The 57,162-nt window shown below is 63.9% G+C and carries 52 protein-coding genes (1 of these 52 only partly in view); 36 read left to right on the forward strand and 16 right to left on the reverse strand.

All coding sequences use genetic code 11. From position 1 onward, the window contains the following. Positions 1–59: 59 nt before the first annotated feature. Positions 60–509 carry a hypothetical protein gene (locus tag RTQ46_RS19485; RefSeq protein ID WP_312439212.1) on the forward strand — a complete coding sequence of 150 codons (450 nt, stop codon included), beginning with the start codon at positions 60–62 and terminating at the stop codon, positions 507–509. Here the strand turns inward: RTQ46_RS19485 and RTQ46_RS19490 are convergent. Together RTQ46_RS19490 and RTQ46_RS19495 are read right to left on the reverse strand one after the other, a co-directional pair. Next, positions 494–3,019 (reverse strand): TonB-dependent receptor, encoded by a 2,526-nt coding sequence (locus RTQ46_RS19490; RefSeq protein WP_312439214.1) that lies wholly within the window; start codon positions 3,017–3,019, stop codon positions 494–496. The two genes, RTQ46_RS19485 and RTQ46_RS19490, sit on opposite strands and share 16 nt — an antisense overlap. Before the next feature lie 388 nt (positions 3,020–3,407). Further along, positions 3,408–4,949, reverse strand: coding sequence for an AMP nucleosidase (locus tag RTQ46_RS19495; protein WP_409518355.1), 1,542 nt, complete (start codon positions 4,947–4,949; stop codon positions 3,408–3,410). Between the two features lie 551 nt (positions 4,950–5,500). Between RTQ46_RS19495 and RTQ46_RS19500 the strand changes: the two genes are divergently transcribed. From RTQ46_RS19500 to RTQ46_RS19515, 4 genes are all read left to right on the forward strand, one after another. Beyond that, complete coding sequence (locus tag RTQ46_RS19500; protein ID WP_312439218.1) at positions 5,501–6,742, forward strand: hypothetical protein; 1,242 nt, start codon at positions 5,501–5,503, stop codon at positions 6,740–6,742. Between the two features lie 63 nt (positions 6,743–6,805). Next, on the forward strand, positions 6,806–7,405 hold the full coding sequence (locus tag RTQ46_RS19505; protein WP_312439220.1) for a TetR/AcrR family transcriptional regulator: 600 nt from the start codon (positions 6,806–6,808) through the stop codon (positions 7,403–7,405). Between the two features lie 20 nt (positions 7,406–7,425). After that, on the forward strand, positions 7,426–8,229 hold the full coding sequence (gene map / locus RTQ46_RS19510) for a type I methionyl aminopeptidase (protein WP_312439222.1): 804 nt from the start codon (positions 7,426–7,428) through the stop codon (positions 8,227–8,229). Between the two features lie 62 nt (positions 8,230–8,291). After that, positions 8,292–8,594, forward strand: coding sequence for a hypothetical protein (locus RTQ46_RS19515; protein WP_312439224.1), 303 nt, complete (start codon positions 8,292–8,294; stop codon positions 8,592–8,594). Positions 8,595–8,706: 112 nt separating this feature from the next. Here RTQ46_RS19515 and RTQ46_RS19520 read toward each other — a convergent pair whose 3' ends face one another. After that, positions 8,707–11,145, reverse strand: a complete 2,439-nt coding sequence (locus tag RTQ46_RS19520; protein ID WP_312439226.1) for a hypothetical protein — start codon at positions 11,143–11,145, stop codon at positions 8,707–8,709. A gap of 125 nt (positions 11,146–11,270) precedes the next feature. Here RTQ46_RS19520 and RTQ46_RS19525 point away from each other — a divergent pair, with 125 nt between their 5' ends. After that, entirely contained in the window at positions 11,271–12,158 is an 888-nt protein-coding gene (locus RTQ46_RS19525) for a DMT family transporter (protein WP_312439228.1), read from the forward strand. Positions 12,159–12,196: 38 nt separating this feature from the next. Next, positions 12,197–12,793, forward strand: a complete 597-nt coding sequence (locus RTQ46_RS19530; RefSeq protein WP_312439229.1) for an O-methyltransferase — start codon at positions 12,197–12,199, stop codon at positions 12,791–12,793. A gap of 2 nt (positions 12,794–12,795) precedes the next feature. Here the strand turns inward: RTQ46_RS19530 and RTQ46_RS19535 are convergent, their stop codons facing one another. After that, positions 12,796–13,305, reverse strand: coding sequence for a GAF domain-containing protein (locus RTQ46_RS19535; protein WP_312439231.1), 510 nt, complete (start codon positions 13,303–13,305; stop codon positions 12,796–12,798). Positions 13,306–13,369: 64 nt separating this feature from the next. After that, positions 13,370–14,254 (reverse strand): LysR family transcriptional regulator, encoded by an 885-nt coding sequence (locus RTQ46_RS19540; protein WP_312439233.1) that lies wholly within the window; start codon positions 14,252–14,254, stop codon positions 13,370–13,372. 84 nt (positions 14,255–14,338) lie between these two features. Between RTQ46_RS19540 and RTQ46_RS19545 the strand changes: the two genes are divergently transcribed. The 13 genes from RTQ46_RS19545 (at position 14,339) to RTQ46_RS19605 (ending at position 30,695) form a co-directional block, all read left to right on the forward strand. Further along, a complete protein-coding gene (locus RTQ46_RS19545; protein WP_312439236.1) occupies positions 14,339–15,325 on the forward strand; it encodes an aldo/keto reductase in 987 nt (328 codons plus the stop codon). Positions 15,326–15,412: 87 nt separating this feature from the next. Then, positions 15,413–16,237, forward strand: coding sequence for a CheR family methyltransferase (locus RTQ46_RS19550; RefSeq protein WP_312439238.1), 825 nt, complete (start codon positions 15,413–15,415; stop codon positions 16,235–16,237). Between the two features lie 3 nt (positions 16,238–16,240). Beyond that, on the forward strand, positions 16,241–16,846 hold the full coding sequence (locus tag RTQ46_RS19555; RefSeq protein WP_312439240.1) for a chemotaxis protein CheB: 606 nt from the start codon (positions 16,241–16,243) through the stop codon (positions 16,844–16,846). A 158-nt stretch (positions 16,847–17,004) separates the two neighbouring features. Continuing rightward, positions 17,005–18,141: a hybrid sensor histidine kinase/response regulator gene (locus tag RTQ46_RS19560; protein WP_312439243.1), complete on the forward strand. Its 1,137-nt coding sequence runs from the start codon at positions 17,005–17,007 to the stop codon at positions 18,139–18,141. Next, positions 18,138–21,509 carry a PAS domain-containing protein gene (locus RTQ46_RS19565; protein ID WP_312439244.1) on the forward strand — a complete coding sequence of 1,124 codons (3,372 nt, stop codon included), beginning with the start codon at positions 18,138–18,140 and terminating at the stop codon, positions 21,507–21,509. Before RTQ46_RS19560 ends, RTQ46_RS19565 begins: the two co-directional genes overlap by 4 nt. Before the next feature lie 46 nt (positions 21,510–21,555). Beyond that, a complete protein-coding gene (locus RTQ46_RS19570) occupies positions 21,556–21,954 on the forward strand; it encodes an MAPEG family protein (RefSeq protein WP_312439246.1) in 399 nt (132 codons plus the stop codon). A 119-nt stretch (positions 21,955–22,073) separates the two neighbouring features. Continuing rightward, positions 22,074–23,771, forward strand: a complete 1,698-nt coding sequence (locus RTQ46_RS19575; protein ID WP_312439247.1) for an ATP-dependent DNA helicase RecQ — start codon at positions 22,074–22,076, stop codon at positions 23,769–23,771. Positions 23,772–23,869: 98 nt separating this feature from the next. Then, on the forward strand, positions 23,870–24,937 hold the full coding sequence (locus RTQ46_RS19580) for a ligase-associated DNA damage response exonuclease (RefSeq protein ID WP_312439249.1): 1,068 nt from the start codon (positions 23,870–23,872) through the stop codon (positions 24,935–24,937). After that, the gene (locus RTQ46_RS19585) at positions 24,930–26,576 is read left to right on the forward strand and encodes an ATP-dependent DNA ligase (protein ID WP_312439250.1); all 1,647 of its coding nucleotides are present in this window, start codon (positions 24,930–24,932) and stop codon (positions 26,574–26,576) included. The genes RTQ46_RS19580 and RTQ46_RS19585 overlap by 8 nt, the downstream gene beginning before the upstream one ends. A 19-nt stretch (positions 26,577–26,595) precedes the next feature. Next, positions 26,596–29,061 carry a ligase-associated DNA damage response DEXH box helicase gene (locus RTQ46_RS19590; RefSeq protein ID WP_312439252.1) on the forward strand — a complete coding sequence of 822 codons (2,466 nt, stop codon included), beginning with the start codon at positions 26,596–26,598 and terminating at the stop codon, positions 29,059–29,061. Further along, positions 29,058–29,711 (forward strand): ligase-associated DNA damage response endonuclease PdeM, encoded by a 654-nt coding sequence (gene pdeM / locus RTQ46_RS19595; protein ID WP_312439254.1) that lies wholly within the window; start codon positions 29,058–29,060, stop codon positions 29,709–29,711. The genes RTQ46_RS19590 and pdeM overlap by 4 nt, the downstream gene beginning before the upstream one ends. A 196-nt stretch (positions 29,712–29,907) precedes the next feature. Continuing rightward, complete coding sequence (locus tag RTQ46_RS19600) at positions 29,908–30,291, forward strand: KGG domain-containing protein (RefSeq protein WP_312439256.1); 384 nt, start codon at positions 29,908–29,910, stop codon at positions 30,289–30,291. Between the two features lie 83 nt (positions 30,292–30,374). Next, complete coding sequence (locus RTQ46_RS19605) at positions 30,375–30,695, forward strand: hypothetical protein (protein ID WP_312439258.1); 321 nt, start codon at positions 30,375–30,377, stop codon at positions 30,693–30,695. Between the two features lie 142 nt (positions 30,696–30,837). Here RTQ46_RS19605 and RTQ46_RS19610 read toward each other — a convergent pair whose 3' ends face one another. Both RTQ46_RS19610 and RTQ46_RS19615 read right to left on the reverse strand, forming a co-directional pair. Further along, entirely contained in the window at positions 30,838–31,449 is a 612-nt protein-coding gene (locus RTQ46_RS19610; RefSeq protein ID WP_312439260.1) for a DUF2239 family protein, read from the reverse strand. An 84-nt stretch (positions 31,450–31,533) separates the two neighbouring features. Then, positions 31,534–32,031 carry a pyridoxamine 5'-phosphate oxidase family protein gene (locus RTQ46_RS19615; protein WP_312439261.1) on the reverse strand — a complete coding sequence of 166 codons (498 nt, stop codon included), beginning with the start codon at positions 32,029–32,031 and terminating at the stop codon, positions 31,534–31,536. Between the two features lie 235 nt (positions 32,032–32,266). On the opposite strand from RTQ46_RS19615, the gene RTQ46_RS19620 reads away from it, so the two are divergent. From RTQ46_RS19620 to RTQ46_RS19640, 5 genes are read left to right on the forward strand one after another with little or no spacing between them, the layout of a single operon-like run. Next, complete coding sequence (locus RTQ46_RS19620; protein WP_312439263.1) at positions 32,267–32,911, forward strand: PepSY-associated TM helix domain-containing protein; 645 nt, start codon at positions 32,267–32,269, stop codon at positions 32,909–32,911. 32 nt (positions 32,912–32,943) lie between these two features. Next, on the forward strand, positions 32,944–33,459 hold the full coding sequence (locus RTQ46_RS19625; RefSeq protein ID WP_312439265.1) for a DUF2271 domain-containing protein: 516 nt from the start codon (positions 32,944–32,946) through the stop codon (positions 33,457–33,459). 12 nt (positions 33,460–33,471) lie between these two features. Further along, a complete protein-coding gene (locus tag RTQ46_RS19630; RefSeq protein ID WP_312439267.1) occupies positions 33,472–34,296 on the forward strand; it encodes a DUF4198 domain-containing protein in 825 nt (274 codons plus the stop codon). 10 nt (positions 34,297–34,306) lie between these two features. Beyond that, entirely contained in the window at positions 34,307–35,347 is a 1,041-nt protein-coding gene (locus tag RTQ46_RS19635; protein ID WP_312439269.1) for an FAD:protein FMN transferase, read from the forward strand. A gap of 13 nt (positions 35,348–35,360) precedes the next feature. Next, a complete protein-coding gene (locus RTQ46_RS19640; protein ID WP_312439270.1) occupies positions 35,361–36,725 on the forward strand; it encodes a sulfite reductase subunit alpha in 1,365 nt (454 codons plus the stop codon). 4 nt (positions 36,726–36,729) lie between these two features. On the opposite strand, the gene RTQ46_RS19645 is transcribed toward RTQ46_RS19640, so the two are convergent. After that, a complete protein-coding gene (locus RTQ46_RS19645) occupies positions 36,730–37,107 on the reverse strand; it encodes a c-type cytochrome (RefSeq protein ID WP_312439298.1) in 378 nt (125 codons plus the stop codon). Positions 37,108–37,229: 122 nt separating this feature from the next. Between RTQ46_RS19645 and RTQ46_RS19650 the strand changes: the two genes are divergently transcribed. Further along, positions 37,230–37,781 carry a glutathione peroxidase gene (locus RTQ46_RS19650; protein ID WP_312439271.1) on the forward strand — a complete coding sequence of 184 codons (552 nt, stop codon included), beginning with the start codon at positions 37,230–37,232 and terminating at the stop codon, positions 37,779–37,781. A 9-nt stretch (positions 37,782–37,790) separates the two neighbouring features. Here the strand turns inward: RTQ46_RS19650 and RTQ46_RS19655 are convergent, their stop codons facing one another. From RTQ46_RS19655 to RTQ46_RS19680, 6 genes are all read right to left on the reverse strand, one after another. After that, the gene (locus tag RTQ46_RS19655) at positions 37,791–39,029 is read right to left on the reverse strand and encodes a DUF2325 domain-containing protein (RefSeq protein ID WP_312439272.1); all 1,239 of its coding nucleotides are present in this window, start codon (positions 39,027–39,029) and stop codon (positions 37,791–37,793) included. A 71-nt stretch (positions 39,030–39,100) separates the two neighbouring features. Further along, positions 39,101–39,415, reverse strand: coding sequence for a hypothetical protein (locus tag RTQ46_RS19660; protein ID WP_312439273.1), 315 nt, complete (start codon positions 39,413–39,415; stop codon positions 39,101–39,103). 95 nt (positions 39,416–39,510) lie between these two features. Then, positions 39,511–39,708 carry a hemin uptake protein HemP gene (hemP, locus tag RTQ46_RS19665; protein ID WP_312439274.1) on the reverse strand — a complete coding sequence of 66 codons (198 nt, stop codon included), beginning with the start codon at positions 39,706–39,708 and terminating at the stop codon, positions 39,511–39,513. A gap of 184 nt (positions 39,709–39,892) precedes the next feature. After that, positions 39,893–40,705: a helix-turn-helix domain-containing protein gene (locus RTQ46_RS19670; protein WP_312439299.1), complete on the reverse strand. Its 813-nt coding sequence runs from the start codon at positions 40,703–40,705 to the stop codon at positions 39,893–39,895. 334 nt (positions 40,706–41,039) lie between these two features. Beyond that, positions 41,040–41,684, reverse strand: a complete 645-nt coding sequence (locus RTQ46_RS19675; RefSeq protein ID WP_312439275.1) for a response regulator transcription factor — start codon at positions 41,682–41,684, stop codon at positions 41,040–41,042. Positions 41,685–41,794: 110 nt separating this feature from the next. Then, on the reverse strand, positions 41,795–42,262 hold the full coding sequence (locus RTQ46_RS19680) for a universal stress protein (RefSeq protein WP_312439276.1): 468 nt from the start codon (positions 42,260–42,262) through the stop codon (positions 41,795–41,797). Positions 42,263–42,716: 454 nt separating this feature from the next. On the opposite strand from RTQ46_RS19680, the gene RTQ46_RS19685 reads away from it, so the two are divergent. Together RTQ46_RS19685 and RTQ46_RS19690 are read left to right on the forward strand one after the other, a co-directional pair. After that, complete coding sequence (locus RTQ46_RS19685) at positions 42,717–43,589, forward strand: protein phosphatase CheZ (RefSeq protein WP_312439277.1); 873 nt, start codon at positions 42,717–42,719, stop codon at positions 43,587–43,589. After that, positions 43,589–45,496 (forward strand): chemotaxis protein CheA, encoded by a 1,908-nt coding sequence (locus RTQ46_RS19690; protein ID WP_312439278.1) that lies wholly within the window; start codon positions 43,589–43,591, stop codon positions 45,494–45,496. Before RTQ46_RS19685 ends, RTQ46_RS19690 begins: the two co-directional genes overlap by 1 nt. Before the next feature lie 60 nt (positions 45,497–45,556). On the opposite strand, the gene RTQ46_RS19695 is transcribed toward RTQ46_RS19690, so the two are convergent. Both RTQ46_RS19695 and RTQ46_RS19700 read right to left on the reverse strand, forming a co-directional pair. Further along, the gene (locus RTQ46_RS19695) at positions 45,557–46,522 is read right to left on the reverse strand and encodes an IS1595 family transposase (RefSeq protein ID WP_312439279.1); all 966 of its coding nucleotides are present in this window, start codon (positions 46,520–46,522) and stop codon (positions 45,557–45,559) included. Positions 46,523–46,607: 85 nt separating this feature from the next. Beyond that, entirely contained in the window at positions 46,608–47,744 is a 1,137-nt protein-coding gene (locus tag RTQ46_RS19700; RefSeq protein ID WP_312439280.1) for a S41 family peptidase, read from the reverse strand. Between the two features lie 313 nt (positions 47,745–48,057). On the opposite strand from RTQ46_RS19700, the gene leuC reads away from it, so the two are divergent. The 8 genes from leuC to RTQ46_RS19740 form a co-directional block, all read left to right on the forward strand. Next, the gene (leuC, locus tag RTQ46_RS19705; protein WP_312439281.1) at positions 48,058–49,461 is read left to right on the forward strand and encodes a 3-isopropylmalate dehydratase large subunit; all 1,404 of its coding nucleotides are present in this window, start codon (positions 48,058–48,060) and stop codon (positions 49,459–49,461) included. Positions 49,462–49,619: 158 nt separating this feature from the next. Further along, positions 49,620–49,742, forward strand: coding sequence for an entericidin A/B family lipoprotein (locus tag RTQ46_RS19710; protein WP_312439282.1), 123 nt, complete (start codon positions 49,620–49,622; stop codon positions 49,740–49,742). A gap of 53 nt (positions 49,743–49,795) precedes the next feature. Further along, positions 49,796–50,443, forward strand: coding sequence for a 3-isopropylmalate dehydratase small subunit (gene leuD / locus RTQ46_RS19715; RefSeq protein ID WP_312439283.1), 648 nt, complete (start codon positions 49,796–49,798; stop codon positions 50,441–50,443). A gap of 84 nt (positions 50,444–50,527) precedes the next feature. Continuing rightward, complete coding sequence (gene leuB, locus RTQ46_RS19720; RefSeq protein WP_312439284.1) at positions 50,528–51,598, forward strand: 3-isopropylmalate dehydrogenase; 1,071 nt, start codon at positions 50,528–50,530, stop codon at positions 51,596–51,598. A 45-nt stretch (positions 51,599–51,643) separates the two neighbouring features. Continuing rightward, a complete protein-coding gene (gene asd / locus RTQ46_RS19725; RefSeq protein ID WP_312439285.1) occupies positions 51,644–52,771 on the forward strand; it encodes an aspartate-semialdehyde dehydrogenase in 1,128 nt (375 codons plus the stop codon). Positions 52,772–53,016: 245 nt separating this feature from the next. After that, entirely contained in the window at positions 53,017–55,575 is a 2,559-nt protein-coding gene (locus RTQ46_RS19730; protein WP_312439286.1) for a FimV/HubP family polar landmark protein, read from the forward strand. A gap of 94 nt (positions 55,576–55,669) precedes the next feature. After that, the gene (gene truA / locus RTQ46_RS19735; RefSeq protein ID WP_312439287.1) at positions 55,670–56,500 is read left to right on the forward strand and encodes a tRNA pseudouridine(38-40) synthase TruA; all 831 of its coding nucleotides are present in this window, start codon (positions 55,670–55,672) and stop codon (positions 56,498–56,500) included. Between the two features lie 12 nt (positions 56,501–56,512). Next, a protein-coding gene (locus RTQ46_RS19740) for a phosphoribosylanthranilate isomerase (protein ID WP_312439288.1) crosses the window boundary here: on the forward strand, positions 56,513–57,162 show its 5' portion. 31 nt of this gene lie beyond the right edge of the window; only the first 650 of its 681 coding nucleotides appear in the window; the start codon lies at positions 56,513–56,515; its stop codon lies off the right edge, out of view.

Here is a 57,162-nt window from a genome sequence, read left to right on the forward strand (position 1 = left end):
GAAACATTCTGACGTTGCTGGGGTCTGACTGATCAGAAATCTTCTTTCAGGAGACGCTCATGCCGCCAGTTCAGTGGCAGGCCTTCATCGCGCAATTCTCGCAATTTTCGCAGTTTGTCGCAGCGCCAGCGCCTGGCCGGCATCGCCGTGTTGCAGGACGGCGCGGCGCAGGATGCCGCCATCGCCCTGATCGGGCAGCCGGCGCCACGCCTGCCAGCCATACGGATACGTTCGAGGGGCAAAAAATGGTCGGCGATCACTGGAGCGTGGCAGGCAAGACCGCGCTGCTGGTGGTGCCCTGCGTGATCGTGTCCGACGAATGCAATGTGCTGCTCAATCGCGCCACGCCGCTGCCGCAACGATCACTGCCAGCACCGTGCGGCGCTGGCAGGACGATCCGCGTTTCTTTCCGTGAGGCTGGTGTCGATAATGGCTCAATGAAAACGGCGCCTGGGAGGCGCCGTTTTTGCATTCCGATCGTGCAGTCTGTGGATCAGAAGAACTTGTAGCCTGCGCCCAGGTAGAAGTAACGGCCGCGGGCGTTGTACAGCTGGGCAAAACCCAGGGTGCCGTACTGGTTGCTCGAGCCCATCACGCTGTAAGGCGGCATGCGGTCAAACATGTTTTTCACGCCGGCCGACAGGGTCAGGTTTTTCATTGCCACGTACTGCGCCGTCAGGTCCACTTCGGTGTGCGAAGGAATCGTGCGCGTGCCCGGCTCGATTTCGTCGCGGCGCTTGTCCGAGTCGATCATGTCGCCGGTGGTGCGCACGATCAGCGAACCCGAAGCATTGCCGTTTTCCAGGCTGGCCGTAAACGTGTTGCGGTACTTCGGATTCATGTAGGTCTTGAGCGTGCTTTGCAGCGGATCGGTGGCCGTGTCCTGGGTTTCCTGCTTGGTGTACACGGTGGCCGCATTGCGCAGCGTGAACTTGCCGAACATGGTTTGCGGCGAGGTATAGCGGATGTCGGTATCGACGCCCTGCACCTTGGTCGAGGCAAGATTCTGGTTGTTGAGCAAAATGCGTGCTTCGCCGTCCTTGATCTCGTAGTTGCCCAGTTCGATCGCCTTCAGTTCCGTCAGGGTGCTGATTTCGTTTTTCTTGTCGATGCGGAAGTAATCGACGCTGACGGTCAGCGCATTGACAGGCGAGAACACCACGCCCAGGTTGTAGGTCTTGCCGGTTTCCGGTTTCAGGTTCGGATTCGAGCCGGTGACCTGGTAATACGGGAAGTTGCTGCAGGCGCCTGCCAGTGACGGGAAGGCCGCGCAAATTTCCGGATCGTCGGTCGAATTGGCGCCGGCATCGATGCCGCCGAACATCTGTTTCAGCGATGGCGCCAGGAAGCTGCCGGCGTACGAGGCGCGGAACATCAGCGTATCGAGCGGCTGGTAGCGCAGCGCCACTTTCGGGCTGGTCTTGCTGCCGACCTTGGAGATATCGTCGTAGCGCAGGGCCAGCTGGGCTTCCACGTTCTTGACGAACGGAATCGACAGCTCGCCGAACACGCTTTTCGAGTTGCGGTCCGCCTTGACGGCCGCCTGCTGGATGCTGCCGAAGACCAGGCCGTCGATCTGGTTCTGGTCCGGCTGGTCGCTCAGCGACTCCTTGATATACGACACGCCGACCGCATACGCCATCGAACCGCCGGCCAGTTCCATGATGGGAGCCGAAGCCTTGGCATTGAAGAAAGTCATTTCCGACTTGCCTTCGCGCGTAGGCGACAGGCGGATCTTGTCGACTTCCGCCTGCGGATTGGTGTTGCTGGCCGGGTTGATCAGGCCCGCTTCGATCGCTTCGTTGAACAGCACCGCATGCGCATAGTTCGAATCGCGGTTGCTGGCCTTGCTGACGCCCTTGCCGATCGCCACGTCCCAGTCGATGCCGCGCGTCGTGCCTTCCAGGCCGGTGGAAAACTGTGTCAGCTCGCCTTTGCGCTTGGTAACACGCGGGCCCATCTGCATGAAGCGTCCCAGCACGGTATCGTCGCCGACGACAAAGGCGCCAGGCGCCGGCTGGGCTTCGAAGTTGTCCTTGTTTTGCGAATAGGTCAGCTCGGCGAACGCGCGCACATCGTTGTTGACCTTGAAACTGCCGATCAGCATGCCGCTGACGCGGTCGGCGCCGTTGATCGACGTCAGGATGGTTTTGTTGAAGTCGAAACGGCAGCTGCCGTTCTGCAGGTCTTGCGGCGCGCATGGCACCAGCTGGCCGCCGCCCACGATATTGCCATTGGGCGAATAGCCGCTGCGGCCATCGATGCCGCCAGGGAAGCGGCGGAAGTCGGCCGAGCTGGTCAGGTCGCGGTCCTTGCGATACACCGGATCGCGCTTGAGCACGTCGACCGTGGCCAGCACATTGAAGCCCTGTTCATCGTAGTCGCCAAAGCCATAGACCAGGCTGGCGGTTTTTTCCTTGGCGTCCGAACGCGAGCTCTGGCCATAGCTGGCTTTCGCTTCCAGGCCCTGATAATTTTTCTTGGTGATGAAGTTCATCACGCCGGCCACGGCGTCGGCGCCGTAAATGGCCGAACCGCCGTCCTTGAGGATCTCGATGCGTTCCAGTGCGCCGAGCGGAATGACATTGACGTCGACGGCCGCGCCGGCGCCGGAGCCGTCGGCCAGCGCATTGGTGGGCAGGCGGCGGCCGTTCAGCAGGATCAGCACATTGCGCTCGCTCAGGCCGCGCATCTTGATATTGGTGGTGCCCGAGCCGGACGGCGAATTGGCGCTCAATTCACCCTGGTCGTTGATGTCGATCGAGGCCAGGTTCTTGACCAGCTCCGCCACGCTGGTGGCGCCCGTGCGCTCGATATCTTTTTTGGTGTAGATCTCGACCGGCGCCGCCGTTTCCGCATCCACGCGCTTGATGGCCGACCCGGTCACCACCACGCGTTGCATCTGTTCGCCGCCACCGGCCTCCTGCGCCATGGCCGTCTGGTGCAGGAAACCCGCGCCGAGGACCAGGCTGCCGGTAAACAGGCTGCGCAAGGACTTGCTCAAAATTGTTTCAATCATGTGACTCCTCCAGTACCGGGAATGTGCATTGCCGGAAAATAGAATTGATATAGGTTTTATTGTTATCGCCTTGCAAATTTAATAAATTAAATTCACATTTCATGAGATCATTTTTTAGATAATGTTGTCAAGAATATCCTGCACCGCAATGGTGCGCATGGTGATATTGTCACGGCGTCGCATGAATGAAAGTCATGGAAGGGCCGAAACTTCCCTTTTTCCGCTAGTTGAATTGATTTTATTTTTCTTGTGGCGGATAAGGCATGGAAAATTCAGTTTCCGGGTCTTGGTAATGGCTGAAAATTGTTGTTTTTTCGTAACTGCAGTTTCATGGCACAGGCCAAAAAAATGCCGCCCCGAGGGGCGGCATGGTTGATTCCTCAGCTGATTATTGGAACGCGACTTCCGCAAAACTGCGCAACTTGCGGCTGTGCAGCCGGTCCACGCCCTGGCGGCGCAGCAGTTCCACCGCGCGGATGCCGATGCGCAAGTGCTGGTCGACCCGCTCGCGGTAGAAATGGTTGGCCATGCCGGGCAGCTTGATTTCGCCGTGCAGCGGCTTGTCGCTCACACACAGCAGGGTGCCATATGGCACGCGGAAGCGGAAGCCGTTGGCGGCAATGGTCGCGCTTTCCATGTCCAGCGCGATCGCGCGGCTCTGGCTGAAACGGCGCTCGGGCGTGCGCTGCGGCAGCAGTTCCCAGTTGCGGTTGTCGGTGCTGGCTACCGTGCCGGTGCGCATGATGTGTTTCAGGTCGAGCCCCGTCAACTGGGTGATTTCGGCCACAGCTGTCTGCAGCGCCTGCTGGATTTCGGCCAGCGGCGGGATCGGCACCCACAGCGGCAGGTCTTCGTCGAGCACATGGTCTTCGCGCACATAGGCATGCGCCAGCACGTAGTCGCCCAGGCTTTGCGTGGTGCGCAGGCCGGCGCAGTGGCCCAGCATCAGCCAGGCGTGCGGGCGCAGCACGGCGATATGGTCGGTAATGGTTTTCGCATTGGCAGGACCGACGCCGATATTGACCATGGTAATGCCGCTGCCGTCGGCGCGCAGCAGGTGGTAGGCCGGCATCTGCGGCAGGCGCGGCGGCGCGGCGCCCAGGGCGTCATCCGCTTCCACGGCCTGGCCGACGCGGCGCGTCACCACATTGCCCGGTTCGACAAACGCAATATAGCCGTCGTCATCCGAGGGCGTGCCGGCGTCCGGCGCGCGCTGCATCATGGCGTGGCCGAGGCGGATGAATTCGTCGATATAGAACTGGTAATTGGTAAACAGCACGAAGTTCTGGAAGTGTTGGGGCGAGGTGCCGCTGTAGTGGCGCAGGCGCTGCAGCGAGTAATCGACGCGCGGGCCGGTAAATAATGCCAGCGGCTGCGCTTCGCCATGCGCCGTTTCATGCGTGCCATTGGCGATGCCGTCATCCATCGCCGCCAGGTCGGGCAGGTCGAACAGGTCGCGCATGGCCATGCGGCGCCCGGCATCCATATTGCCTTCGATATGGTCGTGCTCGGCAAACGAGAAATGCACGGGAATCGGCTGCGAACTCACGCCCACTTCCAGCGTGACCTTCTGGCCGTTGTTATGGTTTTTCAACAGCAGCGTGAATTGATCGAGATAGTAGTCGGCAAACAGGTCGGGGCGCGTCAGCGTGGTTTCAAACACGCCGGGACCGGCCACGAAGCCGTAGGCCAGGGGGGAGTCGGCGCGTGCCACGGTCTCGGTCTGGATGCGCACGAAAGGGTAGCAGCCGCGCACGCGTTCCTGCATCTGTTCGCCGGCGACAAAGCGCTGCAGCGCGTCGCGCAGGTGGTCGATGCTGGCGCGGTAGATGGCTTGCACCTGTTCCAGTGCCAGGCGGGGATCGTCGAAACGGGCGGAGGCGATAAAGGGGGGCGTAAGCAAGCGGTACTCCTGTAAAGGTTGGTACATGGCATTGTAAGGCAGGCGCGGGATTGATGTCATGAAGGCTTGAATGGCTGAAAGGGCGGGCCGCAGACGCGGGCCTGAGAGAATGCCGATGGCGGCGTTGCGGCTCCTTGCCGTACCGGCATTTTTCCGGTTGGTGCCGTTGGGGAACGTATGCATTAACACCTGGAGTCGGCGGGCCGAAGTCGCGGGCCTGAGAAAATGCCGATGGCGGCGTTGCGGCTCCTTGCCGTACTGGCGTACTGTCTGCGTCGCCGCGCCTTGCCCTCGACATTTTTCAGGCCCGCTTGGCCCGGAAGGCCCGGGCTGGCGACTTTTGCCGTGACATATTTTGCTGGTTTGCCCATGAAGCAGAAAAGCTCCATGGCCCATCGCTCTATGGCAGCTTATGCCGATTGTGGATGAAACTCTGGCGCTCGATGTATTCCAGTTGCCCCGTGATCCGTATCCCCTTGCGACGGGCTGAAATTTCTGGCATGGGCCATGCCAGCATAAGGGCGGCAGGTTAAACTGTGGAATCATTCACTGATCGGCCCTGACCGGCCCATACTGCCATGTTCGTGCGCTTCGCTTTCCTCGCCACCGCCCTGACGCTCGGCTTCGCCGGGCCGGCCGCCGCCGATACTGCTGTCCTCGACAAACTCCAGGCCAGCCGGCTCGCCATTACGCTGGACCAAGGCACGCTGTCGGGGCCCGGTGCGGCGCCGCTGCTGCAGGCGTCGCGCCAGGCGCAGTACGTGCTGCTCGGCGAGGATCACGGTGTGGCCGAGATCGCCCGGTTCTCTTCCGCCTACTTCAATGCCCTGGCGCCTGCCGGCTTCACGACCCTGGTAACGGAAAATGGTCCGGTCGTGGCGGGCGCGCTCGACGGGATGCTCAAGCGCGCCGATGCGGTAACTGCCATCGCCAGATTCGATGCCGCCTATCCGGACGCCATCGCTTTCTACACCATGCGCCAGGAAGCGGAGATGCTGGCCGGCTTTGCAGTGGCGGCAGGGCCGCGCTTCGAGCAGTGGGGCATCGACCAGGAATTCGTCGGCACGGCCAAATACCTGATCGCCCAGATGCTGGCCCAGCCGGTTAATCCGGCCGCCCGTGCGAAGCTGGAAGCCTTGCGTCAAAGGGAAGCTGTCGCCAGTCAAAAAGCAGCGGCCACCGGCAACCCCCTGGAGTATCTGCTTCTGTCGGCCTCCGACGAGGAATTCGCTTCGCTGCGCCCGCTGCTGGCCGGGTCCCGGGAGCAAACCGCGCTGGGCCTGCTCGATGTCCTGCTCGAGAGCCGTGCCATCTATCAGAAGAGCGCCTCGCGCGTGCCCGGCGATCGCGACATTTCCAACCGCATGCGCCTGGCGCTGTTAAAGCGGACCCTGGCCTCCCAGCTCGGCGTGCAAGAGCAAAAGCTGGTGGTCAAGCTCGGCGCAAATCACGCCTACAAAGGCATCAATCCGCTGAACAATCGTGATGTCGGTAACTTTCTGGCTGAACGCGCCGAAGGCCAGGGCCGTACGTCGCTGCACCTGATCGTGCTGGCGGCCAAGGGCAAGCAGCTGCGATTCGCGGGAGCGGGCAAGCCGCCTCGGCCAGCCGAGATCGAACCGGACAGCTCCGCTTTCAAACTGCTGGCCAGTGCGGCAGCCACCGACGGCCACTGGTCGCTATTTGATCTGCGGCCATTGCGGTCCGGCGCGCGCAAGCTGGCGGCCGGCGACATCGACGTGTTCAACCTGATCAACGGCTACGACTTCGCCCTGATCATTCCCGAAGGCAGTGCTTCCACGCAGCTCACCATACCGTAGAGGGAGGGCGGCGGAACCTCGGCACGCTTGACGGATTCAATTAGAATTGCTATTCTATTTGCCATGGTCAGACTAGCCAAATTCAACGAAAATCATTTTATCGACAGCGCCATCACGGTTGCCGCCCAGTGCGGCGTGGCGGCCGTGTCGATGTCCGCCATCGCCGTCAAGGCGGGTGCGCCGATCGGCTCCGTATATCACCGCTTCGATTCGCGCAACGCCATCCTGGCGCGCGCCTGGCTGCGCGTAAAGAGCGACTTTCGCGAGGAGGTGGCCAGCCTGTGGGGCGGGGGCGACACCTGGGCCGGCGTGCATGGCCTGCTGGACTGGTGCCGCCGCAAGCCCGTGTATGCGCGTTTCCTGCTGCAATGCGAGGACAGCCCCGATTTCAACGGCGGCCTCGATGACGAACTGCAGGCCGCGCTGGAACAGGAGCAGGCTGCGCTCGACGCCTGCTTTACGCGCTGCGCCGCCGCCATGCCCGATGCAGGCGACGGCGATGGCGACCACCTGGTGCTCAAGTTCATGCTGATCGACGCGCCGGTGGCCGTCGTCAAGCCCTACCTGACCCAGGAACGCGCGATCCCCGCCAGCGTCGACGCCATGCTGCGCGCTTCGCACGATGCCGTGCGCGGCTGGGCCGCAACGACCACCACACATTAATCCAATAAAGAAAACACACCATGCGCTACTCCACCCAGCTTGAACACGGCAAGAAAATCCCCCTGCATGACGAAGAAGGTTTCGAAGGCATGCGCGCGGCGGGCCGCATCGCCGCCGACACGCTCGACTACATCACGCCGTTTGTGAAGCCCGGCATTTCGACCGCCAAGCTCGACGCCATGTGCGAGGAATTCATGCGCGCCGCCGGCGCCATTCCGGCCACCATCGACTACCACGGCTACAAGCATGCCAGCTGCATTTCGGTCAATCACGTCGTCACGCACGGCATTCCGTCCGAGACCAAGATCCTGAAAGTGGGCGACATCCTCAATATCGACGTCACGCCGAAATTCAACGAGTGGCACGGCGACACCAGCCGCACCTTCAAGGTCGGCGCCGTGTCGATCCTGGCCAATCGCCTGGTCAATACCGCTTATGAAGCGATGATGGTCGGCATCAATACCGTGAAGCCGGGCGCGACCCTGGGCGACGTTGGCGCCGCCATCGAAGCGGTGGCCAAGGCACAGGGCTTTTCGTCGGTGCGCGACTTCTGCGGCCACGGCGTGGGCAAGGTGTTCCACGACACGCCGCAAGTGCTGCACTACGGCCGCGCCGGCACCGGCATCGTGCTCGAACCGGGCATGATCTTCACCATCGAGCCGATGCTCAACGTGGGCAGCTACCAGGTCAAGGTGTTGCCGGACAAATGGACCACCGTCACGAAAGACCGCTCGCTGTCGGCGCAGTTCGAGCACTCGCTGGCGGTGACGGAAACCGGCTTTGAAATCTTTACCCTGTCGGCCCTGCCGGGCGCGCAGCCCTGAGCACGCTGACCGGCCGGCTGCTGAAACGATATCAGGCTGAGCCGGACGAAGCGGTGCAGCAGGTGGCGCAAGCCGTGCTGATGCAGCACGATATCCGGTCCGACAGCGTGCTGCGCGCTGAACGCATCGCCGCGCTGGCGCCGCCATTGGGGTGCGTGGTGGTACTGGCGGAATGGCTGGCGTATGTGGAATGGGAGGGGCTGGACAGCGCGCTCTGCATGAACCTTGACGGCATCAATGCGCTGCTGCAGGCGGAACTGGGTTTGCCGCCGCTGGCGCGCGACAATGTCGAACTGCAGCAGCGCCGGCTGGCGCAAGCGCTGTACGCCTATATTCAACGCCAGATCGCCGTGTTTCCTGCGTAGGTCGGATTAGCGCGCAAGCGCGTAATCCGACGACATTGTTGACGCGGCCGGTGGTGATGCCGGATTACGCGCAAGCGCTGATCCGGCCTGCCCGGCATACGCTTCCCCGTTATCAGGGCTTGCCTTGCGCCACCGCCCTGACCGCGCGCTCCTCGCCCATGGACGCCGCAATCTTCCACCTCTGCATGGCGCTGGCGCGGTCCGGGCCTTTCAATCCGGCGCCTTCCCAATCCATCAATCCCAGGTTGTAGATGTCGCCGGCGCTGCCTTTGTCGGCGGCCTGGGTGAACCATTTGCGCGCTTCCTTGTGGTTGACCGGCGTGCCTTTGCCCAGCATGTTGTACAGGCCCAGCATGTGCATCGCTTCCGTATTGCCCTTTTGCGCCGCCTGTTTCAGCAGGCCCAGCGCGCGCGGCATGTTGCGCTGTTCCTGCCAGCCTTCGGCCAGCATCACGCCCTTGGCGGCCAGCGCGTAGCTGTCGTTTTTTGCCAGTGCGCGCGTGATCCACGGCTTGGCGTCGGCATGCCATGCCTGGCGTTCCTGTGCGGTGGGGGCGGCCTGGCCGGGGCGCCGCACCTGTCCTTCGCCCATCAGCGTCATCCAGCCGTACAGGCCATAGGCGTCGGCATTGCCTTTCTTGACCAGCACGTCGAGCATGGCCAGCGCTTTGGCCTTGTCGCCGTTCTCGTACAGTGTCAAGGCTTTCGCTGCACTCGCGTCCAGCGGCACGCTGGCCACATGCGGCGACACCGGCGTCGAAGCGATGGCGGGCACCGGCGCCGTGCTGGCGCGCTGGCGCAGCGGCAGCAGGTAGCTGGCGCCCAGCGCGGCGGCGATGGCCGGCGCCAGCACCAGCGTGTAGGCCAGCTGGTTGCGGCGGCCCTTGCCGGCGATCAGCATGGCCCGCTCGGCCTGTTTTGCGCCACCGAGCGCCTCGCTCAGCACAGTCTTGATCTGGTGCTTGAACAGCAGCCAGGCGGCGCCGGTGGCCAGCAGGCCGGCAAAGGCGCCGATGCCGCTGCCAAAGAAAAACCACGCGCCGATGGCGGCGGCCAGCGAGGCCAGCGTGCCTTTCCACCAGAACTGCTTGGCCAGCCGCGTGTACACCTGGCGCAGGGCGCCCAGCACGCAGGTGCGCACGTTCTCGGCGTAGTCGGGCGAGACCACGTCGGCATGCGCGTGGCGGGTGTCGCCGCTCAGCACCGCTTCGATCACGTCGGCGTTCAGTTCGGAGGCGGCCACGTCGCGCAGCGGCGTGAGCAAGCCCTTCACATGGGACGAGAACAGGCCGTCGTCCGCGCTGCCGGCCAGCGCATCGCTGAGCGCCTTGAGGTCGCCGCGCAGCAGTTTTTCGACGATATCGTCGAGCGTGAGCCAGCGCAGGTCGCTGCCGTAGGCCACCAGATGGTGGGTGGCGCCGTTGCAGGCTGCGTCCAGGCGCACGATATTGAACTTGCCGCCATACAGCGCGTCGACTTCCTGCGGATGGTCCTCGTCGTAAATGCTCACTTTCGCCAGCGCCAGGCTGCCCGCGATCGCCGCCAGCGAGTGCACGCCCTCCTTGTCGCGGATGCGGCGCGCCTCGTCACTGGCCTGTTTGGGCAGGCTGATGCTGTAGGCAGGCGTCACATGCACATCGATCCAGGCCACATGGCCCACCTTGCCGGAACCGTCGCATGGATTGCAATGCAGGTCGCCCACGCCGCCGCAAGTGCGGCACGGCATGGTGCCGCGGCGGTGGCAGGTGCCGCAATCGACATAACCTGCGCTATGGCAGGTGGTGCACGGCACTTTGCCGTAGCTGCAATGGTGGCAATTGCGCTGCACGTTGCGGTACTGGGTGCGCGTTTCGGTGTGGTAGGTGGTGCGCGAACTGCCGTTCTCATAGACGGTAGTGGGCACGTCCACCGTCACGTAGTCGGTTACCTGCTCGTTGACGTAACCGTTGCCGCTGCAATACGAGCACGATACCTTGCCGCCGTGGCAGCCCCAGGCGGGGCAGGTGACGGTGCGCTTGCCATGGCAAGTCCAGCAGGTTTCGGTGGTGCTGCCGTAGCAGGTGGTGCAACCGACGCGGCCGTCGCCGGTACAGCTGCTGCAGGTGTCGAGGTGCCATTGCCGGCTGGCGTAGCCCAGGTACAGGCCTTCGGGCACGCTGTTGTAGGCATGGCCGGCGGCCTGCAAGGCAGTCGCAAGCTTGCCCGCCGCGCGGCGCAGGCGGTCCCTGGCGTGTGCCTGTGCCGGCGAGGCCACGTCGCCGCCGGCGCAGAAGTGATCGCTCGCTGCGGGCGCGAAGTAGCCGTTGATATGGTGCAGTTCCAGCCGCGTGTCGAGCGTGTAGTTCGCTTGCAGCGCAAATTCCTGCCAGGTCTCGTCTTCGGCCAGCGGCGTGATGTCCTGCGGCTCGAAGCGGGTTTTGTCCTGCACCAGGGTGCGCAGCTTGCCGAGCACGGTGGGTGCGTCGTCCTTGCCCAGGTTGATGGGGGCGGGCGATGGCGGCGCGCTGGTGCCGCCGGTGTTATCGCTGCTCGTCTCCGAAACTGGGTTCATGCGCGCATCCTTTGCTCAGTGGAAAGATGTTTGGATTTTAGCATTGATGACAGACCGGCCATGCGCTTCCCGGCGTACTCGGCCGGCGCGTGCGAAAATGCGGCCTGTCGAATTCAGGAGTTGCCATGCAGGCCAAGCATTATCTGTTTCCCGTGATCGCCGTGCTGATCTGGGCCATCAATACCATCGTCAGCAAGATGGCCGTCGGCGTGATCGATCCGGCCGCCATTTCGTTTTTCCGCTGGCTGCTGGCCGGCGTGCTGCTGGCGCTGGTATTCGGCCGCGCCGTCTGGCAGCAGCGCGCCGCCGTCCGGCCGTATCTGGGCAAGCTGTTTATCCTGGGCGTGCTGGGCATGGTGATGTACCAGTGCCTGGCCTACATCGCCGCGCAAACGACCACGGCCACCAACATGGGCATCCTGGCGTCGATGATGCCGCTGCTGGCGGTCGGCCTGTCGGTATTGCTGCTCGGTGAAGCGGCCACCGTCGGCGGCGTGTTCGGCGGCCTGGTATCGCTGCTGGGCCTGGCGTATCTGCTCAGCCATGGCGACCCGGCTGCGCTCTTGGCGCATGGCGCCGCCGTCGGCGACGGCCTGATGCTGCTGGCCTGCCTGTCGTATGCGGGCTACGGCGTGCTGCTCAAACGCTGGAAGATTCCCCTGAATAACTGGCACTCGCTGCTGATCCAGGTGTGGTGCGCGGTGCCGGTGCTGTTCGTGTATTACCTGAGCCAGTCGGCGCCGCCCGTGACCAACGCCGGCCTGCCGCTGGTGCTGTTTGCCGGCATCCCCGCGTCCATCGTCGCGCCGTTCCTGTGGATGCACGGGCTGGCCAAGCTGGGACCGAGCCGCGCCACCACGCTGATGAACCTGCTGCCCGTGTTCACCGTCATCATCGCCATGCTGTTTCTCGGCGAAACCTTGCATGCCTATGATGTGATCGGCGGCGGCGTGACCCTGGCAGGCGTGTTGATGGTGCAGCTGCTCAAGCGGCCTTTGCGGCGCGCTGTATAGTTTTTTTGCTATGCTGGTGTTTTTTGTCAGGGACAGCCATGACCAGCAAGGACACGATCGAGATTCTGCTCGGCGAACTGGAAGCATTCGGCATCGCCAACGATGCGGCCAACACGGAGCGGGGCAGCCGCATGCTCAATATCACGCGCGATACGGGCGAACTGCTGGCCGTCCTGATCCAGGCGCGCGGCGCGCGCAAGGTGCTCGAAATCGGCACGTCGAACGGCTATTCGACGCTGTGGCTGGCGCGCGCGGTGCAGGCCTTGCAGGGCACGGTGGTGACGGTGGAGCTGGCCGGGGATAAATTTGCCATGGCGCAGGCGAATATCGGCCGCGCTGGTCTGGCCGCTGTGGTCGAACAGAAACTGGCGGATGCCGGCCAGGTGCTGCGTGACGCGCCGGACGGCGGCCACGACTTCATTTTTCTCGACTCGGCGCGCAGCCAGTACGAGGCGTGGTGGCCGCAGCTGGACCGCGTGCTGGCCGCGGGCGGCGTGCTGGTGGTCGACAACGCCAGCTCGCACTACGGCGAGATGGCGGCGTTTCTTGACAGCATACGCGCAGATGCGCGCTACACCAGCTGCCTGGTGCCGGTCGGCAAGGGCGAGTTTATCGCCGTCAAGGCACCTGGCTGATTTCAGGCAGCGGCGATGGTCGCTTCCAGCGCGCGCACCAGCGACTCGATGCCTTGCGCATCGACGTCGTCGAAGCGGCCCGGCAGCGGGCTGTCCAGATCGAACACGCCGAACACGGCGCCGTTCACAAACACCGGCACCACCAGCTCCGAGCGCGAGTTGACGTCGCAGGCGATATGGCCGGGAAACGCATGCACGTCCTCGACCACGATCGACTTGCCTTCGACCACGGTGGTGCCGCACACGCCGCGGCCCTTCTTGATGCGGATGCAGGCCGGCTTGCCCTGGAACGGTCCCAGCACCAGCTCATCGCCCTTGAGGAAATAGAAGCCGGCCCAGTTCAGGCCTGGCATGGTATTGAATACCAGCGAGCTGAAGTTGGCGGTATTGGCGATCAGGTCGGTTTCGCCGGCCAGCAGGCCCTGCAGCTGCGAACGCAGGTCCGCATACATGGCTTGCTTGGCGGCGGGAGTATCGGTGCCGTAGGCGGCGTCGCTGATGGTAAACGTCATGGTGGTGGCCGGTAAGAAATAAGAAGGCGATATGGTAGCGTGTCTGGCGCGATTGCGCACGGCACTACCGGGTCGCTGCCTCGCGCCATGGCGCCAGTGCCGGATGCGGCTTGTGGCCCGGCCACACCAGGCCGATCTCCAGCGCCAGTTCCTCGCCCTCGGCCAGGGAGCGGTATGCCACGCCCCCCAGGCGCAGCGCGCGAAACGACTCGGCCAGCAGCGCCGCACCCTTGCCGGCGGCCACTTCGCCCAGCAGCACATGATGGTCGGGTGGCTCGCGCAGGAACACCGGCGTATAGCCGTGGCGTGCAAACACTTGCTGGCAATGGTCAAAAAACGCCGGCTGGCGGCTGCGCTCGAACCAATACACCGGCAACTGCGTCAGGTCTGCCAGGCGCAGCGTGCGCTTGCGCGCCAGCGGGTGCCCGGACGGCAGCGCCACCAGCATCGGCTGGCGCAGCAGTGGCAGTGGCTGCACCTGCAAGTCGAACGTATCGACCGGCAAGGCTACCAGCGCCGCATCGAGCTTGCCCTTGCGCACGGCCGTGATCAGCGCGGGCGAGGGACCGGCCTGCAGCTGCAGCGTGGTCGCTGGCAGGCGTGCTTCCAGCCGCGCCAGCGGCGGCCGGAACAGGCCCGCTTCCACCGAAGTCGTCAAACCCAGGCGCAATTGCGGCGCTGCCGCGTCGCGCGCCAGCGACTGCTCGGCCGCGTCCAGCAGGGCGAGAATGTGCAGCGCCTGCGGCAGCAGGGTGCGGCCGGCATCGGTCAGCGCCACGCCTTGCGTGTCGCGCTCGAACAGGCGCGCGCCCAGTTTTTCCTCCAGCGTCTTGATGGCGCGCGACAGCGGCGGCTGCGTCATGTGCAACTGCTGCGCCGCCTGGCGAAAGTTCAGGCAGCGCGCCACCGCGCAGAACAGGGTCAATGCATGGGTATCCAGGGCTCTCATACCATAAAGGTATCACGAAATCGGACCTTCCCAGCGCCAGCCGGACGTTGCAGACTGCCTCCCTGACCATCACGGGAGCACATCATGGAATACAGAAAGATCGGCAATAGCGGCTTGAAAAGCTCGGCACTGGGCCTGGGCTGCATGGGCATGTCGGAGTTTTACGGCGCCACCGACGAGGCGCAATCGCTGGCCACCCTGGACGCGGCGTTTGAGGCCGGCGTGACGCTGTACGACACGGCCGATGCGTACGGCTTCGGCCATAACGAGCAGCTGCTGGGCCGTTTTCTGCAGGGCAGGCGCCAGCAGGTGCTCGTCGCCACCAAGTGCGGCCTGGCGCGCGAGCCGGGCAGCTATGCGCGCCGCGTCGACAACAGCGCTGCGTATATCCGTCTGGCCTGCGAGGCATCGTTGAGGCGCCTGGGCGTCGACACCATCGACCTGTTTTACTTGCATCGCCTGAACCTGGACACGCCGCTGGAAGAATCGATGGGCGCGCTGGCGCAGCTGCAACAAGAGGGAAAAATCCGCGCCATCGGCCTGTGCGAGGCGGGCCCCGAGACGCTCAGGCGCGCGGCGGCGATTGCGCCGGTGGCCGCCGTGCAAAGCGAATATTCGCTATGGACGCGCGAGCCGGAACAGGGCGTGCTCGATGCCTGCCGCGCCATCGGCGCCAGCTTCTTTGCCTACAGTCCGCTGGGCAGGGGCTTTCTGACCGGCGCCATCGGCGACACGGCCAGCCTGGCGGCAAACGACTTCCGGCAAATCAATCCGCGCTTTGCGCCCGGCAATCTGCAGTCCAACCAGGCGATTGCCGGGCTGGTGCGGCAACTGGCGAAAGAACACGGCTGCACGCCGGCCCAGCTGGCGCTGGCGTGGCTGCTGGCGCAGGATGACGCCATCGTTCCGATACCGGGCACCAAGCGCATCGGCTACCTGCTGGAAAACCTGGGCGCGCTGCAGGTGCGGTTGAGCCAGGCCGATCTGGCGGCGATCGCGGCTGCGTTTCCACTGGGAATGGCCGCTGGCGCGCGCTATACGGACGAAGGCATGAAAGGCGTGGACGCCTGATCTTCGCCATGCGTTCGCTGCCGTACTGACAGCAGGCTTGTCTTCGGGGAAAATTGGGAACGATCTGCCAGCATAAGGTAAAGCCCATTGTTAGACGAAGAAGCCATTTTTGATATTGAACTGAAATTATTGCTGGAAGGGATATTGCTGCGTTATCAGCATGACTTTCGCGATTATTCGGTGGCCTCCCTGCGCCGGCGCATGCGCCAGGCGCTGGAGCGCTTTGATTGCACGACCTTGTCGCAATTGCAGGACCGCATCCTGCATGAGCCCGCCATGTTCGTGCAGATGCTGCAGTTCTTTACGGTGCAGGTTAGCGAGATGTTCCGCGACCCCGCCTATTTTCGCTCGCTGCGCGAAAAAGTCGTGCCGATGCTGCACACGTATCCGTCGATCAAGATCTGGGTGGCTGGCTGCAGCAGCGGCGAGGAGGTCTGGTCGCTGGCGATCATGCTGGAAGAAGAAGGCTTGCTGGAGCGCAGCATGATCTACGCCACCGATATCAATGTCGATGCGCTGGCCGCCGCCGAAGCGGGGATCTATGCGATCGACCGCATCGCCCAGTTCAGCGACAATTACCGGCAGTCGGGCGGCAAGCGCACGCTGTCCGACTACTACACGGCCGCTTACAAGGGGGCGATTTTCGACCGCCGGCTGCGCCGCCATTTCGTGTTTGCCGACCACAGCCTGGCGACCGACAGCGTGTTTTCCGAGGTGCACATGGTGTCCTGCCGTAACGTAATGATTTACTTTAACAGGGACTTGCAGGACCGCGCCGTGGGCCTGTTCCACGAGGCACTGGTCAATCGGGGATTTTTGGGCCTGGGCATGAAGGAAAGCCTGCATTTCAGCCGGCATGCGGGCAGTTTCCGCGAGCTGTGTCCGGCCGAAAAAATCTTCCAGCGGGCGTGACGCGTGCGGCATATTGCACCCTCGACCGAGACCGCCGCGCCGCCCCAGGGCCTGCGCCTGATCGCCATCGGCGCGTCGGCCGGTGGCGTGGAGGCGCTGGGGCTGCTGCTGTGTGCCTTGCCGGCCACCTGCCGCGCCAGCGTGGTGATCGTGCTGCATCTGGCGCCGGGGCGCTCGAGCCGGCTGCCGCAGCTGTATGCCGGGCGCTGCCTGCTGCCGATCCGCGAGGCGCAGGACAAGGAACCGCTGCAGCCGGGCGTGGTCTATTTCGCCGCGCCCGACTATCATCTGCAGATCGAGCCGGACCGCAGTTTTTCGCTGTCGCTGGAAGCGCCCGTGTATTTTTCGCGTCCGTCCATCGATGTGCTGCTGGAAACGGCGGCCAGTGCCTACCGGCGCGAAATGCTGGCCATTATCCTGACGGGCGCCTCGGCCGATGGCGCCGAAGGCCTGGCGCAGGTGCGCAAGCTCGGCGGCGCGGCCTGGGTGCAGGAGCCCAGGGGGGCGATATCGTCCACCATGCCGGAGGCGGCGCTGCGGCGCGCAGGCGCCGACCGCGTGCTGGCGCTGCCTCAGCTGGCGGCCAGTCTCGCGCTGATGACGGACTGAGCGTTCCGCTTGAACAGCGTGGCGGTGCGGATGGCACAGTACGTGTAAGATACACATTACCTTGATTAAGTTGAATTTCTGCTATTGAAATTCCTAAATTGCAATTTTTACATGATGCACGCTGCCGGCTGGCCGTCGCGATGCCTGAAGAGTGACCCGTGACTGCACCAATCAACATTCTCGTCGTGGACGACATCGAGCAAAACCTGGTTGCCCTGGAGGCCGTCCTGGCGCAGCCGGGTATTGTTCTCCTTAAAGCCACTTCCGGCGCCGAAGCGCTGGAGCTGCTGCTGACCCATGAGGTGGCGCTGGCCCTGCTCGACGTGCAGATGCCGGAAATGGACGGCTTCGAGCTGGCCGAGCTGATACGGGGCAGTGCGCGCACGCGCGACATTCCGCTGATCTTCCTGACGGCCGCCACGCGCGAGCCGACCTACAGTTTCCGCGGCTATGAGGCGGGCGCGGTCGACTTCCTGTTCAAGCCGATCGACGTCAAGGCCCTCAACAGCAAGGTGGACGTGTTCGTGCAGCTGTTCCAGCAGAAGCGTGCGCTGTCGGCGCAGCTCGACGAACTGAAGCGCTCGCTGCATCTGAACGAATTGTTTACGGCGGTGCTCGGTCATGACCTGCGCACGCCGCTGTCGGTGGTGATGAATGGCGCCATGCTGTTGCCGATGATGAGCGACCATCCGAAAGTGATGATCACGGCGCAGCGCATCGAAAGCAGCGCCAAGCGCATGGCGCGCATGGTCGACCAGCTGCTCGACCTGGCGCGCATCCGTTCCGGCACCATGGAATTGCGCGTCGGCATGCACGACTACCTGGCGCTGGCGCAATCCATTGTCGACGAGTTCGACATGCCGGGCCAGCCGGCGCGCATCCGCGTCAGCCACGTGGGCGAGCTGCATGCCCAGTGCGATGCAGGGCTGCTGTCGCAAGTCATTTCGAATCTGCTGGCCAATGCACTGACGCATGGCGAGCCGGGCGCTTCCGTGCAACTGATGCTCGACGGACGCTCGGCCGATCATGTGGAGTTGCGCGTGATCAACCGCGGCATACTGGCGCCTGCGCTGCTGCCGACCCTGTTCGAACCGTTTCACCAGAGCGGTGAAAAGCGCAAGACCGGCCAGGGCCTGGGGCTGGGCTTGTATACGGTCGACATGTTCGTCAAGGCGCATGGCGGCAGGGTGGAGGTGAATTCGTCCGAAACCCAGGGCACCGTGTTTACGCTGTACCTGCCACGCCAGTGCGAAGCAGGCCTGCACGGCGTTGCCGACAGCGTGGTCGCGCAATGAACGATACCCTGCACCTGTACCAGCCGCACGGTGGCGGCGTTACCGGCGAACTGGTGCGCAGCATCGACTGGTCCGCCACCAGCCTGGGCCCGATGGCCGCCTGGCCGGCCAACCTGCGCACCAGCGTCGACATCGTGCTCAATTCGCCGATGGCGATGGCGCTGATGTGGGGACCGCAGCACATCATGATTTACAACGACGAATACAGCAAGATTGCCGCCGAGCGCCATCCGCAGGCCATGGGCGGCACCGTGCGCGAAGTCTGGCCTGAAATCTGGGACTGGAACAAAACCATCCTCGCAGCGGGACTGCGCGGCGAAACGCAGGTGCACCGCGAGCGCACGCTGCCGATGGTGCGCGATTGCGTGCGCAGCGATGTCTGCTTCGACCTGTTCTATACCCCCGTGCATGGCGATGGCGGCCAGGTCGATGGCGTGCTGTGCACGGCGCTGGAACTGACGAAGCGCCTGGAAGAAGGGCGCCAGTTGAAACTGGCCACGGCCGAACTGGGCGCCGTCAACCGCGCGCTGCAGGCCGAAGCGGAGGCGGCACGCGACGCCAACCGCCGCGTGGCCGAAGAGCGTGGCCTGCTGCGCGCCCTGTTCGAGCAGGCGCCCAGCTTCATGGCCGTGCTGCGCGGTCCGCAACATGTGTTCGAGCTGGCCAATGAGCACTATCTTCAACTGGTGGGACGCAGCGACGTGCTCGGCAAGAGCGTTGCCGAAGCGCTGCCGGAAGTGGTCGAACAGGGCTTCATCAAACTGCTTGACGAAGTCTACCGCAGCGGCGTGCCGTTCGAAGGCCGCCAGCTGAAGGTGGACCTGCAGACGGCCGATGGCGCCCGCAACCAGCGCCATATCGACTTTGTCTATCAGCCGATCAAGGATGACGACGGGGTGGTCGGCGGCATCCTGGTCGAAGGCAACGATGTCACCGAGCGCATGGAAGGCGAGGAGCGCCTGAGCCTGGCGCAGCAGGCCGGCGGCATCGGCACCTTCGAATGGTTTCCGCAGACGGGCAAGATGGAAGTGTCAGCCACCTTCCGCCGCATCTGGGGCATCGCCGACGGGGCGGAAGTCACGCAACAATTGCTGGTGGGGCTGGTTGACGAGCGCGACCAGGCCAAGGTGGGGCCGAGCCGCATGGAGCTGGCGCTCAATCCGCTTGAATACGTGGAATACCGCGTGCGCCGCCCGCTCGACGGCCAGGTGCGCTGGATCGCGCGCCAGGGCGAGGTGGTCGATGGTCCTGCGGGGCAGCGCCGCTATGTGGGCGTGTCGTTCGACGTCACCGAGCGGCGCCTGATCGAAGACGAACTGAACGCCAGCCAGGAGCGCATGGCCGCCATTTTCGGCCAGGCCTCGGTGGGCTTGTCCGAGCTGGGCCTCGACGGCAGCTTCCAGCGCGTCAACGGTGCCCTGTGCACCATGCTGGGCCGCTCGTCCGAAGAGCTGCTGAGCCTGAACATGAACGACATCATGCATCCCGACGATGTGCCCGGCAACGCGATTTTGTTCCAGCGCCTGGTGGAAACCGGTGAGTCGTTCAGCATCGAAAAGCGCTATCTGAAGCCCGACGGCATGCAGGTCTGGGTGTCGAGCAATGTCAGCCGCCTGGTCGATGAGCATGGTCAAACGCGTGCCTTGATCGCCGTCAAAACCGATATCACGGAGCGGCGGCGCATCGAAAAAGCGCTGCACGAACTGAACGAAACCCTGGAACACCGGGTCGAACAGGAAGTGAGCGAACGGACCAAGGCCGAAGACGCCTTGCGCCAGGCGCAAAAGATGGAAGCGGTGGGCCAGCTGACAGGCGGCATTGCGCACGACTTCAACAATGTGCTGCAGATTATCTCCGGCAATTTGCATCTGCTGCATCATCTGGCCAGCAACGACGGCGTGATGCGCCAGCGCCTCGATACGGCAATTGCCGCCGTCGAGCGCGGCGCCAAGCTGTCGTCGCACTTGCTGGCGTTTGCGCGGCGCCAGCCCTTGCAGCCGGTGGTGGCCGACCTGTCGCGCGTGGTGCGCAATATGGATGCGCTGCTGCGCCGCGCGCTCGGCGAGGCGGTCGATATCGTGCTGGTGGGCGGCGCCGGCTTGTGGAATACCCTGGTCGACCGGGGCCAGATCGAGAACGTGATCCTGAACCTGGCCCTCAATGCGCGCGACGCCATGGACGGCGCGGGCAAGCTGACCATCGAGATGGGCAATGTGGTGCTCGACGAACAGTATGTGCAGAATCTCGACGTGCCGGCCGGCCAGTATGTGATGCTGTCCGTCACCGACACGGGCAAGGGCATGAGCGGTTCGGTGCTGCAGCGCGCGTTCGAACCGTTCTTTACCACCAAGCCGGAAGGCGCGGGCACGGGGCTGGGCCTGTCGATGGCGTATGGTTTCGTCACGCAAAGCCGCGGCCATATCCGCATCTACAGCGAACCGGGACATGGCACGGGCGTGAAGATCTATTTGCCGCGCACCTTGATGGCGGAAGCGGAGGAAGAACTGGAATTGAGCGGCGTGGTAACAGGCGGCACGGAAACCGTGCTGGTGGTGGAAGACGATGTGGGCGTGCGCTCCACCGTGGTCGACATGCTCGGCGCGCTGGGCTATACGGTACTGAAGGCCGAGGATGGCGAAAGCGCGCTGGCCGTGCTGCAAAGCGGGGCGCAGATCGACTTGCTGTTTACCGACGTGATCATGCCGGGACCGGTGCGCAGTACCGACATGGCGCGCATGGCGCGCGAGATGCAGCCCGATATCGCCGTGCTGTTTACGTCCGGCTATGCGCAAGATGTGATCGTGCATGAAGGCCGGCTCGATGCGGGCGTGGACTTGCTGAGCAAACCGTACCGGCGCGAAGAGCTGGCGCGCAAGCTGCGCCAGGTGCTGGCCAACCGCCAGCAGCAGCTGCGCGCGCGCCAGTTTGAACGGTCCGGCGCGCCCGTGCTCAGCACGCTGGACGCCGGCACGCCAGGGCTGGACCTGACCGGCCATGCGCCGGAGCCGCAGGGAGACATGCCGACCTCGCTGAAAATTCTGGTAGTGGAAGACAATCTCGACTCCCAGCTGATGGTGTGCGAGCTGGTGGGCATGCTGGGCCATACGGTCAGCGGCGTGTCCGACGGCGAAGCCGCATGGGAATTGCTTAACCAGCAAGACTTCGATATCCTGTTTACCGACGTCAGCCTGCCCGGCATGTCGGGCATCGCACTGGCGCGCATGGTGCTGCGCGACAAGCCTGGCATGCGCATTATCTTTTCCACCGGTTACGGCAAGGAATCGATGGATGAGCTGGGCTTTTCCGCCAGCGTGCTGCGCAAGCCGTATGACTTGCAGGAACTGCAGGCGGCGCTCGAGCAAACCTGAGCCGGGCAATCGTGCCCGGCATTGATCCAAAAAGACAAAGGCAGACATGACCCCTGAACTGACGATACTCGGCTGGACCCTGGTGCTGGCGCTGGTGCAGATTTTCCTGCCGTCGAGCGCCCGCACGCGCGAAACCGGCGCCACCTACAACATGAGCGCGCGCGACGAGCCGGGGCCGCCGGTCGGCAAGGTCACGGCGCGCCTGCGGCGGGCGCAGGCCAATCTGTATGAAACCCTGCCGCTGTTTGCCGCCGCCGTGCTGATCGCGCACGTGGCGGGCGTGCACAACAGCCTGACCCTGTACGGCGCCAGCCTGTACCTGGCGGCGCGCGTGCTGTATGTGCCGATCTACGCGTTCGGCATTCCCGTCGTGCGCACGCTGGTGTGGGGCGTATCCTTCGTGGGCCTGGTGATGATCCTGTGGGCGATCCTGTTTCCTTTCTGAATCACTTCCTGAAATCCTACATGGCCTGTGGCGGGTGTCCTATGGTGTGGATGACTGCCCAACCGTAGAGTGAGGACAAGCTGGCGCAGGGGCGCCGGCACTCACGTTACGGACACAAGATGGCCACCATCGCCACTGCAATCTCTGAGACCTCGGGTAAAAAGCCCGGCAAGAAAATCCACCGCCTGCTGCGCTCCGTGTTTGGCGTCGAGCGCCTGCGCGCGGGCCAGCAGGAAGTCATCGACAGCGTGCTGGAAGGGCGCGACACCCTGGCCATCATGCCGACCGGCAGCGGCAAATCGCTGTGCTACCAGATTCCCGCCTCGCTGCTTCCCGGCTCCACCGTGGTGGTGTCGCCGTTGATTTCCCTGATGAAGGACCAGCTGGAAAAACTGTCGAGCCTGGGCATCACGGCCGTGCAGCTCAACAGCAGCCTGTCGCGTGCCGAAGAGCAGGAAGCGATTGCCACCATCGAAGCGGGCGGCAAGGCCATCATCTTCTGCACGCCGGAGCGGCTGGCCACGCCGGATTTCCTGGCCTTGCTGAGCGCGACACCGCCGTCGCTGGTGGTGATCGACGAGGCCCATTGCATCTCCCAATGGGGTCACGATTTCCGCCCCGCCTACCTGGAAATTGCCGCCGCGCTGCGCGCGCTGGGCCGCCCGCCCGTGCTGGCGCTGACGGCCACCGCCACCGATGAAGTGGTCGGCGATATCGGCGCCCAGCTCGATACGCGCAAACTGCATATCGTCAATACCGGCATCTATCGCGAGAACCTGCGCTACCGCGTCATCCAGGTCACCAATGCCGACGAAAAACAGGACGAAGTGCTGCGCCTGCTGCGCGAAACGCAGGGCGTGGGCATCGTGTATGCGGCCACCGTCAAGGCCGTCGAAGCGCTGACCGAACGCCTGCAGGAACTGGGCGAAAGCGTGACCTGCTACCACGGCAAGCTGCCGGCGCGCGAACGCAAGGAACACCAGGACCTGTTCATGCGCGGCGAGCGGCGCATCATGGTGGCCACCAACGCGTTCGGCATGGGCATCGACAAGCCCGACACGCGCTTCGTGATCCACCTGCAGGTGCCGGCCAACCTGGAAGCGTACTACCAGGAGTCGGGCCGCGCCGGGCGCGATGGCCTGCCGGCCGACTGCACCTTGCTGTACTTCCAGGAAGACAAGCGGCTGCAGCAGTTTTTCCTGGCCAAGCATTACCCGACGGCCACGGAACTGGCCGCCATCGTGCTCGAAGCGCAAGAGCTGCCCGCCACGTTTACCTTCGATGCGCTGGCCGAACGCCTGCCCGATTTTTCCGACAGTCACCTGAAAGTGTGCCTGAAGCTGCTGAAGGACGGCAAGCTGCTGCGCCAGGACCGCAAGCTCGGCTATTGCCTGAAAGCGACGACGGCGAAAACCCCATCGTATGCCCAGCTGGAACAGATTTATATCGACAAGCAGGAGCGCGACAAGCAGTCGCTGGAGCAGATGGTGGCGTATGCGCAAAGCGGCTACTGCCGCTGGAAACTGCTGCTCGACTATTTCGGCGACGCCGGCAGTTTCGAGCGCTGCTGCACCTGCGACAACTGCCTGTCGCCGCCGGCCGTGTCGGCGCCGATCACGCTGGACGAGCCGATGCCGCTGGCCGACCTCATTGTGGCCGAGGCGCCAGCCGTGCCGATGATTACCGTCGGCAGCCGCGTGCGCGTGCCGCGTTTCGATATCGGCACGGTGTTGTCGGTGGCCGGTGACCAGGTGACGATCGAGTTTCCTGAACATACCACCAAGACCTTCATGGCCGACTTCGTTGCGCCAGCCTGAGCTTGTGCCCGAGCTTGCTTCAGTGTGCGCTGTCGAACAACGGGCGCGGCGGCGCATGGCTAGAATGGTTCCATTCAAGGAACTGACATGAGGCTGGCATGAGCGACATGGTGGTAGTGCGCAAGGAAGGCCTGTATTGTGTGCCGGGCCAGTTTTACATCGACCCGTGGCGCCCTGTCGAACGGGCCATCATCACGCATGCGCATGCCGACCATGCGCGCGTCGGGCACGGCCGCTACCTGAGCGCCGAATCGAGCGTCAGGGTGCTGCAATCGCGGCTGGGGCCGGTCTCCATCCAGGGCCTGGAATATGGCGAGCGCATCAACCAGAATGGCGTGACTGTCTCGCTGCATCCGGCCGGCCATGTACTGGGCTCGAGCCAGATCCGCATGGAACACAATGGCGAAGTGTGGGTGGCCTCGGGCGACTACAAGCTGGAGTCCGATCCGACCTGTCTGCCGTTCGAACCGGTGCGCTGCCATACTTTCATTACCGAATCGACGTTCGGCCTGCCGATCTACCGCTGGCAGCCGTCGCAAACCATTTACGACGAGATCAACCAGTGGTGGCGCAAGAATGCGGCCGAGGGGCGCACCAGCGTGCTGTTCTGCTATGCCTTCGGCAAGGCGCAGCGCATCCTGGCCGGGCTCGACCCCGAGATCGGCCCCATCATCTGCCATGGCGCGGCGCAGGCACTGACCGACGTGTACCGCGCCTCGGGCGTCATCCTGCCGCATACCGTGATGGTCGGCGACGTGACGGACAAGGCGGCGCTGAAGACAGCTATCGTGATCGCGCCGCCATCGGCCGCCGGCTCGCCGTGGATGAAGCGCTTCGGCGACTACAGCGATGCGTTTGCCAGCGGCTGGATGCTGCTGCGCGGCGCGCGCCGCCGGCGTGGCGTGGACCGCGGTTTCGTGCTGTCCGACCATGCCGACTGGCCGGGCCTGATGCGCGCCATCAAGGCTACCGAAGCGGAGCGCGTGATCGTCACGCATGGCTCGATTCCGATCATGGTGCGCTGGCTGCAGCAGAACGGCTGGGAAGCGGGCGGCTTCGAGACGGAATATGGCGATGACGAGGCGGCCGATGCCGTGGCTGATGCCGTCAACGACGCCGTGGCCAGCGCCGTGGCGGACAACACTGCGGGAGCGCCCCATGCGTGAATTTGCCCGCCTGTATGCCGAACTCGATGAAACCACGTCCACCACCCGCAAGCTGGCCGCGCTGCAGGCGTATTTTTCCACGGCCGCACCCGAGAACGCGGCCTGGGCCGTGTATTTCCTGGCCGGCGGCAAACCGCGCCAGGCCGTGCCGACCAAGCTGCTGCGCGAATATGCGACCGAATTTGCCGTGCTCGATACCTGGCTGTTCGACGAGGCGTATCACGCCGTGGGCGACCTGGCCGAAACCATTGCATTGATCCTGCCCGCGCCCAGCCATGTCAGCGATATCGGCCTGGCCGAGTGGGTCGAGCAGCGCATCGCGCCCTTGCGCGGCGCCGCGCCCGATACCATCCGTGCGGCACTGCTCGGCTACTGGGATGAACTGGAAACGCGCGAGCGCTTTTTGCTGATCAAGCTGATCGGCGGGGGCTTCCGGGTCGGTGTGTCGAAACTGCTGGTAACGCGGGCCTTGAGCTCGATCGCGGCGGTCGACAGCAAGCTGATCGCACAGCGGCTGATGGGCTGGACCGACGGCAAGGTCAGCCCGACCGGCGCGGGCTTTTTAAAGCTGATCAGCGAGGAGTCGGACGGCGAACATGCGCTGCGCGGCGGCCAGCCGTATCCGTTCTTCCTCGCCCACCCGTTGCAGGCGGCGCCGGAAACGCTGGGCGACGTCGGCGACTGGCTGGTCGAATGGAAATACGACGGCATGCGCGCCCAGCTGCTGCGGCGCGACGGCGCCACCTGGCTGTGGTCGCGCGGCGAGGAACTGATTACGGAGCGCTTTCCCGAGCTGGCCCGTATCGCCTTGCCGGAAGGCTGCGTGATCGATGGCGAAATCCTGATCTGGCAACCGGGAGACACGCCGTCGCCATTTGCCGACCTGCAAAAACGCATGGGCCGCAAGACGGTGTCGCCCAAGCTGCTTGGCGAATTGCCGGCCGCGCTGGTCGCCTACGATGTGCTGGAACTCGACGGCGTCGATCTCCGCCACCTGCCGCAGCACGAGCGGCGCGCGCTGCTGGAAACGCTGGTGGAAAAGATCGCCGATCCGGCGCTGCGGCTGTCGCCGCGCATCACGGCCGACAGCTGGGAAGCTCTGGGTGCGATCCGCACCGAATCGCGCGCGCGCGGCGTGGAAGGCATGATGATCAAGGCGGTCTCGGCCGCGTACGGCGTGGGCCGTACCAAGGATGTGGGCACCTGGTGGAAATGGAAGATCGATCCGTTTTCGATCGACGCCGTGCTGATCTACGCCCAGGCGGGCCATGGGCGGCGCGCCTCGCTGTACACCGACTACACGTTTGCGGTGTGGGATAGCAGCGGGGACGACGACGGGCAAGGGGAGGGCCGCAAGCTGGTGCCGTTTGCCAAGGCGTATTCGGGCCTGACCGATGCAGAAATTACCAAGGTCGATGCGGTAATCCGCAAGACCACCATCGAAAAATTCGGCCCCGTGCGCAGCGTAAAACCGACGATGGTGTTCGAGATCGGTTTCGAGGGCATTGCCGCGTCGAGCCGCCACAAGGCCGGCATCGCCGTGCGCTTTCCCCGCATCCTGCGCCAGCGCGACGACAAGACGATCGCCGACGCCGATACGCTCGACGCGCTCAAGGCGTTATTGACGGGCGTGCAATGACGGTGAGAAAGGTACTAGCGTGAGCAAAAGCGCGCTGGCGCAGCGCATCGACGACTGGTTTGCGGCCAAAGGCTGGAGCGTGTTTCCGTTCCAGCGCGCCGTCTGGCGCGCGGCGGCCAGCGGCCAGCCCGGCATGCTGCACGCCAGCACCGGTTCCGGCAAGACCTACGCCGTCTGGTTCGGCGCCTTGCTGAGGTCAAGCCGGCTGGTGCGCAAGAGCCGCAAGCAGGGCCTGCGCGTGGTGTGGATCACGCCGATGCGCGCGCTGGCGGCCGATACCGTGCGCGCGCTGCAGGCGTCCGGCGATGAACTGGCGCCCGGCTGGCGCATCGAGGCGCGCACCGGCGACACCAGCGCGGCCCAGCGCGCGCGCCAGTCGAAAGCCTGGCCGGACGTGCTGGTGACCACGCCGGAAAGCCTGTCGCTGATGCTGTCGCAGGCAAATGCCCACGAACGCTTCAACCTGCTGGAAACCGTGATCGTCGACGAATGGCATGAGCTGCTGGGCAGCAAGCGCGGGGTGCAGGTGCAGCTGGCGCTGGCTCGCTTGCGGCGCTGGAATCCGGCGCTGATCACCTGGGGCGTGTCGGCCACCCTGGGCAACCTGCAGCAGGCGCAGGATGTGCTGCTGGGCGAAGAAAACAGCGGCGTGCTGGTCGAAGGCAAGGTGCGCAAGCGCATCGTGGTCGACAGTCTGATTCCGGTCAATCCCACGCGCTTTCCGTGGGGCGGCCACCTGGGCATCCAGATGCTGCAGCCCTTGATCACCGAAATCGAAGGCAGCGCCACCACGCTGGTATTTACCAATACCCGTTCGCAAGCGGAGATCTGGTACCAGCATCTGATCGATGCGCGGCCCGACTGGGCCGGGCTGATCGCGCTGCACCACGGTTCGCTGGCGCGCGAGGTGCGCGAGTGGGTCGAGCAGAGCCTGAAAGCAGGCACCCTGAAAGCGGTGGTGTGCACTTCCAGCCTGGACCTGGGCGTGGACTTCCTGCCGGTCGAGCGCGTGCTGCAGATCGGCAGCGCGAAAGGCATTGCGCGCCTGGTGCAGCGGGCCGGGCGCAGCGGCCATGCGCCGGGGCGCGTGTCGCGCGTGACGCTGGTGCCGACCAACAGCCTGGAATTGCTGGAAGCGGCCGGTGCGCGCCAGGCGCTGGCGCAGGGACAACTGGAAGCACGGCCCGTGCCGGACAAGCCGCTCGACGTACTGGTGCAACATCTGGTGACGATCGCGCTGGGCGGCGGCTTTCGCTCGCAAGAATTATATGAAGAAGTGCGCACGGCCTGGTCGTACCGGCACCTGAGCCTTGATGAATGGCAGTGGGCGCTGGACTTTGTGGCGCGCGGCGGGCAAAGTTTGACCGTGTACCCCGAATACAGGCGCGTGCTGCCGGACGAAGAGGGCATCTTCCGCGTGCCGGATGCGGCGCTGGCGCGGCGCCACCGCATGAGCATCGGCACCATCGTCTCGGAGTCGTCGATCCAGGTCAAGTACATGAGCGGCGGCAAGATCGGCAGCATCGAGGAATCGTTCATATCGCGCCTGAAACAGGGCGATCATTTCCTGTTTGGCGGGCGCATCCTGGAATTCGTGCGCGTGCACGAGATGACAGCCTATGTGCGGCGCGCTACCGGCAGCCGCGGCGCCGTGCCACGCTGGCAGGGCGGCAAGATGCCGCTGTCGTCGGAACTGGCACATGCCGTGCTGGACCAGCTGCAGCTGGCGCAGGACGGTGACGCCACCGGCCCGGAAATGCGCGCGCTGGCGCCGCTGCTGGCGATCCAGCAGAAATGGTCCAGCCTGCCCACGCGTACCAGCCTGCTGGTCGAAACGCTGTCCAGCCGCGAAGGCCGTCACCTGTTCCTGTATCCGTTCGCGGGCCGCTCGGTGCACCTGGGCCTGGCTTCGCTGCTGGCGTACCGGATTGCGCGCGTGCAGCCGGCCACCCTGTCGATTGCCGTCAACGACTACGGCTTTGAATTGCTGGGCGCGGACGATATCGACTTTGCGCCGCTGTTTACGGCGGCCACCGGCGTCGATGTGCCGCTGTTCAGCACCGATCATCTGCTGGAGGACGTGCTGGCCAGCCTGAACGCCACCGAGTTGTCGCAGCGGCGCTTTCGCGAAATCGCGCGCATTGCCGGCCTGGTGTTCCAGGGCTACCCGGGCCAGCCAAAAAGCACGCGCCAGCTGCAGGCATCGTCTTCGCTGTTTTTTGAAGTGTTCCGCAAGCATGACGCGGGCAACCTGCTGCTGACGCAGGCGCAGCGCGAGGTGCTGGAGCAGGAACTGGAACTGACGCGCCTGCGCGCCACCCTGACTGAGCTGCATCAGCGCACCATGAGCGTACAGCCCATGAAGCGGGCCTCGCCGTTTGCGTTCGGCCTGATGGTCGAGCGTTTCCGCGAAAAACTGACCACGGAGAAACTGTCGGACCGGGTAGCGCGCCTGGTGCGCGAACTGGAGAAAGCGGCGGCATGAAGCACTGCAGCATTGAACTGGCCGGCGAAACGCTGTGGCTGCTGGCCGACAAGGCGATGTACTGGCCGCTTGGCAAAATGCTGATCGTGGCCGATATCCACTTCGGCAAGGCGACCGCCTTCCGTTCGCTCGGCGTGCCGGTACCGCATGGCACCACCACGCAAAACCTGCAGGCGCTCGACGCCTTGCTGGCAGATTATCCATGCGATGAGATCGTTTTCCTTGGCGACTTTCTGCATGCCAAAGCGGCCCATGCGCCGGCCACGCTGGCGGCCATGCACGCCTGGCGCGCGCGCCATCCCGCCCTGCGTCTGACTCTGGTGCGCGGCAACCACGACCTGCATGCGGGCGATCCGCCCGCCAGCCTCGGCATCGTCATGGTGGACGAGCCGCACCGGGCCGGGCCATTTGCGCTGTGCCACCATCCGGATCTGGAGGCCGATGGGTATGTGCTGGCCGGCCATGTGCACCCCGTGTATCACTTGCGCGCCGCGCGCGAGACGCTGCGCTTGCCCTGTTTTCTGCTGGGACCGTCGCGCGCCATCCTGCCGTCATTTGGCGCCTTTACGGGCGGTTACGCAATCAGGCCATTGCCTGACGAGGCTGTTTTCGTAACGGCGGACTCGGCCATTTTTCGGGTGCCGGGCTGATCGTCCCAGTACTGACGAGTATCTGGTACCGGCCATCAAAAACCGATAGTAACTGCGCCACCGCAGGCGGGAAAGCTCCTACATGGCGGTTTGTCTTGCTCCTATTCTGAGCCGCCCGGTCACGCACTAAGATGACATCTCCCATGCGAGAGCAGGGTCTCAACATCAGCTATTACTAACGATCAAGGAGATGATCATGGCCACGAGCGACAACAAACCGGGTCAGCAGGGCGGCAAAAGCAGCGGCAGCGCCGGCAGCGGTAGCGGCAACAAGCAGAGCGACACCAGCAAACGGGGGTTCGCTTCCATGGATCCGGCGCAGCAGCGTGAAATCGCCAGCGAAGGCGGGCGCGCCGCACATGAAAAAGGCACGGCGCACGAATTCACGTCGGAAGAAGCACGCCGTGCAGGCAGCCAGAGCCATAAAAACGATGGCAACCGGCAAAGTGGCGGTGCCGGACAAGGCAGCAGCGCCCGCGATACCGGCATGCGCGACGACACCAGCATGAAGCAGGATAATCCCAACAAGCAGAGCGGCGGCACGGGATCGTCCGGCGGCACCGGTGGGCGCGGCAGCTGATTTTTGCTGCTGGTAAAGCTGGCAGCCGTGGACTATGCTGAAATGGCTGCGGCTGCGCAGCTTTACCCATCACGGAGGCCGACATGGCACAACAGCATCCACCGGATCAAGCGGACAAGAAGGACAAGAACGACAAGAACCACAAGAACGACAAGGCAGGCAATCTGCAGCATGCCCCGCAAGACAGGGGCAACCGGCAAAGCCATGCGCAGGAAGGCGAGAATTTCGTGCTGGTCGATAGCGAGCACGGACTCGATATCGGCGATGACCTGTTTTCCATCGGCGAAGTACGGCGTGCCGACCGCCTGCCACGGCACCAGCAGGGCTACCAGGGCGGCAATGCCGGCCAGAGCCGGCAAAGCGCCGATGACGCGCCAGACACCACGGGAAGTACCGGCGTCTGAGTAATCGTCAGGAAATCATTGTGAAGTTGTGACGAACAGAAGCGGATGCTATGCAAGGCGCCGACTGCGACGCAGTGCGCGCACTGCGAGCAGTTGGCAACACAGCAGAGCGCCGGTGATGGAAGTCAGAAATCACAAGAATTTATTGAGGGGTTACTTGGCTGACTGCCGGCCAGCTGCGCTGCGCCAGCAGCAAGGCATGTTCGCGTACATCCACCGGCCAGCTGTGCAACTGGCCCTCGAACTGCTGGCGCTGCCCGGCAAACAAGGCGCGTGTCGCTTCTTCATAGCCGGCTTCATCGCCGGCCAGTGCACTGATGAAATGATAGGCCGCGTCGCGCGCGCTGCGCTGTTCAACCACGGCCCGGTTGTCGCGCTGGGCAGACTCCACCAGCTTGCGTAACGCCACCGAGGCGCCGCCCGGTTGCGTGGCCAGCCATTCCCAGTGGCGCGGCAGCAGCGTGATCTCGCGCGCCACCACGCCCAGCTTGGGCCGGCCCACGCTGCGCGGCGCGGCAACCTGCGCCATTTCTTCCATCTCCGCTTGTGGACGCGGCAGGCGTTGCAACACATCTGCCAGGCTGCCGTGCAGGTTGAGGTCGACCTGCTTGCCGCTCTGGTCGTCGAAAATCAGGATTTGTGCGTGCGGATCGGCTGTGACCAGATCCTTCAGTGCGGGCGCCAGCGAGTGCAGGGTGCCGCTGGCAACCTTGCGCTTGCCGGCAAATGCCGTGAGATGGGATGAATTCGTCATGCTGCCTCCAGGGGATAGGGTAGGCAGCTGATTTTACCCGGGTTAAAATTAAAGTCAATATACCCGGGTAAAATTTAGCGGCAGTTATAGATTGACCTTGCCGTGTTCGCCCAGGTCTTTCGGCGTGTCGCCCGTGATGGCGGCCTTGGCCATTTCAAAGAACTGGCGCATCTTGCTCGCGTCGCTGTCCCAGTATTCGGCCGACTGGATGGTCACCTTGATCAGCGACAGGTGTGGATCGTCGAGGCCGCCCGGGAACCACGCCTTGACGATCGGATTCCACAATTCTTCCGCCTTGGCGCGGTCTTTCAGCAGTTCGGCGCGACCGCAGACGGACACGTACAGGCTGTCGCTCGGCTCGGAAAAGCTGACGTTTACTTGCGGATTGTTCAGCAGGTCGCGCGTATAGGCGGCCTCATCAGTCACGAAAAACCAGATCTGACCTTCGCTGTCGACTTGCTGCTGGGTCAGCGGACGGCTGGTCAGGGTGCGCGTGTCGTCGCTGGTGGTGAACATGCCAAATTTCACGCTTTTGATCTTGTCGGCAATCAGCTTGATCTGTTCGCTGGTGTAGGAAGTCATGGGTGTTCTCCGTTGGTGGTTGGGCTGAACTACAGCATAGACTGCCCGCAGCGCACACTCTGTTCGACAGCGTACTTTGCAGGCAGGTCGCCGCTGCTGCCTCCTCGTGGCGCCATGTTTCAAGCTTGTTACAAAACGTTGTTGTCGGGACACCTTCCATATATTGACTTAATAAATGATAATCATTATCATTTGTTGGATAACTGTGCCGTACCCCTATTTTCGAAAGACGTGAATGAAGCAAGCTGACGTGTCGCGCAGCAACGCCAGCCGTGCTGTCTGGTTAAAGCAACTGCATCAATGGCACTGGATCAGCTCGGCGCTCTGCCTGCTGGGCATGTTTTTGTTTGCCATTACCGGCATTACCCTCAATCACGCCAGCCAGATCGAATCCAGGCCCGTCGTCACGCGCCAGAAGGCGCAGGCGCCCGCGATGCTGGTCGCGCAATTGGCCGCCTACGCGGAAAAACATGATGGCGCCAATGCGCCGCTGCCGCCGGCCGCCGAAGACTGGCTGAAACAGCAGTGGTCGCTCAATGCCGGTGGCCGCCCGGCCGAATGGACCATCGATGAAGTGTATCTGCCGCTGCCCAAGGCCGGCGGCGACGCCTGGGTGCGCATCGGCCTGGAGGACGGCGCTACCGAATACGAACTGACGGACCGCGGCTGGATCTCCTGGCTCAACGATGTCCACAAGGGCCGCAACACGGGTGTGGCCTGGTTCTGGTTCATCGATATTTTTGCCGGCCTGTGCATCGTGTTCTGCCTGACAGGCCTGTTGATTTTGAAGTTCCACGCGGCCAACCGGCCGTTTACCTGGCCGATGGTTGGCCTCGGTATTTTGATACCTTGCGCGATCGCCTTGCTGTTCATTCACTGATCGTTTTTTTCTCCTCTCTTTACAGGCATACCATGAAATTACGCTACTCCCTTGCGCTCGGTCTCCCCCTGATCGGCACCTCGGCGATGGCGGCCGACCTGGCCCTCAAGCTTGAAATCCCGCAACTGAACGTGGCCGAATACCATCGCCCTTATGTGGCGGCGTGGCTGGAGTCGGCCGACCAGAAAGTGGTGGGCAACCTGGCCGTGCTGTACGACCTGAAGAAAAAGGACAAGGCCGGCGAAAAGTGGCTCAAGGACATGCGCCAGTGGTGGCGCAAGAGCGGCCGCGACCTGGCACTGCCGGTCGATGGCGTTAGCGGCGCCACGCGCGCACCGGGCGAGCACAACCTGACGTTCCCGGGCTCGAAAGCCGTGCTCGACAAGCTGCCGGCCGGCGAATACCAGCTGGTGGTGGAAGCGGCGCGCGAAGCGGGCGGCCGTGAACTGGTGCGCGTGCCGTTCCAGTGGCCGCCGAAGTCGGCCCAGTCCGTCCCTGCCAAAGGCAAGGAAGAACTCGGCAACGTCGTCGTCCAACTCAAACCTTAAGGCGCACCCATCATGTTGAAGCAATTGAACAAACCGCTGCTCGCGCTGGCCCTGGCCGGCCTGGCCCTGAATGCCCACGCGCACCGTCCGTGGATGGTGCCATCGAGCACGATGGTTGACAGCAAGGACGCCTGGGTCACGGTCGACGCCGCCATCTCCGAAGGCCTGTTCGAGATCGATCACCAGCCGCTGCGCCTCGACGCGCTGGTGGTGACGGGCCCGGACGGCGCCGCCGTGGCGCCGGCAAACGCCATCACCGGCCGCCTGCGCAGCGTATTCGATGTCAAGATGGAAAAGCCCGGCACGTACAAGGCGGCCATCGTGTCGCAGAACGTGATGGCCAGCTACAAGCTCAATGGCGAGCAGAAGCGTTTCCGCGGCAATGAAGAAACCTTCAAGAAAGACGTGCCGGCCGACGCCACAGACGTAAAAGTCACGCGCACGGCCAGCCGCCTGGAAACCTTCTTCAGCAAGGATGAGCCGAGCAACGGCGTATTCAAGCCGACCGGCGTGGGCCTGGAACTGGTGCCGGTCACCCACCCGAACGAATTGCGCGCGGGCGAAAAAGCCACCTGGCGCTTCCTGATCGATGGCAAGCCGGCGGCCAACCAGGCCTTCAGCCTGGTGCCAGGCGGCGTGCGCTACCGTGGCGTGCTCGGCGAAATCCGCCAGAGCACCGATGCCAAAGGCGAGATCACGTTCACGGTGCCAGCCGCCGGCATGTACTACGTCAACAGCAGCTGGCCTGCCGCCACGCCACCGGTCGCCGGCCAGCCGCCAGTCATGCCCGAGCGCCGCATGACCTATGCAGCGACGGTGGAAGTGCTGCCGGAGTAACAGCAGTCCGATGAGCACCGACACGCTGACGCGCAGGGTATTGTTGCCGCTGCAGATAGACGACCGCGCGCCGCCTCCGGGTGCGGTGATCAGGCATCTGCACGGCCTGTCCATGGGCACCAGCTGGTCGGTGCGCCTGGTCGATTCCCCCATGCCGGGACGCGCCGCCAGCGCCGATCTGCAGCAGGGTCTGCAGCAACAGCTGGACCTGGTGGTAGCACAGATGAGCCACTGGGAGCCGCACTCCGACCTGGGCCGCTTCAACCGCGCGCCACCTGGCAGCTGGCAGCAGCTGCCGGCCGCGTTTGCCGAAGTGCTGGGCTTTGCGCTGCAGGTCTCCGGCGCCAGCGGCGGCGCGTATGACCCCGCCGCCGGCGCGCTGGTCAATGCCTGGGGTTTTGGCCCTGTCAACCGCTACGACCAGCCCGGTTTCCGTGCGCCCGATGCCGCGACAGTGGCGCAGCTGCTGTCGCAGCAGGGCAAGCTGGAGTTTGACGCGGCCGCGCGCCGCGCGCGCCAGCCGGGCGGCTTGCAGCTGGACCTGTCGGCCGTCGCCAAAGGCCATGGCGTCGATCGCCTGGCCCGCTACCTGGAAAGCCAGGGCATCGAACACTATCTGGCCGAAGTGGGCGGCGAGCTGCGCGGCGCCGGCTGCAAACCCGATGGCCAGCCGTGGTGGGTGATGCTGGAACAGGTCGATGGCGTTGACGCCAGCGTGCATCCGCCGGAAATGATGCTGGCGCTGCATGGCCTGTCGGTGGCGACATCGGGCGACTATCGCCGTTTCTTTCATGATGGTACCGTGCGCCAGGCGCATACCATCGATCCGCGCACCGGCATGCCGATTGCCAACCACCTCGCTTCCGTGACCGTCGTGCATGCCGAGTGCATGGCGGCTGACGCCTGGTCCACCGCCCTGACCGTACTCGGCGCCGAGGCCGGCATGGCGCTGGCCGAACAGCAGGGCCTGGCCGCCCGTTTCGTGCAGCGCGATGGCGGGGCGTACCGCGAATACCTGAGCAGCGCGCTGCTGGCCATGCTGGACGAATGATTTCTTCTCACCCATGATTTTTACCCACGATACGACGCGGCTGGTGCTGCTGGCCGGCCTGTCCCTCGGTTATGCCGGCGTCTGCCTGGCGCCCTGGCTGCGTGCGCGCGCCAAGCGCCGCGCGCAAGCGGCCGCCACGGCGGCGCTGGCCGACAGCCGCCCGTGGCTGGTGGCCTATGCCAGCCAGACCGGCAATGCGGAAGAACTGGCCACGCAGACGGCGCACAGCCTGCAGCTGGCCGGGCTGCCGGTGCGCCTGTGCGAACTGGCGGCCCTGAGCGCGGACGATTTGCGGCAGGCCGAACGGGCATTGTTCGTGGTCAGCACGTATGGCGAGGGCGATGCGCCCGATAACGCGGCCGCCTTCATGGGGCGCCTGATGACGGGCGAACTGGCGCTGCCGCAATTGCACTATGCGGTGCTGGCGCTGGGCGACCGCAGTTACCACCATTATTGCGGCTTTGGCCGCGCGCTCGACGCCTGGCTGGCCGGGCAGGGCGCCGCCACCCTGTTCGAGCGCATCGAAGTCGACCGCAGCGCCAGCGCGGCGATTGAAGCCTGGTTCCAGCACCTGAGCCACCTGGCCGGCACCAGCGACGCGCCCGACTGGAGCGCGCCGTCGTTCGGCGACTGGCGGCTGCTGGCGCGACGCTTGCTGAACCCCGGCAGTGCCGGCGGCGCCATCTATCATGTGGAACTGGAACCGGCCAGCGGCGCCTTGCCCGACTGGCAGTCGGGCGACCTGGTGCAGCTGGCCGCGCCGGCGGACCCGGCGCAGCCGCGCGAATATTCGATCGCCTCGATTCCGCAGGACGGCCGCGTGCACCTGCTGGTGCGCCAGCACCGCCATCCCGATGGCAGCCTGGGCCTGGCTTCCGGCTGGCTGACGCAGCAGGCGGGTATCGGCGAGCTGGTGCAGCTGCGTGTGCGCCAGCACCGGCGTTTCCGGCTGGAGGACAATGCGGCGCGGCCATTGATTTTGATCGGTAACGGCAGCGGCATCGCCGGCCTGCGCGGCCACCTGAAAAGCCGGGTGCTGGCCGGCCAGCGCCGCAACTGGCTGATCTTCGGCGAGCGCAATGCGGCCCATGATTTTCATTATCGCGAGGAACTGGAAGGCTGGCATGCGAGCGGCCACCTGCCACGGCTGGACCTGATGTTTTCACGCGACCAGGCCGAGCGCCTGTATGTGCAGGACCGCCTGCGCGGCCAGGCCGATGAAGTGCGCCTATGGCTGGAACAGGGCGCCGCCATCTATGTCTGCGGCAGCCTGGCCGGCATGGCCGGCGGCGTCGATGCAGCGCTGGAAGAAATGCTGGGCCGCATTGCACTCGATGCGCTGGCGGCCGGAGGGCGCTACCGCCGCGACGTGTATTGATCGCTTAGCGGCCTTTTGCGATCACGCTGGTCATGTACTGATTCAAATCGCGGAAATCGTTCACTTTCCAGGCAAACGGCGCCATCTTGACGCCGTTCTCGCGCAAGGTTTTGGGGATCAGGTCGCCATTCGGGCGCAGGATGACCGACGACACGATCACGCCCGGATAATCATGCAGCCGTTTTTTGAACGCGGCGCTGGTGAGATCCGGTGTCGGCGGCGTGCTTTTGTTCGCCAATGGCCCGCTGCCCTTGATGTCTGCGCCGTGGCACACGGCACATCGCTGGACATAAATGTTTTTTCCGTTGGCGTTATCGGCGAACGATGGCAATGGTTGGCTGAGCGAAAGCATTCCCAGCATCGCGATGGATAGTATTTTCATGTGATGTTGTCTCGTTGTCTGAATCAAATCTGGTGCGCCGGCATTATTCCACAAGCGGTGCGTCCACCAGCAGATTCACGCCGGCGCGGCTATCATGGATGTTTTCTACCGAGGAGAAACACATGAGCGACAGCATCTACGATATTTCCGTCAATCGCATCAACGGCGACGCCGCCAGCCTGGCCGACTATCGCGGCAAGGTGGTGCTGGTGGTCAATGTGGCGTCCGCCTGCGGGCTGACGCCGCAATATGCCGGGCTGGAAAAGCTGTACGAGGACAAGCAGGCCGAAGGACTGGTGGTGCTGGGCTTTCCGGCCAACGATTTCGGCGCGCAGGAGCCGGGCAGCAATGAAGAGATCGCCGACTTTTGCACCAGCAAGTTCAGCGTGCAGTTCCCGATGTTTGAAAAGATCACCGTCAAGGGCGAAGGCCAGCACCCGCTGTACCGGCAGCTGGTTGCCGCCCAGCCGCAGGCGCAGGAAAAGCCGGGCAGCGATTTCCGCGCCAAGCTGGCCGGCTATGGCATCACGCAGGAACAACCGAGCGATGTGCTGTGGAATTTCGAGAAATTTTTGATCAGCAAGAATGGCCGCGTGGTGGGACGCTTTGCGCCCGACACCACGACGGATGATGCCATTTTGAAAGAAGCGATCGAGCGCGAGCTGCGCGCCTGATGGTGAAGGTTACGCCTGCTCTGCCTGCGCAGGCGTGGCCGGTTCCAGTTCCAGCTCGCCGCTTACTTCCTGCAGGCCGCGCGCCAGGCTGGAAATGCTGGGGTTGTCGATGAACACGCAGCGCTTGCCGGTGCGCTTGCAATAATCTTTCACGCGCCAGTAGGCGCTGTGGCTGATGCAGCCGGTCTGGCAAATTACCAGGTCGGCCGCCGCCAGGCTCGAATCGAGCAGGTTGGCGTTGTCTTCCAGGCCGCCGTCGTGGTGCGCAAACTGGGCGCCCACCCGTTCGATCAGCGCGCGGTAGGTGGCGACATTGCCGCTGCGCCCACCCACGCACAGCACGCTCTGGTCGACCAGGCGGATCGGCATTTTCAGCTTGCCGCCGCTCGGGGTTTCCAGCTTGGGCGCCGGTGGCGGCACGGCTATCGCAGGGCGTGGCTGGGCCTGTTTCAGTTCCGTGATCTGCAGGCGCAATTCCTTTTCGCGTTCATCCATCTGCGCCAGGCGCTCGACCAGGCGGGTACGCGATTCCAGCGCCGGAATCGCCGCCTGCAGCTGCGCCAGTTCCGCGCGCAAGCCGTCGATCACGCTGTCCTTGCCGATCGACTCGGCACGCGTGCGCAGCAGCACGGCTTCCTGGCGCTCCAGGTCGCCGGTCTTCTCCAGCAGCATGGCCTGGCTGCGCTGTTGCAACCTGGCCAGTTCCTGCGCCAGGCGCGCGTTTTCTTCCTGCAGGGCGGAAAACTTGCCCATGTCGGCCCGCACGCAAGCGCCGGCCTGGTGCTGGATCATGTGCAGGTCGCGGCACATCTGCTCTTCCAGCTCCGCATCGCAGCGCGGGTGCGTCAGGCCGGCCCAGAAGGCGCCCGAGACATCGCCGTTGGCCACCGCCGTGCGCCACAGCTGGGCCACCTGTTCCGTTGTCTTGGCGCCGCGAAAGCGCAGGATCACGGGCGCGTAGCGGCGTTCCAGTTCCTTTTGCAGCGCTTCGGACAGGCGGTTGCGCGCGCCGCATTCGGTGACGGCGCCCACATGCACTTCGTAATCGTCGGCCAGCACGCGGCCGCCCGTCATCTTGCCGACCAGTTTGCGCAGATAGCCCAGCGGCAAGCCGACGCCGACCAGCGGGCAGTGGCAGGTATGGGAAAGTTCCCACAGGCGCCGGCGGCGCGAAGTGAGCGCGGCCGTTTCGGCGTCGGTGCTGGCACAATTGCTGATCACGGGAAGGGACTTGTCTTTGTCACACATGGCGGTGTCCTGTTAGCTGGGCGGAAAGAAATGGCAGGGGAGAGGCGCTGGCTGATGCTGGTTGACGCTTATTACGGCGCCAGCGGCAGGGCGGCCTTGGGACTGAACCAGCGGTCCAGCCGCTGCAGCCAGGTTTCCCGCACGCGAGCGGGCAGGGCGGCAGGCGTCTCGACCATGGCTGCCCACTGCTGCGACAGCTGCTGGCAGGTCGCCTGCAGCACCGGCGCCAGGCCAGGCAGGCCGGACAGCGCCTGCAGGTGGCGTTCGATCATCGCCGCCAGTTTCGGGCAGGCTGCCTGGCCATGGTAGTGCGACATCAGGTGCAGCACGTTCGACAGCATCAGCTCGGGCTGCCGCTCCTTGTTCGCTGCCAGTATCGTATCCATACGGTCCTCCTGTGCGGTGGTCGGGCTGGCTGGAGCGCCTGGCGGCGCACGACTGGCTGGCGTATCGGGGAAAGGGACTGCCTGTGCCGCAGGGCTCAGGCAGTCAGGATCAGCTTGTTCAACTGCGTGACGCGCAGGCGGTAAATCTTGCCGCTGTGTTCAATTTCCACTTCGCGGCCCTGCTGCAGCAGCGCTTCGCTGGTAATGCGGCGGGCCGGCTGCGCCACGCTGACGGGCGGGCGGACATGGGCGGTAGCGACATCCTGGATCAAGGCGGGTTTTGAGCTGTGCATGGGCGGCTTTCTAGGTGGCTATCTTTGTTCAGTTGAGAATGATTCGTATTTGCATTATTGTTGAATGTGACCGGAAATGCAAGCCCTATTTTCGAGAAAATCGCGCTTTCTGACGGCGAAAAAAGACCCGGCGGGAGCGGATGCTCCGGCCGGGTCCAGCCTGTGCCAGGCTTGTCGGGACGTGTCAGATGGTGGCGAGCAGCTGTGGCGTGGCTGCCGCTGTGGCCGTGGCCTGGTTTTCGGCCTTGAGCCTGGCGGCGGCCAGCTGCTTGGCGCGCGAGCGCGATGGCGGCAGGCGGCGCAGCGTTTTCAGCGCTTCCGGGTCCTTGATGCCGATGGTGCGCTGGTCGACCGTGATCAGGCCGATTTCATTGAAGGCCGACAACGTGCGGCTGACGGTTTCCAGCGTCAGGCCCAGGTAGCTGCCAATTTCATGGCGTGTCATGCGCAGGTTGAACAGCTTGCTGGAGTAGCCCATCTGCGCGAAGCGGTCGGCCAGCGAGACCAGGAAGCGCGCCACGCGTGCCTCGGCACTGAGCGCCCCCAGCATGCCGATCATGGCCTGTTCGCGCACCAGTTCGCGGCTCATCACGCCATACATGACATTTTCCAGCTCCATGTGCACGCGGCCCAGCGCCGTCAGCTTCTTGAACGGCAGCAGGATCAGGTCGCAGTCCGACAGCGCCACCGCTTCCGAGGAGTAGTGGCGGGTATGGATGCCATCGACTCCCAGCATGTCGCCTTTCATGGGGAAACTCAGTACCTGCTCATTGCCGAACTCGTCGATCAGCACGGTTTTCAGGAAGCCCGAATTGACGATGTACAGGGTGTCGAACGGCTGGCCGATGGTATGGATGCGCTGGCCTGTCTTGAATTGCACGTGCTGGAACAGCAGTTCGTCGGCGGCAATGGTGCAGGCCGTTGAAATATGCAGCAGATCGCATACTTCCTTCAGGTTCGACCACAGCCGTCCCTGGCGCTGGCGTCCCGCTTCCATGGAAGGCGACGGTGGCAGCGACGAGGCAGGACGGTTTTCAGACGTTTGCGAGGACAGCATGTTCATCTCCTGGTGTCAGGTCGGTCAGATTGGAATGGCGAAATGCTCAGGAATTGCGCGGCTGGCACGGCTACCCTGGCGATAATGCCTGAAGTGGTACTGGATCTTGCTGTGGGGTCAGATAACTTCCAGCAACTCGATGACTGGTTTCAGTATGCCAACAGACGTGTTGAATTCATATCAGCCGTGGCTGAATATGGCAGTAGGAGCCGAGGCAGGAGGCGTAGGATTGTTCCTACAATGCAGATGGGGATGGCGTGGCGTGGCCAGCCAATCAGGTCTTGAACGGCAGCAGCAGGCGGTGCGCCACCGCGTACTGCACCATTTCCGACAGCGAACTCATGCCCATCTTCTGCATGATGCGCGTCTTGTGCGTGCTGACGGTCTTGACGCTCAGGTGCAGGTTATTGGCGATTTCCGTGATCGACTTGCCCGACACCAGCAGCGAAAATACTTCGAATTCGCGGTCCGACAGCTGTTTGTGCAGCAGGCTTTCGTTGGGCATCATGATGTTGAGCACCAGCTGCTCGGCCACTTCCGCACTGATATACGGGCGGCCTGCGGCGACCTTGTGGATGGCGCCGACCAGCTGGGTGCCGGCGCTTTCCTTGGTCAGATAGCCCTGCGCGCCGGCACGGATGGCGCGCACCGCATATTGTTCCTCTTCATGCATGGTGAGGATCAGGATCGCCAGCTTCGGCGCCTCGCTGCGGATCTGGCGGATCAGGTCGACGCCGCTGCGCCCCGGCATCGACAGGTCGAGCAGCAGCAGATCGAAGCCGCCCTGGCGTACCTGGTTCAGCACTTCGAAGCCGTCGATGGCTTCACCGACGATCTCGATATCGGGCGCGCCGTCGAGTATGCGCTTGAGGCCTTCGCGCATGATGGTGTGGTCGTCGGCAATCACAATACGTATCATAGGGTGCGTTCGTGGTACGCCGGGCGCCCGGCGCCGGCAGTGTTAAAAAATGCGTAAGGTTGGCATATTAGCTGAAATTTCCAGTGTCGCCATGATTGTTGCTGGAGCTCTTATTGCGCTGGCGGCTCCTTGATCAGCCGGTGCACCAGCACCGGCAGGGTCGAATGCGACAGCACCTTGTTGGTGACGCTGCCCAGCAGCAGCTGGCCCCAGCCGCTGCGGCCGTGCGACCCCATGAAGATCAGGTCGCAATGCTGGAGCTGTGCCACTTCCACGATCTTCAGGGCGGGGCTGTCGGAAAAAGCGGTCAGGCCCGCCGCTTCCAGGCCACGCCCGGCAGCGGCATCGAGGATGGTCTGCCAGTGCGCCGCGCCGGCCTTGCGCATGGCGATGCGGTACTCCTCCTCGCTGGGGTAGCTGGGTGGAATGATTTCGATATACACCGGGTACTGGTATTCCGGCGCCACATACAGGGCCAGGATGTCGGCCTGCATCTGTTCGGCAAAAGCGACACCGGCGCAGGCGGTCAGATTCGAGACAGTGGAACCGTCGGTGGCGATCAGGATTTTCTTGTACATGGCAGTTCCTCTCAGGGTGACCGACGCGCGCAGCCTGTCTTATTGTAGGCGGGGCCGCATGATTGTATTCATGTAAAGACTTGATAATTATCAATACTCGTGCAGCTTCAGTATAGACAACAGTGTCAAAAAGATTGCATTTGCTGTTGCGCCGCGCGCCGGCATGCGGCATGGGGCGAGGATTTGTCGTTCGCCGCGTGTTCTTGCCTGCGCGCCAATGGTAGTATTTCAAAATACAACACCTGACACAGATATTTCCGTACGGAAAAGGTCTTACGGGCCCGCTTTAGGCCGGGAAGCGCGTTTTGAGATTTACCAACAGGGCGGCGCCCTGCTACACTCGCACCATCGCAGCGGTATTGCCTCAAATCATCTTAATCGAGAAATTGTGGGTATCAGTCTGTAAAACGCACAGTTCAGGCGGAATTTTGACAAATTATGGAGAAGCAGGGATATGACCAACGCCGCTGATGATTTCGATGCATTATTCGATGAAGTATCTGCCCAACGCGCCGCGCCAGCACCTGCTGCGCCAGCACCGGCTGCCGCACCCGCCGCAGCCGAGATAGCGGACGACGACTTTGACGCGCTGTTCGACTCGGTGTCGGCCAGCGTGCCGCCAGCCGCGCCTGCTGCAGCGCCCGCTCCTGCGGCGCCAGCCGCCGCAGCTCCGGCCGCAGCGCCAGCCGCACCGGCCGGCGAAAGCGCCGAACCGGTCGACCAGTCCGACAAGCCGATGTTCGAACGTTTGGGCGGCATCGTGCGCCTGCTGCACGACTCGCTGCGCGAGCTGGGCTACGACAAGGCCCTGACGGAAGCGTCGTCGCAGATCGTTGATGCGCAGGACCGCCTGGAATACGTTGCCACGCTGACCGAGCAGGCCGCCAACAAGGTCCTGAACACGCTCGACGAAGGCATGCCGGCACAGGACGTGCTGTCGAAAAAGGCCAAGGACATGGACAGCCGCTGGACGGCGCTGTTCGATGGCAAGCTGAGCCTTGATGAATTCAAGGCCCTGGCCGGCGATTCGCGCCAGTTTGCGCAAGCCGTGACCGAGGCAACCGAAGCGGAAAAGGCGCGCTTGCTGGAAATTATGATGGCCCAGGACTTCCAGGACATCACCGGCCAGTTGATCAAGAAAGTGGTCAACATCACCAAGACGGTGGAAAATGAACTGGCTCAGTTGCTGCGTGACAACGCCCCAGCCGAAGTGCGCGAGAAACTCGCGCAGAAACAGGACGCGCCGCTGATGCAAGGCCCTTCCGTGCCATCGGTGGCGCTGGACCAGGATAATGTAGACGACCTTCTTGCCGATTTGGGATTCTAATGGACGATATGCTCAAGGATTTCGTCGTTGAGGCGATGGATCTTGCGGTTAATGTTGAAGAGCACTTATTGCGTCTCGAGCGCGATCCGGACAACAAGGAAACACTCAATGCCGTGTTTCGTTCCTTCCACACCATCAAGGGCGGCGCCGGCTTCATGGGCTTGCCGGCACTGGTGGCGGCCTGCCATCTGACGGAAAACCTGTTCGATGCGCTGCGCACGGGCGCCGCGCCCGTGACCCCGATCGCCATCGAGGCGGCGCTGCAAGCGTCCGGCTTCGTGGCCGACCAACTGACCGAACTGGCCAACGGCGCCGCGCCGGAAAGCCTGCCGGCCATGCCGGAAGAGCTGGAACAGATCCTGACCGACGCCATCGAAGGCAAGAGCATGGAGGCGCCGGCCGCCGCGCCGGCACCTGCCGTGGCCGCCCCGGTGGCGGCTGCGCCAGCTGCTGCCACTGCCGCTGCGCCCGCCGCCAGCGCCCCTGCCGCCGTGGCGGTCGGCGCCGATGGCCTCGACTGGACCGCTTTGTACAACTCCGTGGTGCCGGCCGGCAGCCAGCTGGCGGTAGTCGCCACTGCTGCGCCTGCAACTGCCGCGGCGGTGGCAACATCGGCTGCGCCAGCCGCAGCAGCGGCCCCGGCCGCCGCCAAGCCGGCCGCCAAAAATTGGGATGGCGCAGAGCGCCGCGAAGAACGTCCTGACGTGCGCCACGCCGCGCCGGTCAAGGAAGACAGCATCCGCGTCGACGCCGTCAAGCTCGACGCCTTGCTGGAAGTGGCCGGCGAATCGGTGCAGGCCGCCAACCAGGCTGCCGTGCTGCTCGAGCGCCTGCTGCAATTCAAATTCGAAGGCCAGGCCGCCACCCTGATGGCGACGCTGGCGGAAACCCTGGAACGCGCCTCGCGCTACTCGACCGAGCTGCAGCGGGCCACGCTGGCCACGCGCATGCAGCCGGTCGGCCGCCTGTTCCAGAAATTCCCGCGCCTGGTGCGCGAGCTGGCCAAGGACCTGGGCAAGGATGTCGAACTGACCATCGAAGGCGCGGAGACGGAAGTCGACCGCGTGGTGGTCGACAGCCTGTACGATCCGCTGGTGCACATGCTGCGCAACTCGCTCGACCATGGCGTCGAGTCGCCGGAAGATCGCCTGGCCGCCGGCAAGCCTGCCAAGTCGTATATTTCCCTGAAGGCCTGGCAGGAAGCGAACAGCGTGATGATCGTGCTGCAGGACGATGGCAAAGGCATGGATCCGGTCTTCCTGCGCAGCAAGGCGCAGCAGAAAGGCCTGATCAGCGAAAACGCCCAGCTCACCAACGACGAATGCTTCCAGCTGGTGTTCCTGCCCGGTTTCTCGACCAAGGAAGTCGCGTCGAGCGTGTCGGGCCGCGGTGTCGGCATGGATGTGGTGAAAACGGCGGTGGAGAAAAACCGCGGCGCGATCCATATCGAATCATCGCTGGGCAAGGGCACCAAGTTTGCCATTCGCTTGCCGATCGAACTGTCGATCGTGCCGACCATGCTGGTATCGACTTCGGGCGCCGCACTGGCGCTGCCGATGGCGGTGGTGCAGCGCGTGGTCGAGTTGCCGGAAACGTTCATGGAAGTGGGCGGCGCGCCGGTGCTGAAAGACCAGGGCCGTCCGTTGCCGGTACGCTCGCTGGCGGGCGCCCTCGGCTACGAGTCGTGCAGCGAACGGGTCGGCATCGTTGTGGCTGCGCCGCAACCGTATATCCTGGCGGTGGAAGCCGTTGATGGCACGGCCGATCTGGTGATCAAGCCGATGACCGCCATCACGGTGGAAGGCATCACGGGCACGGCCCGCTCCGCCGAAGGCGAGCTGGTGCTGGTGGTCGGCCTGTCCTTCCTGATGGATGGCTGCCGCGGCAGCGTGCGCCTGGCGGCATAGTTTTACAGCGTCAGTACATCGAGCCCGCGGCAGCGTGACTGCCGCGGGCTTTTTTTATGGCTATGTCACCGTCAGGTGTGGAAAGGTTCCCATGGTGGCCTTGAGCAAGCTTTGTGGCGAGATAATTCTCCTGGCGTCAAGGATCCAGCGCCATCCCAGGTAATTGGGCAGATAGCGTGTCGCCACGCCATGAAACGCACTCAGCCATCCGCGCAGGCGGCTGTGATAGGCATTCACGTTCTGGACGTGGACGGTGCCACGCACGCGGATGCCCGCGCGCAAGTTCACCGCCGCATGCGCAATACCGAACTCGCGGGCGAACACGGGATAGGCAGGATGGCCATCGCTCACCAGCAAAATGTCGCGATCGATGATGCCCGGCAGGCATGCTTGCAGTTTGGCCTTGCTGAGCTGGCCACGGCCAGCGACAAAATCGATGGTTTGCCCGGTGCGGTCGCGCGCCACCAGGATGCACACATGTTCATCGGAAATGCCGCGCTGGCGCGCTGCGCCGCCACGCTGGCGTGGCGGTCGCGTCAGATGCCGCGATCCTTTCTGTGATTCGAGCAGATACATCTCATCGGCTTCGGTGATGCCGTGCAGGCAACGCGGCCGGTCGGTCTTTGCCAGCGCCAGGAAACGATGGCGCCAGCGAAAGCTGGTGTTGCGGTGGATGTGAACCTGTTCGGCTGCCTTGCGCACGGAAAACGATGCGAGCAGGCAGCCGGCATACGCCAGCCACTGTGTCTTGTGGTGCAGATGCGCGAGAGGTGTGCCCGTCAAGGCATTGAAGGTCCTGCCGCAGGGCACGCAGCGATAGCGCTGCAAGCCATGGGCATGGCCGTGCCGGTGGATATGCGTGGCGCGGCAGGCCGGGCAATGCAGGTTTGCCTGCGCCGTCTGCTCGATCAGGGCGATGGCGGTATCTTGCACACCGTCTTGCAGTAGCGCGATGCCGGTGAGGCGCTGGCGCCGCGACAACTGCGAGAATTGAGCGATGAGCGCCTGCCACTGGACTGGATGCATGATCGTCTCCTGAAAGGAAATTACTGATCAGTTAGACGCCAGCAACGTCAGAACGTTTCCACCTTTTTCGCTGACATAGCCTTTTTTATGGGCCGCCGGGGCGCAGCGTGCCGCCTTCCAGCCAGCGCTGCACGCGCACGATCTCTGCTGCGCGGCCGGCCTCGTCCCCGGGCGGCGGCAGATAGACGTCGGGCATGATGCCGCCCAGGTCCACCTGCAGGTGTGGCAAGCGGGCCGAGCGGGAGGTGGCGTAAGCCAGCTGGCGCACTCCCGAGGGCAAGGGCTGCATGCGCAGATTCGAATAATCGAGCGCGCCGCCGCTGTTGCGTCCGATCAGCTTGACGCGAAAGCTTTGCCGCGCTTCCAGCAGGAATTGTTCGCAGGAGCTGCCGCAATCGCGGTCGACCAGCACCGCCACCCTGGACGGCTGTACGGCCTGGCCGGCAACACGCGCATAGCTGACAGGTCCGTCGGCGCTCTGCGCCACGAACTGGCCGGGCTGGACGCTGCGCATGCGGCTGACGGTCAGCGCCATGTATTGCGTGCAGGTGGCGTCTCCCGGCGCGTACAGCGCGCAGATATTTTCCTGGTTGGCGATATTGGCCGGCGTGGACAGCCATTCACCGCCGATATTGACGCTCTCGCCAGACGCTATCCATGGCAGCAAGGGCGCATACGTGCTGTCGCTGCCGCCATTGTTGCGCCGCACATCGATGATCCAGTTGGGCCGGCTGGCCAGCTCGTCGCGCTTGCTTTCCAGTAGCTCAATGATGGGCCTGGCGTACTCGGGAAAAAAACTCGGCAAGGTCAGCAGTGCCGTGTGCGGTGACAGCAGTTGCAGCGATGGCGCCCGGTTATCCCTGGCCGGCGCCGGCGCGGCGCTTGGAGAGGACGCGGGTGCTGGCGTGTCTCGCTGCGCTGTACTGCTCGGCATGATCTGCAGGTGGCCATGGCGCCACTGGCTCAGGTAGCCGGACAGTACCGTATTGCAGGCAGCCTCATCGCTCACTTTGGCCGCCGCGCTGCTGGCGCCGGCCAGCGCCTGGTCGAAATACGCTTGGCCTTTTTGCGCCAGGTGCTGGCGCGCGCCAGTATCGTTTTCCAGCAAAAAGGCGGGAAGGACGCGCAAGTCCCGCAGGCAGGCCTCGCCCGGCGTGGCCGCTTGCGCATGGCTGGCTGCCAAAGCAGCCAGAACGGTAGTGGCAAAAACATACAGTCTCATCAGCGCTATCTTCCTCGATATTATTGTCAAAATACAATACACGAAAGCTGCTGAGAATCCCATGATTTTGCAGGGCTGCCGTGATTGCTTCGGGCCAGCGCCTGCCTGACCCGCCGCGCTGCCACAAGATGGGCTGAATCGGCAATTTTCAGCTCAAATCCAACATCGTGACCAAACTTTGTATCGCCAATCCCACGGATGGGCTGCTTTCGGTTCTGTGGCGGGCAAAATATGGCATAATCCTTGTGGATCACCGTATGAATCCGGACTCACTTGATCACTTACTACAGGCTGTGGCAATGCTGCATAACTCATGATGAAGACGCTTTACGACAAACTCTGGGAATCCCACGTGGTGCGCGCCGAAGAAGATGGCACGACCATTCTGTATATCGACCGGCACCTGGTGCACGAAGTGACCAGCCCGCAAGCGTTCGACGGACTACGCGACGCCGGGCGCCAGCCGTGGCGCATTTCCGCCAACCTGGCCGTTGCCGACCATAACGTGCCGACCACCAGCCGCGCCGATGGCATTGCCGACCCGGTGTCGCGCCTGCAGGTCGAAACGCTGGACAAGAATGCCAGGCACTATGGCCTGACCTACTTCAACATGAACGACAAGCGCCAGGGCATCGTGCACGTGATCGGCCCCGAGCAGGGCGCGACCCTGCCCGGCATGACAGTGGTCTGCGGCGATTCGCACACCTCGACCCACGGCGCGTTCGGCGCGCTGGCGCACGGCATCGGCACCTCGGAAGTCGAGCATGTGCTGGCCACGCAAACCCTGCTGCAGAAGAAATCGAAATCGATGCTGGTGCAGGTCGACGGCGCGCTGCCGGCCGGCGTCACCGCCAAGGACATCGTGCTGGCCATTATCGGCAAGATCGGCACGGCCGGCGGCACCGGCTACTGTATCGAGTTCGGCGGCTCGGCGATCCGCGCGCTGTCGATGGAAGGGCGCATGACGGTGTGTAACATGGCGATCGAGGCGGGCGCGCGCGCCGGCATCATCGGCGTCGACGACACCACCATCAACTACGTCAAGGGCCGTCCGTTTTCGCCGGCCGGACCGCACTGGGACCGCGCGGTGGCCTACTGGCGCACCCTGCATTCGGACCCGGGCGCGCGTTTCGACCTGGTCGTCACCCTGAACGCGGCCGAGATCGAGCCGCAGGTCACCTGGGGCACTTCGCCTGAAATGGTGGTCGGTATCGATGGCCGCGTGCCCGATCCCGACAACGAAAAGGACAGCGTCAAGCGCGACGCCATCGAAAAGGCGCTGGTCTACATGGCCCTGACGCCGAACACGCCGATCTCGGACATCCGCATCGACAAGGTGTTTATCGGTTCGTGCACCAATTCGCGCATCGAAGACCTGCGCGCGGCGGCCGCCGTGGTGCGCGGCAAGTACCGTGCCTCGAACGTGACGCTGGCCATGGTGGTGCCGGGCTCGGGGCTGGTGAAGGACCAGGCCGAACGCGAAGGCCTGGACCGCATCTTCAAGGATGCCGGTTTCGAATGGCGCGAGCCGGGCTGCTCGATGTGCCTGGCGATGAACGCCGACCGCCTGGAGCCGGGTGAACGCTGCGCCTCGACCTCGAACCGCAACTTCGAAGGCCGGCAAGGGCAGGGCGGACGCACGCATCTGGTGTCGCCGGCGATGGCGGCAGCGGCGGGGATTGCCGGGCATTTTGTGGATGTGCGTGGATTGCGATGAGTTAAACATACTGCGTGGTAACGCAGCTGAAATCAGGGGGCAGACCCGCCGGGCGAAGTTTTTCCAGTGGAAAAACTTCCGATCCGCAAGGACTGACCCCAGCTTCGAGCCGCTGAATTACACTAACGCTACCTTTAGCTCAACACCTGAAAAACAACATGAAAAAACTCATCGCCCTCCTGATCGCCACCCTGGTCCTGGCCGGCTGCAACACCGTCTCCGGCTTCGGCCGCGATGTGCAGAAAGTCGGCCAGGTCGTCACTGGCGCCGGCGGAAAATAACCCTGTGACGGTGCCGGTGCCTGGCGCCGCCCGTCCTACCGAGTACATACAGCATGGATAAATTTACGATTTACGAAGGCCTGGTCGCGCCGCTGGACCGCGCCAATGTCGATACCGACGCGATTATCCCGAAGCAATTTTTGAAGTCGATCCACCGCAGCGGCTTCGGCCCCAACCTGTTCGACGAATGGCGCTACCTCGACCATGGCGAGCCGGGCCAGGACAACAGCCGCCGTCCGCTCAATCCGGACTTCGTGCTGAACGAGCCGCGCTACCAGGGCGCCTCGATTTTGCTGACGCGCAAGAACTTCGGCTGCGGTTCCTCGCGCGAACACGCGCCGTGGGCGCTGGACCAGTATGGCTTCCGCGCCATTATCGCGCCGTCGTTTGCCGATATCTTCTTCAACAACTGCTACAAGAACGGCCTGCTGCCAATCGTGCTGTCGGAAGCGCAGGTCGATCACCTGTTCAATGAAGTCAAGGCCTTCCCCGGTTATAAACTGGTGGTCGACCTGGAACAGCAGCGCGTGTCGACCAGCAACGGCTCGGTCTCGTACCCGTTCCAGATCGACGCCTTCCGCAAGTATTGCCTGATGAATGGCCTCGACGATATCGGATTGACCCTGCGCCACGCCGACGACATCCGTGCCTTTGAAGAGCGCCATTTATCGAGCCAGCCCTGGCTTGCCAACACCATTTAAATAACATGCCCGAGAAAACGTCCATGGCTGCGTTGCCTTGCCTTTAACGTTTTTCAGGCACGTTCAAATCATTTATAGGTAAACATGAAAATTGCTATCCTGCCCGGCGACGGTATCGGTCCCGAAATCATCGCCCAGGCCGTCAAGGTCCTCAATGTCCTCGGTGAATCGTTTGAACTGGAAACGGCGCCAGTCGGCGGCGCCGGCTATGCCGCGCACGGCCACCCGCTGCCGGAAGGCACGCTGGCGTTGGCCAAGGCGGCCGATGCGGTGCTGTTTGGCGCCGTCGGCGACTACCAGTACGACAACCTGGAGCGCCAGTTCCGTCCCGAGCAGGCGATCCTGGGCCTGCGCAAGAACCTGGGTCTGTTTGCCAACCTGCGTCCGGCGATCCTGTATCCGGAACTGGCGGGCGCCTCGACCCTGAAGCCGGAAGTGGTCTCGGGCCTCGACATCCTGATCATCCGCGAACTGACCGGCGACATTTATTTTGGCCAGCCGCGCGGCGTGCGCGAGTGCCCGGACGGTCCTTTCAAGGGCCAGCGCGAAGGCTTCGACACCATGCGCTATGCGGAAGGCGAAATCCGCCGCATCGCCCATGTGGCGTTCCAGGCCGCGCAGAAGCGCGACAAGCGCCTGACCAGCGTCGACAAGGCGAACGTGCTGGAAACGTTCCAGTTCTGGAAAGACATCGTCACTGACGTGCACAAGGAGTATCCGGACGTCGCGCTCGACCATATGTATGTCGACAACGCGGCCATGCAGCTGGTGCGGGCGCCGAAGAAATTTGACGTGATGGTGACCGGTAACATGTTCGGCGATATCCTCTCGGACGCGGCCGCCATGCTGACCGGTTCGATCGGCATGCTGCCGTCCGCTTCGCTCGACGCCAGCAACAAGGGCCTGTACGAGCCGTCGCACGGCTCGGCACCCGATATCGCCGGCAAGGGCATCGCCAATCCGCTGGCCACCATTTTGTCGGCGGCCATGATGCTGCGCTATTCCCTGAACCGCGCCGAGCAGGCGGACCGGATCGAGGCGGCCGTGAAAAGCGTGCTGGCGCAGGGCTTGCGCACCGCCGATATCCACGAAGCGGGCACGACCTTGGTTGGCACCGAAGCGATGGGTGATGCAGTTGTAAAAGCGTTGGGATAAAATTATTCAATGACGGCATTCGCCGTCTCTTCTCGAGGAATGGTAATGAAATTAGTAGGCTTGGTAGGTTGGCGCGGTATGGTCGGTTCGGTCCTGATGCAGCGCATGCAGGAAGAGGGCGATTTCGCCCATATCGAACCGGTATTTTTCACCACCTCGAACACGGGCGGCGCGGCGCCGGCGATGGCGAAGAATGAAACCATCCTCAAGGATGCCAACAATATCGCCGAACTGTCCAAGTGCGACATCATCATTTCCTGCCAGGGTGGCGACTACACCAGTGCCGTCTTCCCGCAGCTGCGCGCAGCCGGCTGGGATGGCTACTGGATCGATGCGGCGTCGACCTTGCGCATGGAAAAAGACGCCGTCATCGTGCTCGACCCGGTCAACCTGCACGTGATCAAGGATGCGCTGGGCAAGGGGGTCAAGAATTATATCGGCGGCAACTGCACCGTGTCCTGCATGATGATCGGCCTGGGCGGCCTGTTCCAGCACGACCTGATCGACTGGATGACCTCGATGACCTACCAGGCAGCCTCGGGCGGGGGCGCGCAGCACATGCGCGAACTGCTGACCCAGTTCGGCACCATCAACAGTTCCGTCAAGGCGCTGCTGGAAAACCCCGCCTCGGCCATCCTGGAAATCGACCGCCAGGTGCTGGCAACCCAGCACGGCTATTCGCCTGACGAGATCAAGCAGTTCGGCGCGCCGCTGGCCGGCAACCTGATTCCATGGATCGACAAGGACTTGGGCAACGGCCAGTCGAAGGAAGAATGGAAGGCCGGCGCGGAAACCAACAAGATCCTGGGCCGCGGTGCTGATTTTGGCAGCAAGGAAATCGCCGTCGACGGCCTGTGCGTGCGCATCGGCGCCATGCGCTGCCACTCGCAGGCACTGACCATCAAGCTGAAAAAAGACGTGCCGCTCGATGAAATCAACGACATTATCGCCAGCAGCAATGAATGGGTGAAACTGGTGCCGAACACGCGCGAAGCGTCGGTGCGCGACCTGTCGCCGGCGGCTGTCACGGGCGGCCTGACGATCCCGGTGGGCCGTGTGCGCAAGATGAGCATGGGCGGCGAATACCTGTCGGCCTTCACCGTGGGCGACCAGCTGCTGTGGGGCGCGGCCGAACCGCTGCGCCGCATGCTGCGCATCCTGCTCGATAACTGATTGCACGGCTGAGGCAGCAGGCAGAACCGGCCGGGGCGCAGTCCCCGGCTTTTTTTCGTCCATGCCCCTTGCCGCCTCAACCATGTGGCGCTTGCATCCCCATGGGCATGATGATATGTTGATACCTCTGGAAAAGTAACTGTTTTCCCATGTCAACTAAGATGCCGCCAATTATGCCTGTACACACTCGTCCCCGGGTCGCCTCCCTCGCCTTCAAAACACTCGCCAGCGCAGCTGCCTGCACGATGTTGTTGTCACCGGCGGCATATGCGGCCCAGCTGGGCAAGATTACGGTACTGTCCGCCGTCGGCCAGCCGCTGCGCGCGGAAGTGGAGCTGACGGGCGTCAAGCCAGGCGAAACCGCGACCCTGCTGGCCAAGCTGGCGCCGCCCGATGCATACCGGCAGGCGGTGGTCGACTTCAATCCGGCGTTGAACAACCTGACGTTTGCCGTCGAGACGCGCACCGGCACCCCGTTCATCCGCATCAGCTCGGCGCAGCCGCTGACCGAGCCGCTGGTCAACCTGTTGCTGGAACTGAGCGGCAAGGGCGGCGCGCAGACGCGCGAATATGCATTTGTGCTCGATACGCCCGAAGCGCGCCAGACGCGCGGCCCGCAGGTGGCAGCGCCGGTGCAGCCGGGCAAAGGCCTGGGCAGCGGCGCGGCAGCGGCCGCACCGGCACCGGCCGCCGCGCCTGCCGCGGCAGGCGACAGGAAAAAAGCCACCGACTACCGCGTCAGACAGGGCGATACGCTGAGCCGCATCGCCAGTCAATTCAAGCCGTCCGGCGTGTCGCTCGACATGATGCTGGTGGCCTTGTACCGCGCCAATCCGGACGCCTTCAAGGGCGAGAACATGAACCGCATGCAGGCCGGGCGCATCCTGGCCGTGCCGTCCAGCGAGACCGTGCGTGCACTGGACGGCGCCGAAGCCAAGGGCGTCGTGACGGCGCATGCGCTGGACTTCGAAGCCTACCGCAGCAAGCTGGCGGGGCAGGTGGCAAGCGGCCGGCCGACGCGCGCGGCGCAGGCCACGCAAAGCACGGGTGGCAAGATCGGCGCGACCAAAGTGGAAGAGAAGCCGACCGCGGCCAGCGAAGCGCAGGACAAGCTGAAACTGTCGAAAGCCGAACCGGCTGCCAAGGCAGCAGGCAAGAGCACGGTGGCCAGCGAGGAAGAAAAGATCGCCAAGGCCAAGCAGGTGGAAGAAGCGGCGGCACGCGTCAAGGAGCTGGAGAAGAATGTCAGCGACCTGGAACAGCTGATGGCGGTGAAGAACAAGGCGATGGCCGACAAGAGCGCGCCATCGCCGGCCAAGCCTGATGAAGTGGCTGCCAGCACCCCGGCAGCCACGCCGCAGCCTCCGGTGCCGAAAGCCAAGCCGGTGCCGCTGGCCAGGAAGCCATCGCCGCTGGAACCCTCGTTCGCCGACAAGATCAACGAGCACCTGGGCGCGATCGGCATTGCGCTGGCGGCGCTGTTTGCGGCCGCTGCGGCACTGGTCATCGCACGGCGCAAGAAAGACGCACCGCCACCGCACGACCATATCGCGCCGGTGCTGCCGCCCGATGCACCAGCGTCGCCGGACGTTCCTGCACATGAGCTGGGACACGAGCTGGCGGCGGAAGACCAGCAGTCCGAAGCGCGCAACCAGCTGTTTGGCGCGGGCGCTGCCGCCGCCGGCGCCGGCGCTGGCGTGGCGGCGGTGGCCGGCGCCGCTGCGCTGGCCGGCGCCGCTGCGCTGGCCGCGAACGAAGTCGATCCGGTGGCCGAAGCCGACGTGTATATCGCCTATGGCCGCGACGGCCAGGCGGAAGATATCCTCAAGGAAGCCCTGCGCGCCAATCCGGACCGCCATGCGGCACGCCTGAAACTGCTGGAAATCTACTCGGCGCGCAAGGATGTGGCCGCGTTCGAAGACCAGGCCAGCGAACTGTACAGCCAGACCCGCGGCCATGGCGATGAATGGCCGCAAGCGGCCGCCATGGGCGCCGCGCTCGATCCGACCAATCCGCTGTATGGCGACGCCGATGTGGACGCCGTGGTCAGCCTGACCAAGCCGACCGAGGAGGCGCTGCGCGGCCAGAGCGTGGACGTGCCGTTGAACGACAGCACATTCGACCTGCCGCCGCCGGCCGAATCCGCGCCGGCCGCCGCTGCGGCCGCAGCCGTGCCGGTGCGCGACGAGCGCCATCCGCTCGATTTCGATCTGGACAGCCTGGACTTCGAACCGGTATCGACCAGCGATCCGATCGTGATGCCTGGGCCTGCCAACGGTCCCAACAAAGGTTCCGGCAATGGCCTGGCTGCCACGCCGTCCGCGCTCGATGTCGACGATGAGGCGCAGTACGACGCCAGCATGGATTTCGGCCTGGACCTGGAGCCGCCAGCCGGTCCCGTCAACGGCGTCGGGCCTGGCCTGACGCCATTGCCCGATCCCCTGAAAAACGTCGACCTGGCCGATTTCGATCTGGATTCGCCCGCCACGCCAGCCACGCCAGCGGCCGCAGCCGGCACGCCAGCGGCTGCCACGCCAGCCGAAACGCCACCGGCGCCACAGGAGTTCGACCTGACCGGCATCGACCTCGATCTGAATGACGGCAAGACGGCGGGCGCCAGCGCCGGCGTGGACGATCCGCTGTCGGCCATCCATATGGAAATGGATACCAAGCTGGACCTGGCGATTGCCTATCAGGAAATCGGCGACAAGGAAGGCGCGCGCGAGCTGATCGATGAAGTGATCAAGGGCGGCAGCCCGGAGCAGGTGGCCAAGGCCAACACGATGCGCGCTTTGCTCAGTTAAGCGACGCCCATGGCTGCGTTGCGTGCCCTGAACGCCGTCTCAGGCGCTTCAAGTGTTGGAACGCCTCAGGCTGGCTCGCCGGTATAATGCGGCAATGCAAAATATCATTGAAGCCGCGCCCTTGAAGCGCATCGCCCTGGGCCTGCAGTATGACGGGCTGGCCTGGCATGGCTACCAGAAGCAGGAAAGTGGCCTGACGGTGCAGGACCAGCTGGAAAACGCGCTGGAGAAATTCGCCCGCGTGCGCCTGGCCACCACCTGCGCCGGCCGCACCGACACTGGCGTGCATGCGCTGGAACAGGTGGTGCATTTCGATACCACCCTGACGCGCGACATCCATTCCTGGGTGCGCGGCGTGAATGCCTTCCTGCCCGCCTCGATCGCCGTGCGCTGGGCCAAGGAATTGCCGGGCGACCCGAGCGTCAACGATTTTTTCCACGCCCGCTTCAGCGCCCGTGCGCGTACCTATCACTACGTGCTGTACAACAATGCCACCCGCTCGCCGCTGGTGGAAGGGCGCGCCGGCTTCTTTTTCCGGCCGCTCGACGTGGCGCTGATGCAGCAGGCGGTCGCGCCGCTGATCGGCTGGCATGATTTCACGGCGTTTCGCGCCGCCCAGTGCCAGGCCAAGTCGCCCGTCAAGCTGATGCACGATATCCGCATCGAGCGCCGCGGCGACCTGGTCATCTTCACGATTACCGCCAATGCCTTTCTGCACCATATGGTGCGCAACCTGGTCGGCTCGCTGGTGTATATCGGCAGCGGCCGCGAAGCGCCGGAATGGCTGGGTTATCTGCTGGACAGCAAGGACCGCCATGCGGCCGCGCCCACCTTCATGCCGGATGGCCTGTACCTGGCGAAGATCGATTACGACCCGCAATGGGGCCTGCCGCAGGATGGCAGCAGCGCCTTGCCCTGGTTTTAAGGAAACACTTCCATGCCCCGCACCCGTATCAAGATTTGCGGCCTGACCCGCGTTGAAGACGTCCAGGCGGTGGTCGCCGCCGGCGCCGACGCGATCGGTTTCGTGTTCTATCCGAAAAGCCCGCGCTACGTGACGCCCGGGCAGGCGGCCAGCCTGATCGCCGCCATGCCGCCCTACGTGACGGCGGTGGGCCTGTTCGTCAACGCCAGCGTGGCCGAGGTGCAAGCGATCACTGCGGTCGCGCCGCTGGCACTGCTGCAGTTCCATGGCGACGAAACGCCAGAGCACAGTGCTGCCCTGGCGCAAGCCGTGCAGACGCCGTTCGTGCAGGTGTTCCGCGTCAGGCCTGACACAAGCCATCAGGATTTGCTAGAATACGAACAGCGCTATCGCGCCGCCAGTCCCTTGTTTTCCAGCCTCTTGCTCGATACCTATGTGGACGCCTACGGCGGTGCAGGAAAGGTATTTGATTGGTCCCTCGTTCCAGAAGAACTCGCGCCTCGGGTCGTTTTGAGTGGTGGCTTGAGCGTACACAACGTGACTGACGCAGTGGTGCGCGTACGCCCCTATGCCGTCGATATCAGCAGTGGTGTCGAAGCGGCCAAGGGTATCAAGGACGCGTCCAGGGTCCGCGCATTTATTGCCGCGGTACAGGACGCCGA

The organism is Janthinobacterium sp. (assembly GCF_031995485.1).
Classification (GTDB): Bacteria; Pseudomonadota; Gammaproteobacteria; order Burkholderiales; family Burkholderiaceae_D; genus Janthinobacterium.

Coding starts and splice junctions, on each gene's coding strand:
- RTQ46_RS19650 (WP_312439271.1), top strand. CDS start 37,230: ATGAGCGACAGCATCTACGATATTTCCGTCAATCGCATCAACGGCGAC.
- RTQ46_RS19630 (WP_312439267.1), top strand. CDS start 33,472: ATGTTGAAGCAATTGAACAAACCGCTGCTCGCGCTGGCCCTGGCCGGC.
- RTQ46_RS19635 (WP_312439269.1), top strand. CDS start 34,307: ATGAGCACCGACACGCTGACGCGCAGGGTATTGTTGCCGCTGCAGATA.
- RTQ46_RS19565 (WP_312439244.1), top strand. CDS start 18,138: ATGAACGATACCCTGCACCTGTACCAGCCGCACGGTGGCGGCGTTACC.
- RTQ46_RS19505 (WP_312439220.1), top strand. CDS start 6,806: ATGGTCAGACTAGCCAAATTCAACGAAAATCATTTTATCGACAGCGCC.
- RTQ46_RS19500 (WP_312439218.1), top strand. CDS start 5,501: ATGTTCGTGCGCTTCGCTTTCCTCGCCACCGCCCTGACGCTCGGCTTC.
- RTQ46_RS19710 (WP_312439282.1), top strand. CDS start 49,620: ATGAAAAAACTCATCGCCCTCCTGATCGCCACCCTGGTCCTGGCCGGC.
- RTQ46_RS19485 (WP_312439212.1), top strand. CDS start 60: ATGCCGCCAGTTCAGTGGCAGGCCTTCATCGCGCAATTCTCGCAATTT.
- RTQ46_RS19615 (WP_312439261.1), bottom strand. CDS start 32,031: ATGACTTCCTACACCAGCGAACAGATCAAGCTGATTGCCGACAAGATC.
- RTQ46_RS19570 (WP_312439246.1), top strand. CDS start 21,556: ATGACCCCTGAACTGACGATACTCGGCTGGACCCTGGTGCTGGCGCTG.
- leuD (WP_312439283.1), top strand. CDS start 49,796: ATGGATAAATTTACGATTTACGAAGGCCTGGTCGCGCCGCTGGACCGC.
- RTQ46_RS19600 (WP_312439256.1), top strand. CDS start 29,908: ATGGCCACGAGCGACAACAAACCGGGTCAGCAGGGCGGCAAAAGCAGC.
- RTQ46_RS19700 (WP_312439280.1), bottom strand. CDS start 47,744: ATGAGACTGTATGTTTTTGCCACTACCGTTCTGGCTGCTTTGGCAGCC.
- map (WP_312439222.1), top strand. CDS start 7,426: ATGCGCTACTCCACCCAGCTTGAACACGGCAAGAAAATCCCCCTGCAT.
- RTQ46_RS19695 (WP_312439279.1), bottom strand. CDS start 46,522: ATGCATCCAGTCCAGTGGCAGGCGCTCATCGCTCAATTCTCGCAGTTG.
- RTQ46_RS19620 (WP_312439263.1), top strand. CDS start 32,267: ATGAAGCAAGCTGACGTGTCGCGCAGCAACGCCAGCCGTGCTGTCTGG.
- RTQ46_RS19530 (WP_312439229.1), top strand. CDS start 12,197: ATGACCAGCAAGGACACGATCGAGATTCTGCTCGGCGAACTGGAAGCA.
- truA (WP_312439287.1), top strand. CDS start 55,670: ATGCAAAATATCATTGAAGCCGCGCCCTTGAAGCGCATCGCCCTGGGC.
- RTQ46_RS19690 (WP_312439278.1), top strand. CDS start 43,589: ATGGACGATATGCTCAAGGATTTCGTCGTTGAGGCGATGGATCTTGCG.
- RTQ46_RS19575 (WP_312439247.1), top strand. CDS start 22,074: ATGGCCACCATCGCCACTGCAATCTCTGAGACCTCGGGTAAAAAGCCC.
- RTQ46_RS19580 (WP_312439249.1), top strand. CDS start 23,870: ATGAGCGACATGGTGGTAGTGCGCAAGGAAGGCCTGTATTGTGTGCCG.
- RTQ46_RS19520 (WP_312439226.1), bottom strand. CDS start 11,145: ATGAACCCAGTTTCGGAGACGAGCAGCGATAACACCGGCGGCACCAGC.
- RTQ46_RS19525 (WP_312439228.1), top strand. CDS start 11,271: ATGCAGGCCAAGCATTATCTGTTTCCCGTGATCGCCGTGCTGATCTGG.
- RTQ46_RS19645 (WP_312439298.1), bottom strand. CDS start 37,107: ATGAAAATACTATCCATCGCGATGCTGGGAATGCTTTCGCTCAGCCAA.
- leuB (WP_312439284.1), top strand. CDS start 50,528: ATGAAAATTGCTATCCTGCCCGGCGACGGTATCGGTCCCGAAATCATC.
- asd (WP_312439285.1), top strand. CDS start 51,644: ATGAAATTAGTAGGCTTGGTAGGTTGGCGCGGTATGGTCGGTTCGGTC.
- RTQ46_RS19670 (WP_312439299.1), bottom strand. CDS start 40,705: ATGGAAGCGGGACGCCAGCGCCAGGGACGGCTGTGGTCGAACCTGAAG.
- RTQ46_RS19655 (WP_312439272.1), bottom strand. CDS start 39,029: ATGTGTGACAAAGACAAGTCCCTTCCCGTGATCAGCAATTGTGCCAGC.
- RTQ46_RS19675 (WP_312439275.1), bottom strand. CDS start 41,684: ATGATACGTATTGTGATTGCCGACGACCACACCATCATGCGCGAAGGC.
- RTQ46_RS19625 (WP_312439265.1), top strand. CDS start 32,944: ATGAAATTACGCTACTCCCTTGCGCTCGGTCTCCCCCTGATCGGCACC.
- pdeM (WP_312439254.1), top strand. CDS start 29,058: ATGAAGCACTGCAGCATTGAACTGGCCGGCGAAACGCTGTGGCTGCTG.
- RTQ46_RS19685 (WP_312439277.1), top strand. CDS start 42,717: ATGACCAACGCCGCTGATGATTTCGATGCATTATTCGATGAAGTATCT.
- RTQ46_RS19585 (WP_312439250.1), top strand. CDS start 24,930: ATGCGTGAATTTGCCCGCCTGTATGCCGAACTCGATGAAACCACGTCC.
- RTQ46_RS19490 (WP_312439214.1), bottom strand. CDS start 3,019: ATGATTGAAACAATTTTGAGCAAGTCCTTGCGCAGCCTGTTTACCGGC.
- hemP (WP_312439274.1), bottom strand. CDS start 39,708: ATGCACAGCTCAAAACCCGCCTTGATCCAGGATGTCGCTACCGCCCAT.
- RTQ46_RS19545 (WP_312439236.1), top strand. CDS start 14,339: ATGGAATACAGAAAGATCGGCAATAGCGGCTTGAAAAGCTCGGCACTG.
- RTQ46_RS19680 (WP_312439276.1), bottom strand. CDS start 42,262: ATGTACAAGAAAATCCTGATCGCCACCGACGGTTCCACTGTCTCGAAT.
- leuC (WP_312439281.1), top strand. CDS start 48,058: ATGATGAAGACGCTTTACGACAAACTCTGGGAATCCCACGTGGTGCGC.
- RTQ46_RS19535 (WP_312439231.1), bottom strand. CDS start 13,305: ATGACGTTTACCATCAGCGACGCCGCCTACGGCACCGATACTCCCGCC.
- RTQ46_RS19610 (WP_312439260.1), bottom strand. CDS start 31,449: ATGACGAATTCATCCCATCTCACGGCATTTGCCGGCAAGCGCAAGGTT.
- RTQ46_RS19640 (WP_312439270.1), top strand. CDS start 35,361: ATGATTTTTACCCACGATACGACGCGGCTGGTGCTGCTGGCCGGCCTG.
- RTQ46_RS19495 (WP_409518355.1), bottom strand. CDS start 4,949: ATGTACCAACCTTTACAGGAGTACCGCTTGCTTACGCCCCCCTTTATC.
- RTQ46_RS19605 (WP_312439258.1), top strand. CDS start 30,375: ATGGCACAACAGCATCCACCGGATCAAGCGGACAAGAAGGACAAGAAC.
- RTQ46_RS19660 (WP_312439273.1), bottom strand. CDS start 39,415: ATGGATACGATACTGGCAGCGAACAAGGAGCGGCAGCCCGAGCTGATG.
- RTQ46_RS19730 (WP_312439286.1), top strand. CDS start 53,017: ATGTTGTTGTCACCGGCGGCATATGCGGCCCAGCTGGGCAAGATTACG.
- RTQ46_RS19540 (WP_312439233.1), bottom strand. CDS start 14,254: ATGAGAGCCCTGGATACCCATGCATTGACCCTGTTCTGCGCGGTGGCG.